Here is a 56,269-nt window from a genome sequence, read left to right as displayed (position 1 = left end):
TGGAGGTGGGCGGACGGCCGGGCCGACTCGCCGGCCTCCCGCCCGCCCCGCCCCAGCCGCTCCCACCCCGCCCGCTCCACGCCCGAGGAGTACGCCGATGCCCGACCACACCCGCACCCACCTGCTCGCGGCCATCGAACTCGCGGCCTCCGCCCGCGCCCACGGCAACCACCCCTTCGGCGCACTGCTGACCGACGCGTCCGGCGGCGTCCTGCTCACGGCCGAGAACACCGTCCTGACCGACCACGACGTCACCGCCCACGCGGAGACCAACCTGGTCCGAGCGGCCTGCCGCGCCCTCGCCCCGCACCAGCTCACCGAGACCGTCCTGTACACCAGCACCGAGCCGTGCGCGATGTGCGCCGGCGCGATCTACTGGAGCGGCATCCGGCGGGTGGTCTACGCGCTCGCCGCCACCGAACTGAACGCCATCGCGGGAGCGGACCCGGACGAACCGGTGCTCGACCTGCCCTGCCGCCTGGTCTTCGCGGCCGGCGGCAACACCGTGGAGGCCTCCGGCCCGCACCTGTTCGACGAGGCCTCCGCCGTCCACACCGGGTACTGGGGCTGACCGGCCCCGCCGTGCGCGGCCTGGCGGGGCGGGCGCGGGGCACCGTGGGTAGGTACGGAGCGTGACACCGGGCGGTCCGCGTGCCCGGCGGACCGGCAGGAGGCCGCGATGACCACGAGGGAACCCCTACCGATGGAGACCGGAGCCTGGGTGGTGGACCGCCCCGGACCGGTCGGCGGGCCGGGACCGGGCCCGCTGGTGTGGGAGCACCGTCCGCTCGACGCGCCCGGGCCGCGGGAGATCCTGGTCGAGGTGGAGGCCTGCGGGGTGTGCCGCACCGACCTCCACCTCGCGGAGGGGGACCTCTCCCCCAGGACGGCGAGGCGCACGCCCGGGCACGAGGTGGTCGGGCACGTGCTGGCGGCCGGGTCCGAGGTCGAGGAGTTCACCGTCGGGGACCGGGCCGGGGTGGCCTGGCTGGCCCGGACCTGCGGCGGCTGCGGGTACTGCCGCAGCGGGCGCGAGAACCTCTGCCCCGACTCCCGCTACACCGGCTGGGACCGGCACGGCGGCTACGCCGGGCACGTCACCGCGGACGCCCGCTACGCCTACCGGCTGCCCGAGGGCCCGCCCGCCGAGGAACTCGCCCCGCTGCTGTGCGCCGGGATCATCGGCTACCGGGCCCTGGAACGGGCCGAACTGCCGACGGGCGGGCTGCTCGGCATCTACGGCTTCGGCGCGTCCGCGCACCTGACCGCCCAGATCGCCCTCGCCCGGGGCGCCCGGGTGGCCGTGTTCACCCGCTCCGAGGCGGCCCGACGGCTCGCACTGGAACTCGGCGCCGCCTTCGCCGGCGACTCCTACGACCCGCCCCCGCAACCGCTGGACGCGGCCGTCCTCTTCGCCCCGGTCGGCGGCCTCGTGCCCGCCGCCCTCACCGCGCTGGACCGCGGCGGCACGCTCGCCGTGGCCGGCATCCACCTCACCGACATCCCGTCGCTGGACTACCAGCGGCACCTCTTCCAGGAGCGCACACTGCGCAGCGTCACCGCCAACACCCGGGCCGACGGCCTGGCCTTCCTGGCGGAGGCGGCCCGCGCCCGCCCGGTGGTCCACGTCAGCCGCTACCCCCTGCGCCGAGCGGACGCGGCGCTCGCCGACCTCGCCGCGGACCGGGTGACGGGCGTCGCGGTGCTCGTACCCGAGTAGCGCGCCACCCGGAGCGGCACGGCGGTGACCCGCCCCTTCGGAGTGACAGGAGGGGCCGTTTGACTGCGCTCGGTGGCCGACCGGTTGCATCATGTGCGCATGGTGAACTTCCCTGACGATGTCCCCGGTTACCTCTCCATCAGGATGGCCGCCCCCACCGAGCCCGTGGCGGGGATGGCGGACGTCGAGGCGTGGACGGCCCGCGACAGCTATCCGCAGATCCTGTCGGCCGGGAGCAGGGCCTTCGGCGTCGCCCGTGAACTGCCCACGGGCGGCTGGGCCCTGCGCACCTCGATGGCCGAGGTCTATCCGCAGTCGGCCCGCGACGACCTGGGCATGGTCTGCCGCGAGCAGGCCGGCCGGGCGGAGCGGGCCGGCGACACCGCGGCGCAGCAGCGCTACCTGGCCGTGGCCGGGCGGCTGGAGTGGGAGAAGCTCGACGAGGTCGAACTGGACGTCCGCTACCGCGTGGTGCGGGCCGAGCGGTACATCCGCAGCGGTCCGGACGGCCCGGAGCCGCCGCGCTCCACCGACCCCGACGACCACCGCAAGCGCCCGCTCGCCGAGGCCCTGGACCCGGCCGCCGGCTTCGTCATGGACCCTGCCCTGCCGACCGGGCTCTCCACCGGCATCCTCAAGACCGACCTCATCCAACTGGTGCCCACCGCACGCGACTTCCCGCCCGAGGTCCGCCGGGACGCGCTGCGCTCCAGCACCACCCACCCGGGTGTGGTGCTGCTGCCGGCCGCCTTCGGCGTCGCGGAACGGGTCGACGGCCGGTGGCGTCCGGTCGGCGTCATGGACGCCCCCACCCCCTTCCGCGCCCGGGACATCCTGTCGATGCGGCTGCGCGTGACCGAGCCGGTCGAACGCCGGCTGAGCGACCGGCAACGGGCCCGCTACGCCGAGGCGGCGGACCGGCTCGAAGCCGAGCAGGGCTTCGAACTCACCGTCGAGGACCGGCTCCTGCGGATCATCCGGGTGGAGCGCGCCGTCCGCTTCGGCCCGGACGGACCCGAGGGGCCCCGCCCCTCCGACCACGACCCCGAGGACCCGATCCTGGTGATGGACCAGAAGCTGCGAGCGCAGGGCATCGTCCCCGACGAGGACGATGACGAGCCGATCGTCCTCGACGAGTCCGCGCGGGAGTTCCAGCGCCTCTTCGAGGCCGAGATGGCCCGGCGCGGCACCCCGCTCCCGCGCTTCGAGGACGACGGGGCGTAGGGGCGGGCCCACCCCGTCGAACACCCCTCCACCACCCTGGTCCGTGACGGGTGACCGGCACCGGCCCCGCTCGTTGCACACCGGGGGGTCATCCCAACCGCTCGGGGTGACCAAGGAGCCGGAGGTGCGCGCAGCATGGGGTTGGCCGAGGGTTCACAGGACGGTTCGCACGAGGATGCGGTGAGCGGGCGGACCCGACGCCAGTTCCTCACCCGCGCCGCCGCGCTGGGCGGGGCGCTGGCGGTCGGTCCCTCTGCGGGCGCCGCCGCGCTCCCGCGTGGCGCGGGCTTCGGTGCCCGTGGCGGCCCCGGGCGGACCGTGGCGGTCCTCGGCGGCGGGGTGTCCGGGCTGAGCGCGGCGCACGAACTGGCCGAGCGCGGCTACCGGGTGACGGTGTACGAGTACTACGCCGCGCTCGGCGGCAAGGCCCGGAGCATGGACGTGCCGGGCGGCGCGAGCGGTGGACGCCGAGCGCTGCCGGGCGAGCACGGCTTCCGGTTCTTCCCCGGCTTCTACCGCAACCTGCCGGACACCCTGCGCCGCATCCCCTACCCGGGCAACCCCGGCGGCGTCCACGACAACCTGCGCGACGCCACCCAGGCGCTGCTGGCCTTCGACGCCCCGCGCCCGGGCCTGCTGCTCCCGTTCCGAACCCTCACCCGCCGCCCGCTCGACCTGGGCGACCTCGCCCCGGACGCCCTGCGGCGGACCCTGACCGGCGCGCTGGACGAGGTGCTGCACCTGCCCGCCGACGAGCTGGCCTACTTCGTGGACCGGGTCCTGGTCCACCTGACCAGCTGCGACGTGCGCCGCGAGCAGCAGTGGGAACGGGTGCCGTGGTGGGACTTCATCAGGGCCGGGCGGATGTCCCACGACTACCAGCGCCTCCTCGGGGTCGGCGTGTCCCGGGACCTGGTGGCGACCCGGGCCGAGCAGGCCAGCACCCGTACGGTGGCCCGCACCATCATCGAGGCCTTCCTGCTGAACGGCCTGCTCGGGCGCGGCGTCGACGGACAGCTCGACCGGGTGCTCAACGGCCCCACCAGTGAGGCCTGGATCGACCCGTGGGCGGCCCACCTCTCCGCACTGGGCGTCGAGTTCCGGACCGGCACCGAGGTCCGGGAGGTGCTGTACGACGAGGGCCGGATCACCGGGGTCCTGGTGGCGCCGGCCGGCGGCGGCGCCCCCGAGACGGTGCGGGCCGACTACTACCTCAGCGCGCTGCCGGTCGAGCACGCCCGCACCACCTGGGGTCCGCGCCTGCGCGCCGCCGATCCCCAACTGGCGCGCTGCGACGCGATCGGCACCGACTGGATGACGGGCATCCAGTTCTACCTGCGCCGCCCGCTGCGGCTGGTGCACGGCCACGCCATCTGCCTGGACTCCCCCTGGTCGCTCACCACGGTCAACCAGGCGCAGTTCTGGGACCGCGACTTCGCTGCCGCCTACGGCGACGGCACGGTGCGCGACTGCCTCTCGGTCTGCGTCTCGGAGTGGGACCGTCCCGGCATCCTCTACGGCAGGACGGCCAAGGAGTGCACCCGCGAGGAGGTGGCCCGCGAGGTCTGGGCGCAGTGCCGGCGGGCCCTCGACCGGCCGGGCGCCGGTTGGCCGGCGGACGCGGACGTGCACTCGTGGTTCCTCGACCCGGCCGTCACCGGCCTGGGCGGGCCGGCCCCGGCCAACCGCGAGCAACTCCTGGTCCACCCCGCCGGCACGCTCTACCACCGGCCCTCCGCCGCCACCGCCGTCGGCAACTTCTTCCTGGCCGGCGACTACGTCCGCACCGACGTCGACCTGGCCACCATGGAGGGCGCCAACGAGTCCGCGCGCCGCGCCGTCAACGCCCTCCTGGACGCCGACGGTTCGCCCGCCGAACGCTGCCGGATCCAGCTGCTCTTCCGTCCCCCTGAGCTGGAGCCCCTCAAGCTGGTCGACGAGGCCCGCTACCGCCTCGGCCTGCCGAACACCTTCGACCTCGGCTGACCCGGCCCGCCCGGGAGGGCCGGGAGTACGTCACGTCCGGCGTGGTCAGGCGCAGTCGGACGGGCTGTCACGGCCGGTCGTTCACCGGTCGGCCGTGATCGCCGCTCGGGCCTGGTCGGCGCCGACCACTTCGCCGTCGAGGCCGGACTGGTGCAGGTCCCCGCCGGGGGCCTCGATGCGTCCGGCGTCGGCCAGGCCGCCGGCCTTCACCGGGTCGAATCCGGCCGTGCGGATCAGCCGCTCGGCGGCCGCCCCGGCGTGCTCGTCGTCGGTGGCGTAGAGCAGCGCGGCCCGCTGCGGGGTGCGGTTCGCGCTCGCGGCGAGCGCCTCGGCGGCGAGGGTGCCGAACGCCTTGACGTAGTGGGCGCCCCCGGGCAGGAGCGCGGCGACGACGGACCCGGCCGACTGCCCGTCGGGCAGGGACCGCACCATCCGGCCCTGGTCGTCGAAGGCGATCGGGTTCGACGGGTCGACCACGACCTTGCCCACGAGCTGCGGCGAAACCTGCGGGATCAGCTCCTTGATGGTGTCGAGCCAGACGGCGAACACGACGGTGTCGGCCTCGGCGACGGCGTCCCGGACGGTGGCGGTGTGCGCGAGCGGTCCGAGCTCGTCCGCCAGCTCCTGGGCCCGCGACGCGCTCTTCCCCGTCAGGACGACGTGCTCTCCTCCGGCGACCAGGTGCCGGGCGACCGCGCCGCCGATGTTGCCCACGCCCACGATTGCGGTGGTCATGTTCCTCAGCCTTCCTCTCCGCGAATGTAGGGGTCAGGTGTTCCTCGGATGCCCCCGAGGTTGTCGGGCAGTAGCCCGAATGCCTGAGACGCCACCCGGTCGAGGGTGGTGGGGTTCCCGGCGGCGACGCGGGTCCGGTGGCTCCTACGCGCGGCCGCTGTGCGGCCAGCCCTGGGCGTCGAACACGGCGGTGGGGTCGAGGTAGTCGCGCCAGTGCACCACCTTGCGGTCCCTGACGGTCACGACGGAGACGAAGCGGTTGTCGTAGGGCCGCCCGGTGTGGACCGAGGTGCCGTGGACCTCGTACTCCAGGACGACCACCGAGGTCTCGGGGTCGCGGTGGACGCGCAGGTTGTCCGCGCCGTGCAGCGTCACGTAGTCGCCGTAGTCGCTGTACAGGTCGACGATCGCCTGGCGTCCCTCGACGCGCCTGGGGTATCCCGGCACGGTGATCACGAACTCGAAGACCACGTCCTCGGCCAGCAGGTCGTAGTAGTCCTCCCCGTCGACCAGGCCGTCCAGCCCCTCCTTGACGATGCGGAAGAACGGGCTGTTCGCCCCGACCAGAGGGGTGTCGTCGTCGACGGTCCTGCTCACTTCTCCTCCAGGGGCCAGGTGCGGGCGTGGCGCTCGGCGAATTCGCGGACGGTCGTGGCCAGCCGGCCGGTGACCTTCTCGGTGTCGCCGGTGGGCGTGGCGCCGTTGCCGGCGCCGGTGAGCCGGCGCAGCACCAGAGCGTAGTCGGCGGGGATACCGGCGGCGACCGCGCCGTCGACCACGTCTCCTGGTCGGCATCCTCGTGGCGGACGGGGCGCGGTTGAGGAGCCCGGCCTCCGGTGCTCTGATTCAGGTGTCGCACCCGTCCGGAGGGAGTCACCGTGTCGCCCCACGATCCGATCCCGCCCCAGGAGGCCGCGGACCGGCTGGCCATCCGGGAGCTCGTCGACGCCTACGCGCACTGCGCCGACCGCCGTGACGCCGAGGGGCAGATGGCCCTGTTCACCGAGGACACCCGCTTCCTGGTCTTCATGGACGCCACCGCGGCCGAGCCGACCCAGGAACTGCGCGGCCGCGACGCCCTGGCCCCGGTCTTCGACAACCTGAACACCTACCGGGCCACCACCCACTTCAACGGGCAGAGCACCGTGGTCCTGGACGGCGACCGGGCGAGCGGCGAGAGCTACTGCCTGGCCCACCACGTCTCCTACGGCACGGACGCCGAGCGGTCGATCATGATCGCCTCGATCCGCTACCTGGACCGGTTCGTCAAGCGCGACGGGGAGTGGTTCTTCGCCGAACGACGGCTGATGGTCGACTGGACCGAGACCCGCCCCAGCACCCCCTGAAGCAGGCAGGCCGGGGCGCGGCGGGCCTCGTCCCGTCAGGCGAGGAATCCGCCGTCGACGGCGAGGTGGCTGCCGTTGACGTAGGCGGCGTCGTCCGACAGCAGGAACGCGATGGCGGTGGCGATCTCGCGCCCGGTGCCGACCCGGCCCATGGGGATGCCGGTCCCGGCGACCCGCCTCGTGTCCTCGGGGTTGGCCCGGGTCATCTCGGTGTCGATGACGCCGGGTTGGAGTTCGTTGACGCGCACTCCCTGGCCACCGAACTGGATCGCGGCGGTGCGGGTCAGGCCGCGGATGCCGTGCTTGGCGCTGGAGTACTCGGCGGTGGGGCCGCCGCGGTCGGCGAACACGCTGGAGACGTTGACGATGGCGCCGCCGCCCGAGGCGAGGATCGCCGGGATCTCGTACTTGATGCCGTAGAAGAGGCTGTTGAGGTCGATGTCGACGGTGCGCCGCCACTGCTCGGGGGTCATGTCGGGCAGCGGGGTGAAGTCGCCGGAGACCCCGGCGTTGTTGACGGCGTAGTGCAGCGCGCCGAACGCCTCGACCGTACGGGCGACCGCCCGCTCGTTGTCCTCGGGGCGGCTGACGTCGCCGGGGACGGCGAGGGCCCGCCCGCCCGCGGCGGTGATCTCGGCGACCACCTCGGCGAGCCGGTGCTCGCGGCGGCCGACGACGGTGACGGCGGCGCCGCGCTCCGCCAGCAGGATCGCGGTGGCGCGGCCCATGCCCGAGCCGGCGCCGGTGACCAGTGCGGCCTTGCCGTGGAACGGTCGCATGTCCGGGTTCTCCCTTCGGGACCTTGGGACTTCAGGACTTCGCGGCGGGCTTCTCAGCCGTTGGCCGGCAGGTCGACGGGGTAGGCGGCGCCGGTGTCGGCGGACGCGGAGACGGCCTGCCAGGCGGTGGCCTCGGCGAGCTGGCCGCGGGAGTAGTCCAACGCCATGTCCGCGGCGCCGGCGCCCAGGAGCAGGTGGGTGGGCAGCCGGTCGGCGTGGACGATCCGGACGAGGATCTGCGCCGCGCGGTCGGGGTCGCCCACGGCCGCCCCGCCGCCGCGCAGGAGGTCGGCCAGGGCGCCGACGGTGGCGCGGTAGTCGGCGGGTACGTCGTCGACCTCCATCGAGGCCCCGGCCCAGTCGGTGGCGAACCCGCCGGGCTCGACGACGAGGTAGCGGATGCCCAGCGGCGCGGTCTCGGCCGCCAGGACGCGGGTGAAGCCGTCCACGGCGAACTTCGCCGCCTGGTAGGAGCCGAGCCCCGGGGTGGCGCCGACGCGCCCGCCGACGGAGGAGAACTGGATCACGAGGCCGCCGCCCTGTTCCTTCAGCAGCGGGATCGCGGCCTTGGAGACGTGGTAGACGCCCCAGAAGTTGGTGTCGAACTGGCGGCGGAAGTCCTCCTCGTCGGCGGTCTCGACCGGGGCGAGGTTGGCGTACCCGGCGTTGTTGACCACGACGTCGACGGAGCCGAAGGCCGTACGGGCGGCGGCGAAGGCGCGCTGGACCGCGGCCGGGTCGGTGACGTCCAGGGCGACGGGCAGGACGCGGTCGCCGTGGCTGGCGACCAGGTCGTCGAGCTGCTCGGGCTTGCGGGCGGTGGCGACGACCCGGTCACCGGCCGCCAGGGCGGCCGAGGCCAGGGAGCGGCCGAAGCCGCGCGAGGAGCCGGTGATGAACCAGGTGCGGGTGTCGGTGTGGGTGCTCATGGATTTAGTGAAACACCGTTGCGCTAATAACGCAACGCCGGATCGTTATTACCGCAACCACGTTTCGCTAGACTCGACGGCGTGACCGACTCCGACTTCCAGCGCGCCCGCACCCCCGAGGCCAAGCGCGCCCGCGAGGACGCGATCCTCGCCGCCGCCGCCCGCCTCGCCACCGCCAACGGCGTCCGCGAGGTGACCATGACCGCCATCGCCGACGAGGTCGGCATGCACAAGTCCGCGATGCTGCGCTACTTCGAGACACGGGAGGACATCTTCCTGCGGCTCGCCGCCGAGGCCTGGCAGGACTGGTCGGCCGAGGTCCGCGACCGCCTCGTCGCCCTCACCCCGTGCGAGACCGCCTCGGACCCCGAATGGGCCCACGGAGCCCTCGCGATCGCGGGCGTCCTGGCGCAGTCGCTGGTGGCCCGCCCGCTCTTCTGCGACCTGCTCGCGCACACCCCGTTGAACCTGGAGCGCAACGTCTCCCTCGACACGGTCCGCACGTTCAAGGTCCGCGCCATCGCCGAGGTGGACGCGGTCGGCGCGGCCCTCGGCTCCATCGCCCCGCTCGGCGCCGACCAGGCCCGCAGCGTCGTCACCACCGCCACCTCGATGGCCGGCGCCCTGTGGCAGATGGCCGCCCCCGGCACCCGTCTGCGCGCCTTCTACGAGACCGACCCCGAGCTCTCCCACTCCGTCGTCGACGTCGAGCCCCGCCTCACCGACATCCTGGCCGCCCTGCTCACCGGCTACGCCATCGCCGCCACCCGGCACGCGGGCGACGGATGGCCCCACGACACGCCCTGACCCCCGCGCCGCTCCACCCCGGCCTCCGCTCCACCCCGGCCTCCACCGCGGCCCGACTTCGCACCGGTGCACGGAGCGACCGGGAAGCGGGTGCCTGTCCGTAATGAACGATTGTGTTCCCTATGCCCCGGGGATACCGTCGGTAGTGGTGAACGAATCCGTCCCCTTCCCGTCGTTCACCCCCGAACCCTTTGGGGGACCGCCATGGCCACCTCGCGCGCCCTGGCCGAGGCTTCGCCCGCGACCGCACGTCGGGGCCAGCACCCGGGGATTGCACTCACCGTCATCGCGGCGACACAGCTGATGGTCGTCCTGGACATCACGATCGTGAACATCGCGCTGCCGCACATCCAGCAGGCGCTGAAGTTCAGCACCACCGACCTGTCCTGGGTCATCAACGCCTACACCCTGACCTTCGGCGGGCTGCTGCTGCTCGGCGGCCGGGCGGGCGACATCCTCGGGCGGCGGCGGGTGTTCGTCGTCGGCGTGCTGGTGTTCAGCCTGGCCTCGCTGCTCGGCGGCGTCGCGCAGTCCTCCGCCTGGCTGCTGGCGGCGCGGGCGCTGCAGGGCGTGGGCGGGGCCATCGCCTCGCCGACGGCGCTGGCGCTGATCGCCACCAACTTCAAGGAGGGCCAGGAACGCAACCGGGCCTTCGGGGTCTACTCCGCCGTCGCCGGGGCCGGTGGCGCGATCGGCCTGCTGCTCGGCGGCATGCTCACCTCCTGGCTGTCCTGGCGCTGGGTGCTCTTCGTCAATGTGCCGATCGGCATCGCGATCGCGCTACTGGCGCCGCTCTACATCAACGAGTCCGAGCGCCACCCCGGCCGCTTCGACCTGCCCGGCGCCCTCACCGCCACCGCGGGCATGGTCTCCCTGGTCTACGGCTTCATCCGCGCCTCCGACCACGGCTGGACGGACCCCGTGACGCTCACCGCCTTCGGCCTCGCCGTGGTCCTGGTCGCGGCGTTCGTGGCGAACGAGCGGCACGCGCGCCAACCGATCATGCCCCTGCGCCTCCTACGGGACCGCAACCGCTCGGGCGCGTACGGACTGCTGCTCTGCGTGGCCGCGACGATGTTCAGCATCTTCTTCTTCATCACCCTGTTCGTCCAGGAGATCCTCGGCTTCAGCCCGCTGCGGGCCGGCTTCGCGTTCCTGCCGATCAGCGTGGCCATCGTCGGCGCCGCCCAGTTCGCCGCCCGCAACCAGCTGCGCTTCGGCCCCAAGCCCTTCCTCGTCGCCGGCTCGCTCCTGGTGCTGGGCGGGGTCGCCTGGGCGACGCAGATCGACATCGACAGCAGCTACATCGGCGGCATCCTCGGACCGACCATGATGTTCGGCTTCGGCATGGGCTCGATCTTCGTCCCCGCCACCCTCACCGTCGTCTCCCACGTCGCCCCGCACGAGACCGGCGCCGCCACCGGCATGCTCAACACCACCCAGCAGGTCGGCGGCTCGCTCGGCCTGTCGATCCTGGTCACGGTGTACGGCACGGCCAGCCGCACCGAGGCCCGGCAGCAGGCCGGGGCCTTCCTCCGGCAGGCCACCCCGCAGCAGGCCGCCCAGTTCCGGGCCACCGGCCGGCTCCCGGAGCCCTACTCCTCACAGGTGCTGGTGCACGGCATCGCCAGCGCCTTCCAGCTGGGCCTGGTGTTCGCCGCGCTGGCGGTGGCGATCGCGGTGTTCGTCATCAAGGTCAGCCGGGTGCCGGTGCCGCCCGCCGTCAGCCCTTCGGGGGGAGGTGCTTGACAGGGCGTCAGGGTGACCGGGAGAGTCTTCTCCGTAATGGTTTTCATCTTCGATAACCGTTGCGGGTGACCCCTGCCCGCCACGGGTCGAAGCCCGACCCGTTCCCGAAACCCCGACGCACCCCCCGAAAGAGGACACCCATGTCGCTCGACGTCTCCCCCGCCCTCCTCGCCCAGGCCCAGCAGGGCCGCGTCGACGAGGCCGAGTTCCTCGACACCGTGCGCGCCTCGCTCCCGTACGCCTACCAGGTCGTCGCCGGGCTCAGCACCGAACTCGCGGCCGGCGAAGCGGAGTTCACCACCGACAACACCACGCCCAGCGACGAGCAGCGCGCCCAGCTGCTGCGCGCCCTCGCCAGCAACGCGATCCGCGGCAGCCTGGAGAACCACTTCGGGGTGAAGCTCGCCTTCGTCAACTGCCACCGGGTCGGCGCCTTCCGCCCCGGCACCGAGGACGGCGCGGCGTACCGCGAGTTCACCTCGCTGCACAACCAGATCCGCAACCAGAGCCCGGAGCTGCGCAGCTGCTGACGGCGCCCCGGTGCGGCGGCTCCCACCCGGCCCGACGGGGTGGGAGCCGCCGCCGTACGTGTCGCCGTGTTGCGCACCGTTGCGGGCCGTTGCGGGCCGGTGTCCGGATCGCGCGTCGATCTTGTCGGGCGGCGCGGCGGCTGCGTACGTTCGAAACGCACCACCCGACCGGCCCGCCCCAGGCCGCCCCTCACCCCGCGGAGCCCACCATGTCGCCGAACCCCCGACCGCTGCGGAAACTCGGCTTCCTGACCATCGGGCTCTTCGACGAGGCGGACCCGCGCCGCGGCCACGAGTCCACCCTCGACCTCATCACCCTCGGCGAACGGCTCGGCTTCGACAGCGCCTGGCTGCGCCACCGCCACCTCCAGTACGGCATCTCCTCCCCGGTCGCCGTGCTCGCCGCCGCCACCCAGCGCACCAGCCGCATCCAGCTCGGCACCGCCGTCACCCCGCTCGGCTGGGAGAACCCGCTGCGGCTCGCCGAGGACCTGGCCACCGTGGACGTGCTCTCCGGCGGGCGGCTCAACCCCGGCTTCAGCGTCGGCCCGCCCACCCACTACGCGCACCTGCGCGACGCGCTCTACCCCGACACCGGCGACCAGGAGGACTTCAGCCCCCGGCGCGCCGAGCGGCTGCTCGCCCTGGTCCGCGGCGAGGACGCCTCCGACTTCGCCGGCACGGAGGGCATCGAGGTGTACTCCCGCCGTGTCCAGCCGCACTCCCCCGGGCTGGCCTCCCGGCTCTGGTACGGCGCCGGCAGCCTGCGCTCGGCCCGCTGGGCCGGCGAACAGGGCATCAACCTGCTCACCAGCAGCGTCGTGAAGGCGGAGGGCGACGACGCGGAGCCGCTCGACTTCGCCGCCATCCAGGCCGCCCAGATCCGCGCCTTCCGCGAGCGCCACCCCGACGGCGACCGCGCCCGGGTCTCCCAGGGCCTGGTGGTCATCCCCACCGACAGCGCCACCCCCGAGCAGCGCGCCAAGTACCAGGCCTACGCCCTCGCCCGCGCCCCGCGCACCCTCGCCCCGCAGGGCCCGGCCCGGCTGCTGTTCGCCCCCGACCTGGTCGGGACGACCGAGGAACTCGTCGAGCGGCTGCACGCCCACGCCGGCTACCGCGAGGTCGACGAGGTCGCCTTCGCCCTGCCGTTCACCTTCGAGCACGAGGACTACACGCAGATCCTCACCGACCTGGCCACCCGCCTCGGCCCCGCCCTCGGCTGGACCCCCGGCCAGGACTGACCGACCGCACGACTCCCGGGGGAGCACCATGGACGTCGACACCCTCGACACGGCCGGCGGCTACGGCCACCTCGTGAACCGCCGACGGCTCAGAACTCGCTGGTGTCCACGTCCAGTTCGAACGGCTCGGGCAGCCGCACCGGCACCCCGAACGGGTGCGGCCCCTCCACCCTGGTGTAACCGAGCGCACCCGGCTGGGAGAACAGCGTGCACGCCCGCTCCTGCCGGTCCACCAGGAGGTAGAGCGGCGCACCGAACTGGGCGTAGCGGCGGCGCTTCACCGTCCGGTCGGTGTCGGCGTTCGACGGGGACGTGACCTCGACCACGAGGACGGTCTGATCGGGAAGCAACGCACCGGGGTTGTTCACCGCCAGTTTCACCGGCACAAGGGCCAGGTCCGGGATGTAGTAGTTCTCGGTACCGGGCAGGTCGAGGTTGCCCGAGCCTGAACGCAATCCGAGTTCGCGCTGGCGGGGTCCGATCTGCAAGCGGATCAGATCGACGGTGTTCTCATGCTCCCAGGACGGCGACACGGGGGTGATGACTCCCTCAACGATCTCAACGCGTTCACCCGCGATGTGCTGAATCGCATACTTGAGGGCTTGCTCCGGGTTCGGCACGTGGCTGTAGTCGCCCGGGCCGATGTGCGCTGTGCTCACGTAGTGCTCTCCTGTCCGGCGCTGGTCTCAACGCTCAGGGGCTGCCCGGCGGAAAGACTACCGGGGTAACACCGCCGCATATGCACGCGCCACCAGACCTACCCGCCAGAACCGGACAACCTCGGGAAGCCGCCGCCCCGAGCCGGATCACCGTCACCAGGCATCAAGTCGCCGGTCAGAGCAGGCGCTTGATCTCGCCGCGTGCCCGGTAGAAGCCGCCCGAGGCGGACTCCCTGACTTCGGCGACCAGGTAGCGGGCGCCGGGGATGCGGATGTCCTTGGGGAACTGCACGCGCCAGGACGGGTCGTAGCCCTGCGAGAGCACCCGCACGCGCAGCCGGGTGCCGTCCTGGACGCACTCGACCTCGACCTCGCCGCCGGTCCGGGCGGTGGCCACCGCGACCGTCTCCAGCCCGGCGCCGGCCCGCACCGGCTCCCAGCCCGCGCCCTTGACCTCGGCGGTCTTCGGCAGCGTGCCGTCCTCGGCCGCCCGCACCGCCTGCTCGCCGGCGTCCAGGCAGGCCAGCGAGCCGTCCGTCGTCACCAGGTAGAGCCGCCCCTCCCGGTACTGCATGCTGTACGCCGAGCCGCAGCCGGTGGCGAGCTTCCACAGCCGCGTCCCGTCGGCGGCGAAGCAGTACACCGAGGAGTGGTTGTCCCCCGCGAAGACGTACTCGCCGTCCGGGGAGGCCGCGCAGGAGAACACGCCGGCGTCGCAGCGGTAGGCGGCCACCTCGGCGCCGTCCGACTTGCGCAGCCGGTGCACCCAGCCCTGCCCGGTGCCGGCGAACACCTCGTCGGCCTCCTGCCAGCCGAACAGCACCCCGCCCCGGGTGGGGGTGTACCAGCGCTGGTCGCCGCTGCGGTTGTCGTAGCGGGCGACCCCGCGCGAGTGGCCGTGGTAGACGCCGTCGGCGTCGCAGCGCACCATCCAGCCGGACCGGCCGTCGGCCTGGCGGCGCCACTGGAACTCGTCCTCGTGGTCCACCGTGGTCAGCCCGCCGCGCTCGTCGGCGACGCCCAGCACGCCGTCGTGGATGTCGAGCCAGAAGATGTCCACGTCCTGGGCTATCTCGTACGCCACCCGCGGGATCTTGCCGCCCAGGTCGTACACCTTGCCGTCGTCGCAGCCGGCGTAGATCCACCAGTCGTCCGCGACGATGCACTTCACGCCGTCCGGCAGGCCGTAGCGGGCCGTCACCTCGCCGTCGTGGGTGAGGGTGTAGACGTCGCCGCGCTCGTTGCCGACCCAGGCGTGCTCCTCGCCGACGAAGATCCCGAAGGCGGGCGAGCCGGAGCGGAAGCGCCACAGCAGCGGCGCCTGGCGGGCGGTCGAGCGGCTGCTGACGATCTGCCGCCTGGTCACCTCCCGGCGCTGGCGCACGCCCCGGACGGCCGGGGCGTAGCCCTTGCGGACCTTCTCGCCGATCTTCTTCGCCGCCGCCGAGGCCGCCTTCTCCGGGCTCGGGTACGTCGTCGCCTTGCTCTGCCCGGGCTCGCCGATCCGCCCGTACCGTACCGTCACCACCTGGCCGGCGAGCCGCACCTCGTAGAACTTGTGCGCACTCCCCTCGTCCTCGGACAGTTCGAGGTACGTGACCTGCTCTTCCACGGCGACGGACACGGCGCGGTCCCCTTTCGGGCGACGGAGATTTCTGGCAAGGGAAACGGGGGCCGGCGGGACCCGCCCGCCGACACCCCACAAGCTACGACCGGGCACTGACAATCGGCTCCGGTCACGGGCGGGACCCGTGAGATCAGCCCGGGTCGGCCCGGAGGGCGCAGTCTCCAAGATCCCCGACCTCGTCGCCCTCGATCAGCTCTGCGTCTCCTCGCGGCGTCCGACAGCGGCCGCATCGGGCACGACGAGCAGCTTGCCGGTGGTACGCCGAGCCTCCAGATCGCTGTGGGCCTGGGCGGCCTCGGACAATGCGTAGCGGCCCGTGACGGTGACCTCGAGCGCCTTGGAGCGCACCCACTCGAACACATCGGCGGCCCGTCGGAGCAGTTCGGAGCGATCGGCGATGTAGTGCCCGAGGCTGGGCCGGATCAGGGTCAGCGAACCGCCGTGGGCGAGCCGAATCGGATCGAACGGCGGCACGGCTCCACTTGCCGCGCCGAAGAGCACGAGATGGCCGCGGGTTCGCAGGCTGGCGAGGCTCGCATCGAAGGTGTGCGCGCCCACGCCGTCGAAGACAACCGGCAGTCCCTGACCGCCGTTGAGCCGCCTCACCTCGGCTGCGAGATCGTCGACCACGGAGGAGAGGATCACCTCGGCGGCCCCGGCACGCTTCGCCAGCTCGGCCTTCGCCGTGGTCGACGTCGTGCCGATCACCCTGCCGCCGAGATGGGTGATGAGCTGGGTCAGAAGCAGCCCCATGCCACCGGCAGCCGCATGCACCAGCACCGTGTCGCCCCCCTGAACCGGGTAGGCGTCCTTGACGAGATAGTGCGCGGTCATGCCTTGGAGGAGCACGGCGGCGGCCGTCTCGAAGCCGATGTCGTCGGGCAGCGGCACCAGCCGGGAGGAGTCCACGACGGCCCGCTCGGCGTACGCGCCGGGAATCTCCACCCAACCGACCCGGTCCCCGACTGCGACGTCAGCGACGCCGGGTCCGACTTCGACGACCGTTCCGGCGCCCTCGGCGCCCGGGGTGAAGGGCAGCGGGACGCTGTACCGGCCTTCGCGGTGGTAGACGTCGAGGAAGTTGACCCCGGCTGCGGCGACCTCCACGACCGCTTGGCCCGGGCCCGGCGTCGGTTGATCGATATCGACCAGTCGCAGCACCTCGGGACCGCCCACTTCGGACATCTGAATCGCTCGCATGACCCCTCCTGAAACGGCAGACTTCCCTCACCGAACTCCACTCGTGGCGATCTTATTTCCGCTCGCGGTGAGGTGCCGTAGCCGTCACGTCCAGGTCAGCGGCATGAAGCCGGCCGTGCCGCGGCGACTGCCCTGGAGCCCGCGGCTGCGGCTGCGGCTGCGGCTGCGGCTGCGGCCGAGCATCGTTCAGCGTGCCGGCTCAGGAGGTTCGGTGGGCCTGTCGAAGGAGGTGTTCCCGCCCGGAGCGGCTGGTGGTCTGCTCCGCGGCGGCGCGATAGTGCGTGACTGCGGCCTCGTGGTCACCGGCCAGGTCGAGCAGTTGGGCCCGCACCGCCCCGCCCTCCCCGGTCCGGCCGACCGCCGAGACGGCGGCGACCCGGGCCAGGTACGGCACGGCGGCCCAGGGGTGAGCGTCGAGACCGGCGAGGGCGGTGGTGGGATCCATGGGCGGGATCCTGACGGTCGGGACCGACCGACCCGGTGTCAGCGCCCGGCCGCCGCCGCCCGTTCCCCGTCCAGCAGGCACACCATGTGGAGCTTCGCGACGGGCCGGCCGGCGACCAGGACGGCCTGCGGCTCCCGGCCCCACACCTCGAAGCCGCAGGAGGTGTAGAGCCGCAGGGCCGGTTCATTGCCCTCCGAGACGGTCAGCAGGACCTGCCGCAGCCGCCCGTCCCGGGCCGCCGTGCGCAGCACCTCGCGCACCAGGGCCCGGCCGATGCCCCGGCCGGCGGCGTCGCGGGCCACCGCCATGCCGTAGAGGGTGGCCTTGTGCCGTTCCTGACTGCGGCTGGGCACCTTCAGGCCGGCAGTGCCGACCAACGCGCCTCGGCCAGGGACGGCGCCCGTGTTGTCGAAGGCGCCGATCAGGGCGCCCGGCCCGTCCTGGGCCTCGGCGAGGCGGCGCAGCGTCGCGGCCAGGGGTTTGCCGGCCTCCTCGGCGTGGCTGGAGGTGAAGGCGCTCGGTGTCTCGCGCAGCGCGGCCAGTCGGAAGCGCCGGTACGGTTCGGCGTCGGCGACACCCAGCGGGCGGAGGGTGATCAGGTCAGCCGAGGCGGACACGGGTGCACCTCGTCACGTACGGGAGGGCGATCTCCTCGCGGCCGGCCAGGTCCGGGTGGGTGGCGAGCAGCTGTTCGACGTCGGCCAGCAGGCGGACCCGCTCGTCCTCGGGCAGCGCGATCACGTAGCTGCGCGAGGCGACCATGTCGACGATCCCGGCCCGGGTGGTGACGTGCTCCCAGCGGATCTCCAACCGCTCGGGCGCTCCGAACGGCGCCGGGAGGGCCGGCCGGGTGTCGATCCGCTGTGGCGTCGAACGGTGCATCAGCACGCCCAGGGCGGCCGCCCACGGCTCGGACTCGTCCCGGACGTTCCACACCAGCGCGAGCGTCCCGCCGGGGGCGAGCACCCGGGCGATCTCCGGCACGGCGGCGGCCTGGTCGAACCAGTGCCAGGCCTGGGCCACCACCACGGCGTCCACGCTGCCGTCCGGCAGCGGGATGCGCTCGGCGGAGCCCGCCCGGACGGCCGCCTTCGGCACGGCCGCGGCCAGCCGGGCCCGCATCCCCTCGTCGGGCTCGACCGCCACCACGTCCAGGCCCGCCTCGACCAGCAGTCCGCTCAACTTGCCCGTCCCGGCGCCCAGGTCGAGCACCCGGCGGGCCTCCCGGGGCACCGCCGAGCCGACCAGCGCCCGGGGGTAGCCCGGCCGACCGTGCTGGTACGCGTCCGCCGCCACGCCGAACGACCGCGCCCGCAGCCTGCCGGCCCACCGCCTGGTCGCCCCCTGCCGCGTCATCCCGCAGGCCCGCCCGATCTCCTCCCAGGTCGCCTCCCGCCCGCGCCGCAGCTCCTCCACCAGCTCCGTCCGCCGCTCCTCCAGCGCCTCGATCACCCCCGACAGCCGCCGCAGCCCCTCCACGCCGCCGCCATCGGCCACGTCCTCCGCCACCCGCCGACCAAGATCACCTGTCTCCATGGCCCGGCACTGTACGGAGCTTCGGCGGAGGTCGTCAACAGCTATTGCCTGGTGGCGCAACACCTGTTGCCTCCGGTCGCGCCACCGGCCCCGGCCGTGGTGCGGCCGGGGCCCGTCAGCTGCCCGCCGTCACAGCGGCCGGAGGGTTAGCGCGAACTGCGGAAGCGTCAGCAGGAGCAGGGCGGTGCCGGCCTCGATCCAGCGGTACTTCGCGCGGATGATCGCACTGGTACCGGCCAGCGCCGACAGCAGCGGCCCCGCCGGGTCGTGCCCGGCCCGCTCGAAGGCACGGCGCAGCCGCTCGGGGCCCGCCCCCGGCGCGATGTGCTCGAAGTACCCCGGACCGTCCGCACCACCCCGCCGCCCCTTGCGGTGGCGCGGCACCAGCGCGGAGGCGAAGCAGCCGACGGCCAGCAGGGCGCTGGCCGTGGCGCTCCACCGCAGGAACGGGACCAGCCAGGCCAGGGAGCCGGCGCCGGTACCGCCGTCCAAGGGGATGAACGTGGCGAGCACCGCACCGGTGAACGCCAGGAACACGGCGGCCTTGGTGTCGGCCCGGACGAGTTCCGCGCTGTTGGCCGCCATCAGGCGCTCCATCGCCGACACCGAGGGCGGGCTGGACGCCGCCGTCGGCGCGGTCGGCCGGCGGCTCCTGCCCCTGGAGCGCCCGCGAGGCCCGGCGACCGTGCGCCGCCGCGACGGCGGCCGGCGCACACGTATCCGCACACGCGCCGCCCCGGTCACCGCGGGCTCCCGTTCGGCACACCGCCGGACCAGCCGTTGACGTGCGTGGGGAGCTTGACGAAGTCCGGCCCCGGCCCCGGGGGCTGCGGGGGTTGCGAGGGGTAGGAGGCGGGCCCCGGGACCTGCCGTCCGAGGGCGACCAGGCGGTCGCGCAGCATCTTGGACAGCTCCTGCTGCTCCTGCCCCGTCAACTTGCCCAGCATGAGAGCCATCTGGTCCTCCCAGGTGGTCTCGCCCCGGAGCAGGTCGCCGTTCTTGACCACCCAGTCCAGGACGTCGCGCACCTCATCGGGCTTCCTGGCCAGCCAGAGGGCCGCAAGGGCGACCGGTCCCTCCTGCACCTGGCGCCGGCAGAACGCGTACTCCTCCTCGCTCTTGACCGTCCAGTCGAAGGGCACGTCCGTCACGTCCGGTTCCCCGAGACGCAGTTCATTGCCATGCTCGGAGGCGGAGACGTCCGTGACGCGGTAGCCAAGGCCGTAGTGGGGCAGCACGTACGGAGCCGCGAGGTACTGCACCAGCTCGTCGGGGCCCAACCTGGTGCCCGAGGCGGCGAACTGCTCTCTGAGCTGGCGCAGTCGGACGTCGAGGTCCTTGCGGACCGGCAGCCCGCCCCGGTTGGTCCGGGTCTGCACGACCCGCGCGGCGTCGTGGACCCACCACAGGAAGTGGACCTCCAGCGGTTCCGTGCCGTACGAGGTGCGGAGACGGACCGTTCGCAGGCCCGGCCGCTCGTTGAGGTCCACCAGGTACGCCTGGTCGAAACCGCGCAACCCCAGCCGCGCGGCGACCCCGTCCTCCGCCCCCATGCCCGACGGTCGCGGGCGGCCCTTCCCCAGCTGCTGGTAGAGCCCGTGGCGGTCCCCCAGCACCAGGGCACAGTCGCGCCGACCGGACCACCGGTGCCGGAGGATCTCCCGCCAGGGGGCACGGGTGGCCTGGGTGTAGACGGGCGGGTCGGTGTCGACGGTCATCGGGGGCCTCCGAAGGCAGGGGCGGAGCGGAACGGCTGCGGCTCGCCGCGCCGCCAGGCCTCCAGGGCGCGGTGGGCGATGTCGCGGCCGACGAGGTCGGGGTTGTCACTGCTGTCGATCTCGACCATCAGCCTCAGCTCGCCGGGGCGCATCTCCCGGGCGAGCGCCGCGAGCAGCGTCTCCACCCCGGTGCGGAGGGGTTCGTCCCAGACCGCCCGACGGCACCAAGCGAGCAGCCTCGTGCACGAACGCTGGAAGAGGGCCTCGTCATTGAGGCAGTGCCGGACGAAGGCGATCACCGGTTCACTGAACTCGCCTTGCACGGGAAGCTGTTGCTGAAACCACGACGGGTCTCGAAGCAGATCGAGGAAGGCCGTGTACGCGAGCGCGGCGTCATTCTTCGACTGGTCCGCCCACTCCATGAGCTTGCGGAAAACGGCCGCCTGGTTTCCTCCCGCGAAGAGGCTCCCCAGTGCCCAGCGAACGTTCACGGCGACGGTGCGCTCGGCCTCCTCTTCCCCTCGATAGCAGCGCCGGAGCAGTGAGAGCGCGAACTCCGGTCGGGCCGCTCCGAAGTCTCCTCCACAGGCAGCGGCCGTGGTCGACCGGAGCTGCCAGCCGCCGTTGAAGCTCCAGCGGTCGAGGCGGTGCTTCACCTCGCTGACGAGAATCGGGTCCTGGGCCGCGATCCCCAACGCGTAGGCGGCGATGCTCTGGCTCTGCGTGTGCTCGGACCTGGCCAACCTGCGAATGTGAAGCAGTGCCTGACGGCCGCCGCTCCACCCCGTGGCGAGCCCCACCACTCGGCCCATGGGCTCGGCCAGGTCGGACTCGGTACCGGGAACCGTGTTGATCCACTCGGTCAGGAGTCCCGAGACCTCCCCGTACTGCCGCCACACGTGCCGCAGAACCGTCTCCGCCTGCCGGTGCCGTTTGAAGCGGATCGGCTCCACCGTGTAGGAGTAGCTCGATGTCCTCCGCGTCCCACCCGGCGCGTACTCGGCCCGGATGATCGCCAACAACTCGTCCAGAGACCGCCGGAAGACGAATCGGGGATTCGGCCGCGGGGGCTCGCCCCGCGTCGGCCGGCTCTGCTCGCCCTCCCCCTCCGCACCCGACCTCAGCACCGCGTCCAGGCGGCCGTCGGCCAGCTTGAGCAACCGGTCGGTCTCGTTCCGGACGATCCGGTGGTCGAGGCCCTCCAGGACACTCGTCACCAGCAGCAACGCCAGCGCGTCCGGGTCCTCGCGGATCTCCTTCAGGAGGTCGGGGACCTCCGTCTCCGCGAGGAAGCTGAGCCGCTGGCCGAGGTCGGCCGGGTCGGGGCCGTCATCTCCGGACCGGCTCACCTCGTCCACGAGTTCGGCGACCTGGGCCGGCATCAGCTCGGGCGCCAGCAGTTCGTCCAGGTCCGCTTCCAGCCGTTGGAGCAGCGCCCGGCGTCGTCCCTCGTGGGGCACCACGGCCTCCAGGCGCGCGTCGAAGACCGCACGCGGCGACGGAGGCTTGTAGCGCACCGGGCTCAGGTCCAGATCGCGGGCCACGCCGCGCAGCCGGTCGGCGTCGTCCGGCAGCATGACCACCATGAAGGCCTTGGCGTCCTCCAGCCGCTGGCGCAGCTTGGCGATCGAGGCCGGTCCGAGCCGGACCGTGGGCGAGAGGCCGTGTACCAGGTAGCCGCGTGCCTCGGCGTGCGTCGGCCGCCAGGACGACAGGTCCGAGTCGCTGTCGAGCGCGCGCAGGGCCAGGCTGTTCCCGCTGCTCTCGACCAGCAGGTTGAGGGCGGTGGTCCGGCGCCCGGTGCCGGGTTCACCGGCGAGGAAGAGCAGGCGGGTGCCGAGCGTGCGCAGCGCCTCGGGGAAGCAGTCCGGCCTCGCGAATCCCGTCCGGGCCGCGAGGACCTCCATCCCGGAGATGGGGCCGTCCTGCGCCTCCACCCGCTCGCCGCCACCGGGGGCGGACCCGGCGGCGTCGTTCTCGACGCGCTGGTCCCCGTGCACGGAGCCGGTGTTGATGTTGCCACCCGGCGCGTAGATGAACGGGCGGTCCGATCCCCACGCGGCGAACCGGTCCGTGAAATCGCCTTCGAGGTCGTCGGGGTCGAGGTCGGGGTCGAGGCCTCGGTCGTAATCCCGGTCGTCCGGTGCGCCGGACGGCCCCTCGATGGCCGGGCGCTCGTCGGGGTTCACCGGCGGTGCTCGTTCTTGTCGCCGTGGACGATGTCGCCCAGGTTGCCGTTGACCGTCCCCACCTTGTGCCCCTCCACGCGGTCGCCGCCGTAGGAGTCACCGCGCACGTTGGTGACGGTCTGGCTGCCGTGCACCGTGCCGGCGTTCAGGTTGCTGCCGTTGCCCCGCTGGTTCACCGCCGTGCGCGGCGCGCGGCGCTGCTCCCCGTTTCCGTCCGCCGTCCGCTTCGCCCGCCCCTCCTTCTCCTCGCGTCCTTCCTGCTCCTCCACCACCGCGTCGCCGAGGATCCTGCGGTCGTACAGGTTCCCGGACGGCGTGGGCACGTACAGCCACGCCCGCTGGTCGAAGCGCTTGCCCTCGACGGTGGCCGGCACCTCGATGAAGTGGTCGGGATGGCGCCCGGTGAAGCCGCCGGCCACCGCGTCCTGGTAGCAGCGGTCGGAGAGGATGGCGGCGACCTGGGTGATGCTCGCGTTGGAGGCGGCCAGCATGGCCTTCACCGGGCGGGAGTCGAGCAGCCGGTGGGTGTCGTTGCGCGGCGTGCCGTTTCCGTCGAACTCGCCGCCGTCGTCCGGGAGCGGTCCGATGTTGAGGCTGACCCGCAGCCGGATGCGCACCGTCCCGACCGAGTGCACGTTGAACTCGGTGAGCACCTCCTGGAGGGTGTTCAGCCAGGGGTGGATCAGGAAGGGCATCCAGGCCGGGTCGAAGCCGAACACGTACCCGTCGCCGGTCGAGTTGGGGAACCGCCGGTCCTTCCAGACCTCGCCCAGTCCGGCCCGCTCGAAGGAGAGTCGGAGCAGCTGCGGCACGTTCGCGCTGATGGTGCCGTGCTCGATCGCCGGGTACCCGGTGAAGTCCTTGGCGTCGACGGCGACGATGCCCCGGTACGGCGGGAGGTGCCGGCTGCGGCTGTACGGCAGGGCGCTGGCCTCGGGCATCGGCTGGTCGAACTCCGTCATTCTCTGCTCCTTGTCGTTCCCGTGCTGACCTTGCGCCACCAAGCTTCGCGATCCGGCGTCGCGCGGTGTGCTCGCTCGGTGCGGTACGCGAGTGACGGATGTCACATCCGAGGCCGCGCGGGTCAAAGTAGTGCTGGGACGGAGCGTCAGTCGCGTGGAACGTCAGCCGCGCGGCGGAGTGCGGGGAGGTCGTCGAGGGCGATGGACTTGCGGCCGGCTTCGACGCGGTGGGCGGCCAGGGCGGTGAGGCCCGCGGTGACGGTGTTCCGGGAGACGCCGAGGTGCTGGGCCAGTTCGTCCCGGGTCAGGGCGAGTTCGATCCGGCGGCCGGGCGTCTGCGCGGGGCCCGTGGAGAGGTCGGCCAGGGCGACCAGGGCGGCCGCCAGCCGGGGGACGACGTCGCCGCCGATCCGGGCCAGGTCGGATTCGCGCAGCCGGCCCATGGCGTAGCGGACCATCACGGGGAACAGCCCCCGCTCGGCGACGAAGCGCAGGAAGGCCTCCTTGGTGAGGACCGCGACCGTGCAGTCCGAGATCGCCTGGACGCTCGCGGAGCGGACGCCGTCGTCCAGGACGGCCACCTCGCCGAGGAGTTCGCCCGGGCCGCGGAAGGCCAGCAGCCGGACGTCCCCGTTGCGTTCCCGTCGGCTGACCTTGGCCACGCCGGTCCGCAGGGCGAGGACGTGGGTGCCCGGTTCGCCCTGGCGCAGCAGGGTGGCGCCGATCGGGTGCCGGCGCTCGAAGGCCTCCTCCAGCATGCCCGCCCACACCGCGTCGCCCATGAGGTGGCGCAGGGTCCGGCCCAGCGCGGCCGGTGTGCGGCTGTCGTGATCGTTCATGCGACGACCCTAGGAGGGGCGGCGCACCGCACGCAGCGGAATCGGGCTCGCGCGGTGCGGCTCGCCGGGCCTGGCCGCGGTTCCCCTTCCGGGTGAGTGCCGCGCCTCCGGTTGACCGGAGTCACCGCGCTTAGCACGAACTCGGCGCGAGACGCGTGGACTTGGCGCGGAAACCCTTCGCATGAGCGAATCCGGCGCGGGTCGGCGGCGCGCGGGCGGCGCGACGAGAAGCCTGGTGGGAGGGCGGTGGCCGCTCCGGTTGCGACTGGCGTGCGAAATGTCGGGACTGTCCGGCAGATTGCCACAAGTCGGTTGCGGGACGGTATTTTTGACTTTCGGTCAGGATGTCCTGAACTTGGCTATGCTGCACCACCACGCCTCCGGAGCCGCTCCCCCCGCTTTTGTCCGTACTGTTCCGATCGTTTGAGGATGCTGAATGCTTCGAGCTGGATCGTCACCCGCCAGACGGCGCCGAGCGCCCCTGCTCGGCTGGTTGTTGCCGACGGCCGTGATGGCGGCGGCCGTGGCGGTCGCCGCGGTGGCGGTGTCCGCCGGGGCCCGGGCCGGGGTGCTGTGGTGCGGGGCGACGGGCACCGTGCTGGTGGCCGTGGTGGCCGCCGAGTCGGCCCGCCGGGGGCGGGCCCTGAGCGAGTCCCGTGACCTGCACGCCCGGCAGGTCGAGGAGTGGCAACGCAGGTTGGCCGGGCAGGAGGACGAGCTGGACCGGCTCGCCCGGGTGGAGATGCGCAGGGTGGTCGCCGGGGCCCGGTACGGGTACTCCTTCGACGTCCTGACCCGCCCGTTCGAGGAGAGCGAGGCGCCCGTCTCGCCACGGTTCCGCCGCTCCCTGGTGGCCGTCACCGAGGCCGTCGCCAAGGCCGTCGACGACGAGGTCAGTCGGCGCGACTCGGCCGAGCGGGCCTTCGTCAACATCGCCCGCCGGGTCCAGGCCATCATCCACCGGCAGGCCAAGGACCTGCGGGAGATGGAGGACCGGCACGGCAACGACCCGGCGGTCTTCGACGACCTGCTGCGCCTGGACCACGGCAACGCGCTGAGCGGCCGCCTGGCCGACAGCATCGCCGTCCTGTCCGGCGCCCGCCCCGGCCGCCAGTGGACCCGTCCGATCGCCCTCTACAGCGTGCTGCGCGGCGGCATGTCCCGGATCCTGGAGTACCAGCGGGTGGACCTGCACCCGGTGGCCCAGATCTCCGTCACCGGGCCGGCCGTCGAGCCGCTGATCCACGCCGTCGCCGAGCTGCTCGACAACGCCACCCGCTACTCCCCGCCGCACACCCACGTGCACCTGAGCGCCTCCGAGGTGCAGAGCGGGATGGCGATCGAGATCGAGGACGGCGGCCTCGGCCTCACCGACGAGGCCCGGTTCCGCGCCGAGCGCTCGATCCGCGAGGCGATGGTCTCCAAGGACTTCGACGACCTCACCGAGTCCCCCCGGCTGGGCTTCGCCATCGTCGGCCGGCTCTGCCAGGCGTACGGCTTCCAGATCTCGCTGCGCCGCTCCGCGTACGGCGGCGTGCGGGCGGTGCTGGTCGTGCCGCAGGAGCTGCTCACCACCGCGCCGCCGACCGGGCGGGCGCACGGCATCGGCGCCTTCTCCGGCCCCCGCCCGCTGCCCGCGAACCCGCCCCGGCACGCGGCCGCGGGCCGCCCCTGGGGCACCCGGACGACCTCGGCCGGCGTCGGGCCGTCCTACGGCTCGACCAACCCGTGGGGGCCCTCCGGCCCGGGCGCCGGGGACGACGAGGTGATCGTGACCGAGTGGACGCCCAACGGCCTGCCGCAGCGCCGGCGGAGCCGTCCGATGATGCCCCGGGGCGGCTTCGGCGGTGCCGCGCGCCCCGCCCAGCGCGGCACCGCGCAGCCCGGCGGGCCGACGGCGCAGCCGCCCGGTCCGCTGGCCGGCCCGCCGGCCCAGGCGTCGCGCCCCGCCAAGGAGCCGAAGCAGCCGGGCCTGTGGCTGGAGGCGTTCATGGACGGCATCAAGGGGACCGGGCCGAGCCCGTCCGGTCCGGCGGGCGCCGGGCGCGCCACGGACGCCGAACAGACCGGTGCCGGACGAACGGACGCCGGGCAGACGGACGCCGGGCAGTCGGGTGCCGGACGCACCAGCGCCGCACACACCAGTGAAGAGACGGCAGGGAAAGGCGAGCAGTGATTCCGCACCGCAGCAACATGGACTGGATCCTCAACGACCTCGCGCACAGCGTCCCGTGCGTGCGCCACGTCATCGTGCTGTCCGCCGACGGCCTGCGGATCGCCCAGTACGGCACCGACCCGGACACCGCCGACCGCCTCGCCGCCGCCTGTGCCGGGCTGCAGAGCCTGGCCGGCGCGATCGGCCACGAGTTCCCGCACGGCGACGGCTCGATGCGGCTGGTGGTGATCGAGGTGGACGGCGGCTACTTCTACCTGATGGCCGCCGGTGACCGCGCCTACCTCGCGGTGCTCGCCGACGAGGGCGTGGACGCCGGGCTGGTGAGCCACCAGATGCGCGACCTGGTCGCCCGGATCGGCGAGCACCTGTCCACGCCGCCGCGCAACCCCGAGGCGGTCGCGTGAACCGCCACCCGTCCCGCCCTGCCGCGCCGAGCTCCGGCGGCGGGACGGGCACATGAACGAGCACAGTGAGGCGGTGGCATGACGGCCGCGCAGGGCGGCTGGGACGGCCCCGAGCCCGACCGGCTGTACGTCATCACCCGGGGCCGCAGCGGCCCGTCGGGGCCGGGGGTCTTCGACCTGGTCACCCTGATCGTCTCCCGCGCGGAGCCGACCCCCGCCCACCAGCCGGAGCACGCCGCGATCCTGCGGCTGTGCCGCTCCCCGCTCTCGGTCGCGGAGGTCTCCGCCTACCTGGAGCTCCCCGTCAGCGTGGTCACCGTGCTGCTGGCGGACCTGCTCGACGACGGGCTGATCGAGGCCCGCAGCGCCGCCGTGCCCGCGGCGGAACTCCCCGACCGTGCCCTGTTGGAGGCGGTGATCCATGGACTTCAGCGGCTCTGACACGGTGGTCGGGCCGGCCGGGGCGGACCTGCTGCCGGACTCCGTCACCACGGCGGTCAAGGTGGTGGTGGTCGGCGGCTTCGGCGTCGGCAAGACGACGCTGGTCAGCGCGGTCAGCGAGATCCGCCCGCTGACCACCGAGGAGACCATGACCCAGGCCGGGGTCGGGGTGGACGACCCGACCGGCGTCGAGCAGAAGACCTCCACCACCGTGGCCATGGACTTCGGCCGGATCAGCATCAGCGACCGGCTCGTGCTGTACGTCTTCGGCACCCCCGGCCAGGAGCGGTTCTGGTTCCTCTGGAACGGCCTGTTCGAGGGCGCCCTGGGCGCGGTGGTCCTGGTGGACACCCGGCGGCTGGAGGTCAGCTTCGAGGTGATCGGGCGGCTGGAGGAGCGCGGTGTGCCCTTCGTGGTGGCCGTCAACAGCTTCCCGGAGGCCCCGGCCGTTCCGCTCGACGAGCTGCGGAGCGCGCTGGACCTGCCGTCCGAGGTGCCGATCGTCAGCTGCGACGCGCGCAGCCGGGAGTCCAGCCGGGACACCCTGATGACCCTGATGCACTACCTGTACGAGCTGGCCGTCCCGGCCACCGGCTGAGCCGGCGCCCGCGCCCGCTCGCCGGCCACCCATCGTCCACCCCGAGCCCGTCCGCTCGGCACCGAACCCCACCCGCGACCGGAGACCCCGTGACCACCCCGATCCCCGAACCCGCCGGCCCCGAATCCGTCGGCTCCGCGCCGGCCACCGCCCCGCCGCCCAGCTGCCCGGCCCACGCGGGCGGCATCGCCCCGACCGGCCCCGGCGGCCTGCGCCGCCTGTACGGCCCGGAGGCCGAGGCCGACCCGACTGTCCTGTACGACAAGCTGCGCGCCGAGCACGGCGAGGTCGCCCCGGTGCTGCTGCACGGCGACCACCCGGCCTGGCTGGTGCTCGGCCACGGCACCAACATCACCGTGATGCGCACCCCCTCGCTGTTCTCCCGGGACTCGCGCCTGTGGAACGCCTTCCGCAACAACGAGGTCCCGCCCGACTCCCCGCTGCTGCCGGTGGTCGCCTGGCAGCCGATCTGCGTGTTCGCCGACGGCGACGAGCACCGCCGGCTGCGCGGGGCCCTGCTGGACGGCCTGAACGGCTTCGACCGGCGCGGCATCCGCCGCCACGTCCGCCGCTTCACCACCGACCTGGTCCAGGTGGTCGGGCCGACCGGCCACGCCGAGCTGATCTCCCAGTTCGCCGAGCACCTGCCGATGCTGGTGATGACCAAGCTGCTCGGCATGCCGGACGAGTACGGACCGCAGCTGGTGACCGCCGCCCGGGACCTGATGAAGGGCACCGAGACGGCGATCGCCAGCAACGAGTACGTGGTCGCCGGTCTGCGCCGCACCATCGCCCTCAAGCGCGAGCACCCCGGCGACGACCTGACCAGCCGTCTGCTGGCGCACCCGGCCGGGCTGACCGAGGACGAGGTGATGGAGCACCTGCGGGTGGTGCTGCTCGCCGCGAACGAGACCACCGTCAACCTGATCGCCGACTCGCTGAAGATGGTGCTCACCGACCCGCGCTTCCGCGCCCACCTCTCCGGCGGCCAGATGACCCTGGGCGAGGCGCTGGACCAGGTGCTCTGGGACTCCCCGCCGATGTCCCTGGTGGCCGGCCGCTGGGCGACCGCCGACACCGAGCTGGGCGGTCAGCAGATCCGGGCCGGGGACCTGCTGCTGCTCGGGCTCGCGGCGGCCAACGTCGACCCGGTGGTCCGCCCCGACCTGGCGGCCCCGCTGTACGGCAACCGCTCCCACCTGTCCTTCGGCGCCGGGCCGCACGAGTGCCCCGGCCAGGACATCGGGCGGCACGTCGCCGAGGCCGGGATCGACATCCTGCTCACCCTGCTGCCGGACGTCCGGCTCGCGGTGCCCGAGGAGGAGCTGGTCTGGAGCTCGGCCTGGATCTCCCGGCACCTGACGGCGCTGCCGGTGGAGTTCACCGCCCGCGACATCGAGCCGGACCCGCTCTCGGTGGCGGAGGCGGAGCTGGCGGAGGCCGACGCGAAGGCGGAGGCGGAGCCAGGGGCAGGGGTGGAGACAGAGGCGGAACAGGCGAAGGCGGCGCCGGAGCGGGGCGTCCCGGCGGCCCCGACGATCCCGGCGCAGCGCCGCGGCTGGTGGGACGTGCTCACCGGCCTGTTCCGGCGCTGACCGGCACCGCCACTGACCGACACCGGCGCCGGTGTCGGTCAGTGGCGGTGCCGGTGGCGGTCAGCCGTCGCGCCCGTCCGTCCGGCGCCGGTACAGGGTGAAGGTGTCCACCGGGGTGAGGTCCCCGTGCGGTCCGTCGAAGGTGTAGTAGGTGACCTTCATGGTGGTGGTGCCGCCGCGCCGGTCGCCCGGGTCGACCTCGAAGGCCGCGAAGCCGTGGGCGTGTTCGCGGTCCTGGACGGCGGCCCAGGGCGCGTCCTCGGTGAGCCAGACCGACTCCCGGTAGGGCGCGCCCGGTTTCGGGTCCTCCAGCCCGATGACGACCCGGCCCTTGGGCTGCTCGAAGAGGTCGTCCTGGGTGGTGGCGGCGTTGCCGCCGGCGCCGATGACCATGTGGACGGTGCCCCGCCCGGTGTCGACCATGTCGGTGCGGGTGCTGGTCGGCACCGGGGTGCGGGCATCGTTGGGCAGGGTGCCGCGGACGGGGTGGGAGCGCTCGTAGTAGTGCTCGTGGCCGCACACCACCAGGTCGACCCCATAGGCGTCGAACAGCGGGCCCCAGGTCTCGCGCAGGCCGAGGTCGCTGCCGGAGCCGTGCTTCGAGCTGGAGATCATCGGGTGGTGCATGCAGACCACGATCCAGTCGATCGCCCGGTTGTTCCGCGTCGTCCGCAACTCCCGCTCCAGCCAGCGCCGTTGGGCGCCGCCGGAGAAGCCGCGCAGGTAGACGTCGCCGGAGTTCTGGATGGCCTCGTCGTCGTTGGCGAGGCTGATGAAGCGCACCGAGCCGACGGTGAAGGCGTACCACAGGCCCCGGGTCTCCTCGTCGGAGGAGGCCGAGGAGTCGGGGAGGGAGAAGTACGCCTGGTAGCCGAGCGCGCCGATCGGGCCGTTGCCGCCCTCGTTCTCGTGGTTGCCGACGCAGGGCATCCAGGGCCGCAGCCGGGTGGAGCGGCTGTTGCTGATGAACCAGTCGGCCCAGGTCGCGGTGCGGCTCTGGCCGTGGCGGCCGGCGTAGGAGGAGTAGCAGAGGTCGCCGTTGATGAGGTTGAACAGCGGGCCGACGCGTTCGACCGCGGCGACGATGTCGGCGGAGGCCGCGGTGCCGACCTGGCTGCTCATGAACACCGGGTACTTGCCGAGCGGGGAGGGCATGCCGTCGGGGAAGGTGATCCGGCGGCGGAGGTTGGGCGCGGCCTGGTCGCCGAAGCTGGTGAAGGTGAACGGGGCGCGGCCGCGCGGGGCGGTGGTGAAGGTGCCGGTCTCGGGGGTGGCCCCGTCATGGCCGGCGCTGTAGAGGTAGGTGCTGCCCGGGCGCAGGCCGGTGAGCCGCGCGTGGTGGACGTACACCTCGACCTTGTCGATCGAGTCCCGGTAGGTGCGGGTCTCGGCCTGGACGACCCGGCCGAGGCCGCCGTCCGGTGAGCCGTACCGCACCTGCGGGCGGCGCACGGACTGCGGGGTGAGCCAGGAGACGGTCATCTCCGTGCCGGCGTCGGTGCCGAACTGGAGGTGCAGCCCGGACACCGCGGCCGTTCCGGAGCGGTGCGGGGTGGTCTGCAGGAGCGGGCTGGTGGGCGCGTCGTCGGCCGGTTGGGCGGCCGCGGGTTGCGCGCCCGCCGTCGAGGCCGCGGCCACCAGGGCGGCTCCGGCCGCCGAGGTGCCCTTGAGGATGGACCTGCGTGCAATGGTCATGAGGACTCCGCCTGCCGAGTGGGGGTTCGACAGGCAGTCACTTTAATGACATGTGCACGTAAAGACGATCGTTTTCGCAGCTTCCGTTCGCACGCTTCGTTCTCGGGTCTCGTTCGCAGGGCCCGTCCACAGGGCTGGGCGCCTACGCCTTGCGGCCGACTCCCCCGTACACCCCGACCTTCCCCTCGCCCGGCACCGGGTCCCCGGCGGGATCCGGGTGCCAGCGGTCGACCAGGACGACGCCCGGGTCGTCCAGTTCCAGCCCGCTGAAGAAGCGTTCGACGCGCTCGCGCGAGCGGAGGTGGAGGTCGATCCCGGCCTCCGCGTAGCGGCGGGTGGCGATCCCGGCGCGCTCCGGCGCGATGTCGGCGGTCCCGGCCGAGAGGGCGAGGAAGCTGCCGGCCGGCAGGGCGTCCAGGAGCTTGCGGACGGGCGGGTGCGCGACCTCGTCGGAGAGGAAGTGGACGATGTTGATGAGCGTCAGGGCGACCGGCTCGCGGAGGTCCAGGGTGGCGGCCACCCCCGGGTCGGCGAGGAACTGCTCCGGCTCGCGCAGGTCCCCCTGGACGTAGGCGGTACGGCCCTCGGGGGTGCTGGTGAGCAGGGCCCGCGAGTGGGCGAGCACGATCGGGTCGTTGTCGACGTAGACCACGCGGCAGGCCGGGTCGACGGCCTGGACGATCTCGTGCAGGTTGGGCGTGGTGGGGATGCCGGTGCCGACGTCCAGGAACTGGCGGACGCCGTGCACCCCGGCGAGCCGGCGGACCATCCGCCGCATCACGGCGCGGGCGGCGGTGGCGTCCTCGCGCACGCCGGGCAGTTCGGCGAGGACGCGGTCGCCGACCTCGCGGTCGGCGGGGAAGTTGGTCTTGCCGCCGAGCAGGTAGTCGTAGACCCGGGCGGAGTGCGCCCGGTCGGTGCGCAGGTCCACCGGCGGCGGCTCCTCGAACCCGGCCTCGGTCAGCCAGCTCTCCGACACGCGGCCCCCCGGCGCGCAGTCGTCCGAGCCGCAGCCGTCGGGCCCGCAGTCCTCCGGCAGGCAGCCGTCCCTTGCGTTGGTGTCCGGTATGTCGGTACCCGGTGCGTCGATGCCCACGCCAGCCCTCCCCGTTCAGCAGTGGTCCGGACCACTCAACCACAGCCGATGACTGTCCGTCAGGCGGTTCCGGGTGTCCGCTGAACCGCTCCTTCCGTCTCGCGGACGGCCTCGGCGAAGGAGGGCACCTTCATCGCCGTCAGCAGCGCGAGGGCCGGGCCGGCCGTGCAGACGGTGACGTACGCGGGGATCACGCCCAGCCAGTGCCGGCCGCTCAGCCACTCGGCGAGCAGCGGGAAGGTGCCGCCGAACGCCGCGATGGTGGCCGCGTTGACCACGCCGAGGCCGACCGCCCGCACCTCGGTCGGGAACAGCAGCCCGGTGAAGACGTTGAGCGTGCCGAGCACCGTGGCCACCAGCATCCCCAGCAGCACGGCGACGACCTGGAACGGCAGCCAGCCCTGGCGCAGCCCGGCGAGCAGCACCCCGACCAGCGGGATCGGCAGGCCGAAGCCGATCCGGGCGACGGGCAGCAGGCCGAAGCGGTCGGCGGCGGCGCCGGTGAGCAGCATGGTGGCCAGCACCACGCCGAGCACCACGGTCATGAAGGAGGCCGCCTCCTCCTTGCCGATCACGTGGTAGGCGGCGGCGTACTGCGGCAGGTACACCAGCGCGAAGTAGTAACCGACCGTCCCGCCCAGGGTGTTGAGGAAGACGGTGAGCACCGCCCAGCGGTGCTCGCGCAGCGTCCGGAGGAACGGCGGGCGGGCGGTGCGGCCCGCCCGCTCCCGGGCACGGTGGAACTCCGCGCTCTCCGGCGCCCACCGCCGCACCCAGACGGCGGCCAGCCCGAGCAGCGCGGCGACCACGAATCCCCAGCGCCAACCGCCGTTCTCCAGGCCGGACTTGCCGAGGGTGTGGATCAGCAGGGTGAGCACGCCGAAGGAGAGCAGCGAGCCGAGGATGATCCCGCCGTAGGAGACCGAGCTGAACGCGAAGCGGTGCCGCCGCGGGGCGGTCTCGGTGACGTACGCGGCCACGCTCGGCGCCTCCCCGCCGAAGGCGAGCCCCTGCACCACCCGGGCGAGCACGGCCAGCACGGCCGCCCAGACCCCGATGCTCCGCTGGCCCGGGACGGCGGCGATGCCCAGGCTGGCAACGGCGATCACCGCCATGCCGAGGCTGAGCGCGAAGCGCCGTCCCCGGGTGTCGCTGAGCCGCCCGATCAGGTACGAGCCGACCGGCCGGGCGACGAAGCCCACCGCGAAGGTGACGTACGCGCCGAGCACGCCGCTGACGCCGTGTTTGCCGTGCCCGAAGAGGTCCGCCGCGAAGTAGGGCGCGAGGACGGCGTAGATGTTCCAGTCGAAGGACTCGACCACCGACCCGACCGTCGCCGCGGCCAACTCCCGCCGCCGCCCACCGGTTTCCGCCTGGTGACGGAGCGGTGCCACCGCACTGCTTTCTGTCATGGCCTCAGCATGGCACCGTTCGGACCGCCGCGGAATCACTTCTCGCGGCCCGTGGGCGGCGTGCTCCGGCCCGTTGACGCAGAGCACTCTGAGAATCCCATGTGACTGATGTGACAGGCAGGTGATATTCCTGTGCCGTGCATTCCATGATCACCCGGACCCCGCGGCGCGCCCTGCCCGCCGCCGTCGCAGCCCTCGCCACCGCCGCCCTGCTGGCCGGCTGCACCAGCGGAGGCGGCACCGCCGCCGCGCCCTCGGCCTCCCCGGACGCCGCCGCCGTCGCGACGCCGAGCGCCGCCCCGACCCCGACGCCCAAGCCCACCGGCGCCGCCGACCCCGCCCTCAAGGCCTTCTACGGCCAGCAACTCGCCTGGGGCCCCTGCCAGAAGGACCCGCAGAACGAGGAGGACATCTCCGCGCTCCAGTGCGCCACCCTCAAGGTGCCGCTGAACTACGCCGCACCGGAGGTCGGCACCCTGGACGTCGCCGTGGTCCGCAACCCGGCGACCAAGCCCGACCAGCGGATCGGCTCGCTGCTGATCAACCCCGGCGGCCCGGGCGGCTCCGGCGTCGGGATGGTCACCTACGACCCCAAGGGCTTCGACGGCCCGGTACACGACCGCTACGACATCGTCGGCTTCGACCCGCGCGGCACCGCCGGCACCAGCCCGCTCAACTGCCTGGACGACCGCACCCGGGACGACTGGCTGACCACCGACCAGCCCGCGGCCGACCACGGCAAGCAACTGGCCGACGCCTGCCAGGCCAAGTACGCCCAGCTCCTGCCCTTCGTCAGCACCCGCAACAGCGCCCGGGACATGGACGTGCTGCGCGGCGCCCTCGGCGACCAGAAGCTCAGCTACCTCGGCCTGTCCTACGGCACCTACCTCGGCTCGCTGTACGCCGAGGAGTTCCCGGACAAGGTCGGCCGACTCGTCCTGGACGGCGCCACCTCGGCCTCCACCTCGCTGGTCCAGCACAACATCGAGCAGCAGGGCGGCTTCGAGCGGGCCCTGAAGGCCTTCGCCGCGGACTGCGTCACCAAGGACGCCTGCTCGCTCGGCAAGGACCCCGAGCAGGCGGCGCAGAAGCTCGCCGCGTTCCTCGACGGGCTCAAGGACAAGCCGCTCAAGACGGAGAAGGGCCGCACCCTGACGTCCAGCGCGGCCTGGACGGGCGTGCTCAGCCGGCTCTACGGCGGCGAGAAGGCCTGGACCGGGCTGCGCAACTCCATCGGCTGGGCGATGGTGCGCGGCAAGGGCGACTACCTGCTGGACCTCGCCGACGGCTACAACGGCCGCGACAAGGACGGCAAGTACCGCCCCTCGGCGGACGCCTACACGGCCATCCACTGCGCCGACGGCGCCACCGACGCCCCGGCCGGCGAGCAGTTGCAGGCCGCGCTGACCGACCTCGCCGCCAAGGCCCCGCTGGTCAGCAAGCACGACCCGATGGCCGCGCTGTTCGACCCGGACTGCCGGATCTGGCCGGCCGCCTCGACGGAGAGGCCGCACGCGGTCAAGAACACGGCCGCCGCCCCGATCGTGGTGGTCGGCACCACCGGCGACCCGGCCACCCCGTACGCCTGGGCCGAGAAGCTGACCGCCGAGCTCGGCAACGCCGTCCTGGTCACCCGCGAGGGCGAGGGCCACACCGGGTACGGCGCCAGCAAGTGCGTGCGTGCCTCGGTGGACGCCTTCCTGCTGGACGGGACCGTCCCGGCCGCGGGCATCCGCTGCCCGACGGACTGATCCGTCCCGCACGATGACGGCGCCGGGCCCGCGGGCCCGGCGCCGTCGCCGCTTTCCGGGTCAGTGCCCCGGGTGGTGGACGAACCGGTAGGTGTCCCGGTCGAGTTCGGTGACCTGGACGCCGATGGCGGCGGGCCCGGCGATCCGGGCGCGCAGGGCGGCGAGCACCCGGGCGGTCAGTTCGGCGCGCTGCTCGGCGCTGCGGCCGGCCAGGATCTTCACCTCGACCAGCACCACGGCCTCGCCGCTCGTCCCGTCGCCGACCCGGTGGCCGCCGGCGGGGCGGAAGAGCGTCTTGCAGTCCGCCACCGTGGTGTCGATCACCTCGGTGATCGCCTGGTGGACCTCGGCGGCCAGCGCCGTCCGGTCGAAGTCGAGTTCGGCCGAGTGGTCGACCAGGATCTGCGGCACGGGAACCTCCGGGAGTCGTTGCCGGGACGCCGCCGACGCTACCGGACGGGCCCCGAGCGCAAACCCCGGGCCCCGGCGCGGGGTGCGGCGCCGGGGCCCGGGGCTGTCCGGTGGAGCGGTGGCCGGGTCAGCAGCCGAAGTCGACCTTGCGGAAGGTCACGTAGTGGTCGGCGGTGTAGTAGTCCTCGTGGTACTGCTTGCCGGTGACGATGCGACGGGTGCCGCGGGTCGGCGAGCCCGGGGTGACCACGGTGTACTCGTGGTAGTAGCCGGTCGCCTGGGCGGGCAGCACGCGCTCCTTGTTCTGGAAGACGACCCCGTCCTGGCTGTACGGGAAGGGACCGCCGGAGGCGATCAGGTTGAGGGTGGTGTGGGCCTGGGAGGGCAGGGCCGACAGGCACACCGAGCCGCTCACCGCGGCGTGCGCCTCGGTGGCGACGGCGATCGGCGCGAGGGTGACCAGGGCGACGGTGGCGGTGGCGGCGACGCGGGTCTTCCACGCGCGTAGAGTTCGGGTCATGACAACCAGGATGGCGATCCTCCGGGCCCTCCGGAAGCCCCGTTCCAACTCTTCACCTCCGGTCAACTTCGCCGTCCCTCCCAGGACTTGACCAGGTCAGCCGCGCGACAGCACCAGCGACTGGACCGACGCCAGCCGGCGCCAGTCACTGGAGACGATGCTCGCGTGCGCCTTCGCCAGCTGCTCGGTGCGGGCCCTCGCCTGGTCGGCCGTCGGGTCGGTGGCACTGATCTCCGGGGCGACCAGGTGGGAGTCCGTCATCACCAGCAGGTAGTGGGCGTTGTCGTACCAGGCGGTGTCGATGGTCCTGACGAAGGTGGAGGCGTCGCCGTCGAAGACCACGAACCAGGGCCGGATCGAGGTGTCCGCGCCGGTGTACTGGCTCCGCGGGTCGCCGGTGGCGGCGCCGAGCACGGACGGGAAGACCTGCGCCTGGCCGATCCGGCCCGCCGCCGCCAGGTCGCGCAGGTGCCGGCCCTGCTCCACGTCGGTGTGCAGGGTGTCGAAGGGGTTGCCCAGCTCGACGGTGCCCGGGATCGCGTACAGCAGCACCTTCCCGGCCAGCGCCGAGCGGCGCGGCCAGTTGCCCGCCCGAACCGCCTCGTCGACGCTCGCGTACGAGCCGCCGCCGGGCTTGGCCAGCAGGTCGGCCGGGCGCAGCACGGCGGAGCCCAGGTGGTCGGCGATCAGCGCGTCCAGCTGGTCCGGGCCCATCCCGAGGTCGGCCGAGTAGCCCGGCTTGAGCTCCAGCTTGATCACCAGCGGCCCGGCGCCCGGGTGCGCGGCGAGCCAGACCCGGACGTCGTCCAGGCAGTTCTCCAGGTACTGGTCGGTGCTGCCGCCGTACAGCTGCGCGGGGGTGCTCGCGGCGGTGCAGTTGTTGGAGTTGCCGAACGGGTTGGAGTGGCTGACCTGCCACCGCTTGGTGAAGATGTTCGGCCAGAGGTCCAGCTCGATCATGCCGGTGCCGGTGTCCAGGCCCTGGGCGAGGTACGGGAAGGCCGCCGGGTCGTAGGTGTTGTGGAGGCCGACGGTGGTCGCGGAGCCGAACGGCAGGTCGCCCGGCCCGGCCGTGGTGGCGTCCGCCGGGGCGGTCGGGATCAGCGCGGCCGCGGCGGCGATCAGGCCGGCGGCCAGGAGTCCGGTCAGGGTGCGGCGTACGGTCATCGGAACGGTCCCCCAAGTCGTGGGATGCCGGCCGCCCTGCTCCCGGGCAGCCTGACGAAGCATCGCCCGCCCGGGCGTGCTCAGGATGAAGAAGGCACGACAATAGCGTGACGGCTGCACCGCTTCTCCCCCGCTCCCCTCCCCTTCCTCCACGCGCTCCGCACCCGTCCCACCCGCCACGCCCGGGACGGTGACGGAACGTCATGGCATCGGAGCCGCGGGTTAGCGTGGCCCGCGAAACGGGGCGCGGCCGACCGGTGCGCGCCGAGGCGCCGAGCGGCGGAGGCTGCGATGTCCCTGGTCCGGGTCCACAACTTCTCGATCTCCCTGGACGGCTACGGCACGGGCGAGGGCCAGAGCCTCGACGCGCCGTTCGGCCACGCCGGCGGCCGGCTGCACAGCTGGTTCTTCGGCACCCGGACGTTCCGGCGGATGCAGGGCGAGGAGGGCGGCAGCACCGGCGTGGACGACGCGATCGCCCGCACCTGGGCCGACGGCATCGGCGCGGAGATCATGGGCCGCAACAAGTTCGGCCCGCAGCGCGGCCCCTGGCAGGACGAGGACTGGCGGGGCTGGTGGGGGCCGAACCCGCCGTTCCACACCCCGGTCTTCGTGCTCACCCACCATCCGCGCCCCTCGGTGGAGATGGACGGCGGGACGGTCTTCCACTTCCTGGACGCCTCCCCCGAGGAGGCGCTGCGCCGGGCCAGGGAGGCGGCCGGCGGCCTGGACGTGCGGATCGGCGGCGGCCCGAGCAGCGTCCGCGCCTTCCTGGCCGCCGATCTGGTCGACCACCTGCACGTGGTCGTGGTGCCGGTGCTGCTCGGCCGGGGCGAGCGGCTCTGGGACGGGCTCGAAGGGCTGGAGCAGCGCTTCCGCACCGAGGCGGTGAGCAGCCCGAGCGGCGTCACCCACCTCACCTTCACCCGGCCGTAGCCGGCCCCCGTGCGCACGACGGCGGCCTCCCCGCACCCGCGGGGAGGCCGCCGTCGTGCGGTGCTACCGGATCAGACCCGGTCGGCCGCGATCAGCACGTACTGGAAGGAGCCGTCCTTGTAGGACTCGATGAACGCCTCCTCGATGCCGGTCACCAACGAGGTGGTGTTCCGCAGCTCCCAGTAGGGCAGGGTGTCCGGCGTCAGGTCGATGACGGCCTGCGGCACCAGGCGGTTGTCGGCCATCGCCCGCAGGTACTCGCGGCGGGAGTGGATGTTGCACTCGAAGTGGGCGTTGATCTGCGAGACCCACTTCGAGGGCTGGCCGTAGCGCGGGTTCCAGCAGCCGGTGATGGTCACGTACCGGCCGCCGACGCTCAGCACCCGGGAGTGCTCGGCGAACAGGTCGTGCAGGTCGACGTACATGCTGGACTCATTGTTCCAGGAGCCCGCGACCGAACCGGTCTCGATGGGCATGTTCAGCATGTTGGCGACCTGGGAGCGGACGAACCCGCCGATGCCCAGCTCGGCGGCGCGCTTGTTGCCGAAGTCGGCCTGCTGGGTGGAGAGGGTCAGGCCCTCGACCCGGCAGCCGAAGCGCTGGTGGGCCATCACCATCGAACCGCCGCGGCCGCAGCCGGCGTCGACCAGGGTGTGGTCGGCGCGGATGTCGCCGAGGTGGCCGAGCAGCACGTCGGCCTGGGCGGACTCCAGCCGGTGCAGCTCGGCGATCACCTTCTTCTCGCGCTCCGCGTCGGCCGGGTCCCCGATCGCGGCCTGGTCGATCGCGCCGATGCCGTAGTGGTGGTGGTAGAGGCCGTCGACGTCACCCAGGCGGAGGTTGACCGGACGGGCCTCGTGGTCCCAGTAGCGCGCGATGTCGCCCTGGTACGGAGTCGCCGGGCCGGGGATGGTGTTGCCGGGGGTGGTGATGTCGTCGGTCACGGACATGGGTCAGCTCCTAGCGGATGGTCAAGGGGTCGGTCATCAAGGGAAATGCGCTGCCGGCGGGAGGTGGTGCCCCCGGAGGGGCCGGTGTCACCAGAAGTCGGGCAGGGTGTAGCGGTAGGTGTTGGTCTGGTGCCAGTAGTGGTTGCCGTCGACCCACGCGGACACACCGCGCAGGAACCGTACGAGTGTCGGCACCGGGCAGGACACGGCCAGGGCGGCCGCCTCGGCCTCGAAGGCCAGCATCAGCTCGTTGTGGACCTCGACCGCCTTCAGGTAGCCCTCCTTGCGGGAGACGCCCTCACGCTCGGAGATCACCACCGGCAGGTTCAGGTGCAGTCCGGGGCTGGCCAGCTCCTTCATGTACGAGTACAGGTCGTTGACGATGGTGGTGGCGTTGCCGGCCAGTGCGATCACCCGCTGCATGGCGGGCAGCGCGTGCAGCTCGGCGGGCAGCTCGTAGCCGCCGACGGTGTCCGTGATCGTCGGGCAGGGGCGGAAGTTGTTGAACTGGCGCATGGCCAGGTACTCCCACACCTCCGGGACGTGGTCCGCCTGGTCCCAGGAGGCCTCGGCCAGGTACCCGAGGTGCAGCCGCGCCATGTCGTGCCGGAACCGGTCCGACTGGGAGGGCGTGGCGGCCCGGGTGAAGTACTCCATCGCCGAGTGGTAGGCGCGCCGGGGCGCGTCCGAGCCCAGCGAGGCCTCCCAGCCCGGGTGGTACTCCGACGTGGTGTGCAGCGGGTCCAGCGCGGTGTGCGCGAGCAGCAGGCGGCTGCCCAGGCCGATCGGCGAACCGCCGAGGTCCTCGCAGTAGCAGTCGTCCACCGCGTTCTCGGCCACCATCAGGCGGGCCGCGAGCATCAGGTGGTCGACGCTCGGCGCGTCCGGGTGGCAGGCCACCATGTAGCGCCCGGTGGAGAAGCCGTTGAAGTCCTTCTCCCACTCCGGCGGGTAGAGCTCGATCTCCTCCATCGCCCAGGCCTTGAGCTTCGCGCTCAGCGCCTCCACCCGCACCGGGTCGGGCTCGGCGACCGGGTGGTGGTAGAGGCCGGGGATCGGGTCGCCGCTCCGGGGCTTGCCGCCGCTCGGCGCCTCGGCGGCCGAGCCGGCGGCGGCCGGGGCCGGGGTCGCGGCGGTCGGGACGGGCAGGACGTGGGCGGACGGCACCCGGAACCCGGGCGTCGCCGCCGCGGTCTCGGTCACCGTCGTGGTCTCGGTCACGGTCGCGGTCGCCTCGGGCGCCGGGACCACCTCGACCGGGACCTCGGGCGTCGGAGCCTGGGGCGCCGAGGCCTCGTCCGCCGGGGCCTGCGGCCTGAACTGCAGCCCGGAGGTGCCCAGTCCGCTGGGCCCGCGCAGGATCCGTTCGATCGCGGGGGAGCTCATGGGCCCACCACCGGGGCGGTGACGGGCCCGGATGGTGTGTCCGGCCTGGCGCACAGGGGCATGGAGCCTCCTCTGAAGGGGGTCGCACAATATGACGGGTCGTCATCCCACCCGCCTCGAACGGGATCTCCGGTCTCCGGCCCCGTCTCGCTCGGTTCACCACCGTAGGCGCGAAGGCGCGTTCCGCATCGCACCAGACGATCTTCATCACCCGATAGGGTGAACGTTCCCCATGCGGGTGTTTGGGCGCGCCCCCGTCGTGCATCACCCCGCCCCGCACCTGGGCACTCCTGTCACGAACCCGCCCGCCGAGCCGCCCGTCCGCGCGTCAACTTGCCGCCACTCGCGCGTGTCCCGCTCCCGCCGGCCGCGTCGTCCCGCTCGTGGCGCGGGCTGTTCGAACGCGAAACGAAATCACCCACGGCCGCCCGCCGGGGGCCGGTCGATCGTCCCGGGCCGGGCCCGGTGCGCGGCCGGGCGCGTAAGGCGGGACAGAATGGGCACGGCGCCGTCGAGGAGGCGGGGCCAGGAAGGAAGACCAGCGCATGGAGAGCCAGGCCCGCAGCCGCACCGCACTCGTGGAGCAGCTCATGGAGCGCTATCCCGACGTGCCCCGGGAGGCGGTGATCAAGGAGGACCTGCTGCGCGGCGGCATGGCCTTCGACGAGTCCGCGCTGAGCGGCAGCGCGGGCGCCGACGGGGGCGGCGAGGTCAAGCCGAAGTCGTACTTCATCTTCTCCTTCGACCACCGCACGCTGCCCGAGCTGGGCGCGGCCGCGCTCAACCGGCCGCCGGAGGAGGTCGTGCTGACCGGCGGGCCGTACGGGCTGCGCCGCACGGTGGTGTCGGTGCGGGTGAACCCGGACTCGCCGTACCGGGTCGGCGCCGGGGACGACGGCACGCTCGGCCTCTACCTGGACGGTGCGCGGATCGCCGACGTCGGCCTGCCGCCGATGCCGGACTACTACCGGCACACGCTGGCCAACGGGAAGTCGGTGATGGAGGTCGCCCCGACCATCCAGTGGGGCTACCTGATCTACCTCACGGTGTTCCGGGTCTGCCAGTACTTCGGCGCCAAGGAGGAGTGCCAGTACTGCGACATCAACCACAACTGGCGCCAGCACAAGGCGGCCGGCCGCCCGTACACCGGGGTCAAGCCGGTCGAGGAGGTGCTGGAGGCGCTGGCGATCATCGACCGGCACGACACCGCCCGGGCCTCCCAGGCGTACACCCTCACCGGCGGGGCGATCACCTCGCACGTCGGCGGCCGGGACGAGGCCGACTTCTACGGGCAGTACGCCAAGGCCATCGAGGAGCGCTTCCCCGGCCGCTGGATCGGCAAGGTGGTGGCCCAGGCGCTGCCGCGCGAGGACGTCCAGCGCTTCCACGACTACGGCGTGCGGATCTACCACCCCAACTTCGAGGTGTGGGACAAGCGGCTGTTCGAGCTCTACTGCCCCGGCAAGGAGCGTTACGTCGGCCGGGACGAGTGGCACCGCCGGATCCTCGACTCCACCGAGGTGTTCGGCCCGGAGAACGTGATCCCCAACTTCGTCGCGGGCGTGGAGATGGCCGAGCCCTTCGGCTTCACCACGGTGGACGAGGCGATCGCCTCCACCGAGGAGGGCCTGCGCTTCTTCATGTCCCGCGGCGTGGTGCCGCGCTTCACCACCTGGTGCCCCGAGCCCACCACCCCGCTCGGCAAGGCCAACCCGCAGGGCGCGCCGCTGGAGTACCACATCCGGCTGCTGCAGACCTACCGGGGCACCCTGGAGGAGTTCGGCCTCTCCTCCCCGCCCGGGTACGGCCCGGCGGGCCCCGGCAAGGCGGTGTTCTCGGTGAGCTCCTTCATGGACTCGCTGACCGGCTGAGGACCCGCCCCGGTGGTGCGGGCCGCGACGCCCGCACCACCGGGCGCCGTCAGCCCGCGTGCTGCGGGCGGACGGTGAGGATCTGCTCGGCCCGGCCCAGCGGCCCGCGGACGTCGTGCAGCACGGTGCTGGTGACGCCGTGCCCGGCCGGGCCGAAGCTGACGCTGGTGTCCAGGCCGGTCCAGCCGCCCTCGGGGCGGCGGTGGAAGTGGATCGTCAGGTCGGTGTTGGGGAACATCCACTCGGTGGGGCTCTGCCGCACGGCGATGCCGTTGGCGGTGTCCACCAGCATGACGAAGGAGGCGTGCGGGCCGCTGGGCTCCCCGGCGACCAGCTCGACCGGGGTGGAGAGCCAGGCGGCGGCGCGGCCCGGGGCGCTCTCCCGGCGGCGGACGTCGATCGAGGCGATGTAGCCGCCGCCCCAGACCCCGCGCATCGTCCAGGGCTCGAACTCCTCGGGCGCGGGCAGCGGCTCGTCGTGGGTGCCGGCGACGGCGGTGGTGTCCAGCTCGGCGAGGAACCAGGCGCGGGCCCGGACCACGGCGCGCCCGCCGATCGTCACGGTGGCCTCGACCAGCTCGATGGTGCGGCCGGGGCGGACGGTCTCCACCCTGATCTCGCACTCGTCGAGGGCGATCAGGCCGAGTATGTCGTAGCTGATCCGGGCCAGCGCCAGGCCGTCGGCGGGGCGGCCGGCCCCCTGCTGGTCGGCCCTTCGCTGGTCGGCCCGGTACCGGTCGATGGCGTGCACGATCAGGCCGCCGAGCGGGCTGAAGTGCTGCTCGTCGGGGTGCCAGGCGCCCTGCGCCTGCACGGTGGGCTTGTAGGTGTGGTCGCCGGTGCGCTGGTAGTAGCTGTCGGGCGCGGCGTTGGGGGTGGTCACGTGCGCTTCTCCTCGGGCCGGATCGCTGGCTGCCGGGCGGGCGCCGCCGGGGTACGACGGCGCCCGACCTCGGCGTTCAGGATCGTAAGGGGCCGAACCGCCCGCGCGGCGTCACGGGTGACGCATCCCACACCCCCGGGGGATCCGGCCGGTCAGTGCGCGGCGAGCGGGTAGTGGTCGGAGAGGTCGGTGTAGGTGTAGCTCTTGCCCCAACTGCTGACCGTCCAGGGCGCGCTGTGCACCCGGACCACCTCGTTGACGTACTGCTGCGGGCGGGCGTGGTCGGCCCGGTAGAGGACGTAGTCGAGGTCCTCCTTGGGCTCGCCCGGGTAGCGGTAGGCGGCGATGGAGTTGTCGACGGTGTCGAAGGAGTTCGGCCAGCCGGTGCGGGCGGAGGCCGGGGCGAGGTTGCCGTTGCTCAGCAGCGCCTGGTACTCGGAGCCGTGCGAGTCGATGTTGAGGTCGCCCGCGACCAGGACCGGCTCGTCGGCCGGGATCCGCTTGGCGTCCAGGAAGGCGCGCATCGCGGTGAGCTGCTTGGCCCGGATGTCCGCGGCCTGGCCGCTCGCGCAGCCGGAGTCGGTGGACTGGAGGTGGGTGCCGACCACGTGGGTGCGGCGGCCGTTGACGTCCAGCACCGCGTACGCGAAGCCCTTGTTGGAGAACCAGTCCGAGCCGCAGGCGTCCTTGAAGACGTGCTGCTCCTTGCGCAGGATCGGCCACTTGCTGAGCAGGGTGACGCCGCCGTCCTCGGGGGTGGTGGAGCTGTAGCTGCCGGAGGTGGCGTCCCAGCCGCTGGTGGAGCGGCCGACCACCGGCGTGTGGTACGGGTAGGCGGCCGAGGCCTTGGCGGTGAGCGCGTCGGAGGCCGCGTTGTCGAAGGCCTCCTCCAGCACGACCACGTCGTGGCCCTGGAAGAAGTCCGCCGAGGCGATGGCCTGCGCCCGGTACTGCTGGCCCCAGTTGGGGTAGAGCGAGGTGCTCATCAGGAAGGTGTTGTAGGTCAGCACGTCGAGCGGGGGCGCGGTCGTCGGGGCGGTCTCGGCCGAGGCCGGGGCGGCGCCGAGCACGGCGAGGACGGTGGCGGCGGCACCGGCGGCGAGGGTGCGGCGGACGGACGACAGGGGCATCGGGCCTCCAGGAGGGCATCGCGGGTGTTGTCGTGGACCCGTCGAGTCAAGGGATGTTGTGTATCCAACTCGGCTCCCCGCACGGCCCGCAAGACAGCGGGCGAGCATGTGATGAACTCGTCGGTAACACCCGCGTCGAGGCCTGACGGGCGGTCACCGCCCCGCCCCTCCGTACCGCGTGCCGGGAGCGGCGGTCAGACTGTCCCCAGCACCACGGAAGAACGGACGGGGGAAGGCATGGCCCGCAGGAAGAAGCAGAAGAGGCCGCTCGCGGAGGGGGTGGTCCGGCCGCCGAAGCGGGTCCGCAGGCGCCCGGAGCCGCAGCTGTCACCGAAGGCGGTCCGCCGGACGGCCTGGCTGGTCGGGGTGCTCACCCCGGTGCTGATGGTCGGCCTGGCCGTGCTCGGCAGCAACCCGGACTACGAACTCCCCTGCGGCATCCTGGCGTTCGTGGTGCTCTCGGCGGGCGTCATCGGGCTCGGCTTCGTCCGGCCCCGCGGCCTGGTCATCTGGCCGGCCGTCCTGTTCGGCGTGCTGCTGCTGGCGCTGCCGGCGGGGAGCATCCGGGCGCAGATCCTCACCGACCGCGGGGTGGAGACCGCGGTGGTGGTCACCGCGGCCCACAGCGCCAAGGACAGGAACGGCACCGTCAGCTGGACCTGCGACCTGCGCCGCGCCGACGGCCGGCCGCTGCCGCACGCCCGGGTCGGCGGCTTCGGCTGCTCGGCGTACGCCGTCGGCGACACCGAGAACGTCCTGGTCGACCCGGCGGGCTGGGCCCCGCCGGTCTCCCTGGACGAGGACCTCCCGTTCCGCCGCGGCGGCGTCTACGTCACCGCGGCGCTGGCCGTCCTGTGGGGCCTGCTCACCCTGGTCGCGGCGCGCCGCACCCTGCGGGATCCGGGCGCCGCGGCCGGTCAGCGGGGCGGCAGGTAGCGCACCAGGACGTCGGAGCCGGTGCCGTTCAGGGCGCCGAACAGCAGGGTGGTGCCGAACGCGTCCACGGCGGGCGCGAAGGACGGGCCGACGCCCTCGGCGACCCGCTCGACCAGGCCGGTCCGCAGGTCCCGCCGGAAGAGGTCCGGGGCGCCGTTGGTGTCGCCGGGCACCAGGCCGGCGTCGTCCGAGACGAAGTGGACCCAGCGGTCGTCCGCCGTCATGACGCCCGGCTGGGTGCCGGCGGGGGCCACCTCGGTGACCGCCCCGGTGCGCAGGTCGCGGGCGAGGAGCGGGACGCGGGTGGCGCCCTGGCCGGGCTCGAACACCCGGAACAGCGCGAACCGGCCGTCGGGGCTCAGCCGGCTCTGCCGCACGGCGTCGCGCAGGGTGCCGCTCGCGTCGACGCTCGCGCCCTCGATCCGGCCGGTGCGGGTGTCGTAGACGTAGAGCGGGAAGAGCTGGCGGGCGGGCGGCGGCTTCACGGCGGGCTGGGCGGGCCGGGCGGTCGGGCCGGTCGCGGCGGCCGGCAGCAGGTTGGCCGCCTTCGACCGGAACGCGACGGTCCGGCCGTCCGCGCTGAGCGAGGGCTCCACCGAGCCGCCGTCGGCGGGGGCGCCGCCCTGCCCGGTGCTGACCAGCCGGGTACCGCCGGTCCGGCGGTCCGTCAGGTAGACGTTGGCGGTGCCGGCCCCCGCCCCGGGGGCGAGGTCGGCGCGGTCCGAGGAGTAGGCGACGAAGCGGCCGTCGGCGCTGATCGCGGGGCTGACGGAGTTTCCGGCGCCGGTGCCGGCGGTGACCAGCTCGGTGCGGCCGGTCAGGCGGTCGCGGACGTAGACGTCGGTGCGGCCGCTGCCGTTCCCGGGGACGGCGTTGGCGGCGTCGCTGCTGAAGGCGACGTACCGGCCGTCGGCGCTGATCGCCGCCTGGCTGGTGGAGCCGTCCAGCTGGGTGCCGTCGTCGGCGAGGCTGACCCGCTCGGTGTGCCGCGTCCACAGGTCGCGGACGAAGACGTCGTAGAGGCGGTTGGTGTCCCCGGGCACCAGGTTCGAGGCCAGCGAGGTGAACAGGGCGTAGCGGCCGTCGGCGCTCAGCCCGAGCGGCTCGGACCAGTCGTCGGCGGGCGCGCCGTCGGGGCTCACGTTCACCCGGACCGGGTCACCGCTCGCGGACGCGGATCCGGACGTGAGCGTGAGCGTGGCCGCGGGCTCGGGCCCCGCGTGGGCCGCCGGTGCCGCGGTGCCCGCCAGCAGCGCGGCCGCCAGGACACAGACCACCCGGAGCGTCGTCGTCTTCATGGGCTCCCCTCCCCTTGGATTCCTCGTGGATTCCCCCGCGTGGATTCCCCCGCACTCCCCCGTCCCCCAGGGGGAAGCCAACCCTCCGGTCGTGGCCACCGTCAACCCGACCACCCCCGAGACGGGTACGATCTCGCCAACTCCCCTCCACATCGGGCGTGTTCCCGCTCTTCCTTGCCGGTTCGGCAAAAACCCCTTGGCCGCGCGCGGCCACCGGTGCGAGGGTCCGGGAATGACCGTTGACGAACCCTTTGCCCTGCCGACGGCCCTGCCCGGCGGCCTGCTCCTGCGCGAGTCCCGGCCGGAGGACGAGGAGCGGATCGGCGCGCTGCTCACGGAGCGCGGCGACCCGGGGGACGCGCTCGACCACCGCCTGGTGGTCGAGGACCCGGACGCCGGCCGGTCGGCCAGCGCCGTGGTGGTCGACGGCGACCGGGTCGTCTCCACCGCCACCCTGCTGGACGAGGAGCTGCGCCTCGGCGGTGTCCGACTGCCCGCCGGGCAGGTCGACATGGTCGCCACCGACGGGGAGTACGAGGGCCGCGGCCTGGTCCGGGCCCTGCTGCGGTGGGCGCACGCACGCTCCGCCGCGCGCGGGCACGTGGTCCAGGTGATGATCGGAATCCCGTACTTCTACCGGCTGTTCGGCTACGAGTACGCGATCGACATCCCGGTCTCGCGGCCGCTGCTCACCGCCCCGCCCAGCACCGGCGCCGGGGACGCCCCCGCGCTGCGCACCGCCCGAGCGGCGGACCTGCCCGCGCTGGCCGCGCTCCAGCAGCAGGCGCAGCGCGGCTTCGACCTCGCGATGGGCCACGCCCCCGCCCGCTGGCGCTGGCTGCTGGCGCACGAGGCGAGCACGCTGCGGGTGGTCGAGCGCGCGGGCGAGGTGGTGGCGGTGGGCCGCACCACCCCGGTGGACGACGGCGAGTTCCACCTGGTCGAGGCGGCCGCCGCGGACGAGCGGGCGGCCCGCGAACTGCTGGCCGGCGTGGCGGCGTTGGCGCCCGAGGCACGGCTCCAGGTGGTGCACCGGCCCGGCACCCTGCCGGCCACCGTCTGGCACGGGCTGCTGGACGACACCCCGCGCCCCGAGGCGGAGCAGTACTACGTCCGCATCCCCGATCCGGCCGTGCTGCTCGACCGGCTGCGCCCCCTGTTCCGCCAACGCCTCGCCGCCGCCGGCCTGGACCGCGCCGACGGCGAACTGCTGCTCTCCACCTACCGCGCGCACTACCGGATCCCGCTCGGCGAGCAGGAGCCGGGCGCGGTGGTCACGGGCGGCACGATGCAGGGCACGGGCCCGGGCGGCGGCGTGGGCGTGGCGCCGGACGCGCTGGCGGCGCTGCTCTTCGGGCCGTACGGGCTGGAGGGGTTGAGCCGCATCCGGCCGGACGTGTACGGGCGTGGGGACGAGGAGCTGCACCGGGCGCTGTTCCCGCCGCTGACGTCCGATCTGCTGACGTACTACCTGCCGTGACGTCCCGTCCGCCGGGCCCCGTCACGGGACCCCGCCCTGTCGGGGCCCGGCGACCGGGGCGTAGGGTGCGCCCTGTGAACGAACTGATCTTCCGGGGGAAAGACAAGTTCCGCCCGTCCTGGTCCGACTTCGGCCTGCTCGCGGTCATCCTCGCGGCCCAACTGGTCATCGGCTACAAGAGGCTCGGCCTCGTCCCGACGCTCCTGATCGTCGCCGGGACCCTGGTGATCGCCGTCCCGAGCCGCTACGCCACCATGCGGTGCTGGAGCCGGGTCGGCGCCGACGGGATCACCCTCTGCTGGGGGCTCGGCCGTGGCCGCACCTACTCCTGGCAGCAGATCGCCTGGATCGACGTGCGGGAGACCAAGGGCTTCGGCATGAGCGAGGGCACGCGCGCGGCCCGGATCCACACCGTCGACGGCCGGCGCCGCTCGCTTCCGGCCCTCCAGAGCAGCACCTTCTACCCGTCGGCGGACTTCGACACGGACTTCCGCCGGGTCGTCAACTGGTGGGAGCTCAGCACCGAGCCGGGCGAGCGTGTCCGGCCGGGCGCCCAGGTGCGGGACCGGCTGACGCCGGTGAAGGTCGGGCTCCTGGCCTCCGTCGTCCTCGGCGCCGTCATCCTCGTCGACGTCCTGCGATAACCACCGGAACTCCCGGTTCGGCTCCGGTTCCCGGGTGGGAGCCGGAGCCGACCTGTGTTCCGCGCGACCGAAGCGCCGTCGGCGCACCGCGGTGCCGCCGGTCAGTCGACCACGGTGACCGTGAAGCCCTCGGGCGCCCGCAGCCGGACCGCGCCGGTGTGGTCGGTGGTCACCTCGATCGGCAGTCCGGCCACCGTCAGCCCGTCGATCCGCAGCGACTCGTACCCGGCGGGCACCCGCGCCCGGACCGTCAGCCGGCGGCCCGGTGCGTCGGCCTCCAGGCCGAGCAGCGACTGGAGGACCGTCACGGCGGAGGCGGCGGCCCAGGCCTGCGGGCGGCAGGACGCCGGGTACGGGACGGGACGGGCGTAGCGCTCGCGCGGGTGGCCGCCGAAGAGTTCGGGCAGCCGGTGGTCGAAGCCCGCGGCGGCGCGCACCAGTCCGGCGGCCAGCGGCTCGGCGGCCTCGTGCAGTCCGGCCTTGGCGAGGCCGTGGACGGCGATGGCGCTGTCGTGCGGCCAGACCGAACCGGTGTGGTAGCCGAGCGGGTTGAAGCCGGCCGCGGCGGCGTCCAGGGTGCGCAGCCCGTAGCCGCTGTCCATGCCCGGGGCGGTGAGCCGGGCGGCGACCAGGGCGCTCTCCTCGGCGTCGAGCAGGCCGGTGCCGAGCAGGTGGCCCATGTTGGAGGCGATCGAGTCGACCCGGCGCTTGTCGCCGTCGAGGGCGACCACCGGGTAGCGGCCGTTTCCGTCCTCGGTCCAGAAGGCGTCGCGGAAGCGTTCCCGCAGCCGCTCGGCCCACTGCCGCCAGTGCTCGGCGCCGGGGCGGCCGAAGGCCTCCAGCAGGTCGGCCGCCTTGACCGCCGCCTCGTGGGCGTAGGCCTGGACCTCGCTGAGCGCGATCGGGGCGTCGGCGATCCGGCCGTCGCGGAAGCGGATGCTGTCGGAGGAGTCCTTCCAGCCCTGGTTGGACAGGCCGCTGCCGGTGCTGTCCACGTACTCCAGGAAGCCGTCGCCATCCGCGTCGGCGTACCGCTCCAGCCAGTCGAGGGCGGCCTCGGCGTGCGGGAGGAGGTCCTCGACCTGGTCGGCGGGCAGGCCCCAGCGCCAGGCGTCGTGCAGCAGGACGAGCCAGAGCGGGGTGGCGTCGGCGGTGCCGAAGTAGCAGGGCGGCAGGTGGGCGCCGGTGTCGAGGTGCTGCTCGGCGCGGCGGACCTCGTGCAGGATCTTGCCGGGCTGCTCCTCGGTGGCCGGGTCGACGGCGCGGCCCTGGCGCCGGGCCAGGGTGCGCAGGGTGCCGGCGGCGAGTTCGGTGCCGAGCGGGAGGAGCATCCGGGCCGCCCAGAGCGAGTCGCGGCCGAACAGGGTGAGGAACCAGGGCGCGCCGGCGCCGAGGAAGGTGTCGGCGGGGCTCAGCGGGTCGGTGAGCAGCAGGCCGCGCAGGTCCTGGTGGGAGCGGGCGAGCCAGTGGCCGAGGTCGTGTTCGCGGCCGGTGACCTCGGGGGCGCGCCAGGGGGCGGCGTCGGCGGGCGGGGCGGGGAAGAGGTCGCCCTCGGCGTGTTCGGCGGTGCACTCCAGGACGGCGTGCCAGGACTGGCCGGGGGCGAGTTCGATGTCGTAGCCGGCGGTGCCGGTGGCGGGGTCGAGGTGGTCGGGGGCCGGGTTGAGGGCGAGGACGGCGGTGAGCGGGCCCCGGCTCCAGCGCAGTGCGTCGTCGCCGTCGGCGCCGGGGGTCAGCGGGGTGTCGGCGCGGCCGGCCTTGACGGTGTCCATCGCGGCGAAGTCGCTCTCGGCGCGCAGGTCCAGGCGCAGCCGGGCGGTGAGGTCGCCGCCGTTGTGGACGGTGTAGCGCTCGGTGAGGCGTCCGGGGGCCAGTTCGCGGCGGCGTTCCAGGGTGGTGGCGGGGTCGGCGGTCCGCTCGGCGAGACCGCGCAGCACGGTGACGAAGGTGGTGCTGCCGTCCGGGCCCTCGGCGGTGGCGACGGGGGCGTTGGGGACGCCGGGGACGGTGGCCTCCAGGCGGGAGAGGATCCGGCGGTCCCCGTGGAAGAAGCCGTCCGCTCCCCCGGCGAACCGGCCGTCGGGGCGGGAGGCGCAGAAGCTCGGGGCGGCCACGGAGAGCCGGGCGTCGTGCAGGAACGGCTGCAGGTCAATCGCTTCCATCGCTGACATGGTCTCTTCATCCTCTGCTGGGGGCTTGACAGTTGCTTCCACCCGGGCGCAACCTTTCTGCCGTTGGAGCGTTCCAAGACATTAACCCCCCTGGTGGGGATGATGGAACCCCGGATTGGAACGCTCCAACATTCATGTCGATGGAGACAGAACCTAGGATCGCCGTCATGCATGCACACTCATCGCCCCGGCCCAGGACAGGGTCCGCCGTGACCCTCGAAATGGTCGCCGCCCGGGCCGGCGTGGGCCGCCAGACGGTCTCCAACGCGATCAACTCGCCCGAGCTGCTGCGCCCGCAGACGCTGGAGCGGGTCCGGCGCGCCATCGACGAGCTCGGCTACCGGCCGCACCGGGCCGCGCAGGCCCTGAAAACCAGGGCCAGCCGGCTGATCGGCTACGGCATCCGCTCCAGCAGCACCGGCGTCGCGACCCCCGTCCTGGACCGGTTCCTGCACTCGCTCTCCGAGGCCGCCGACCGGGCCGGCTACCGGGTGGTGCTGTTCGCCGTCGCCCCCGGGGACGACGAGCTCACCAGCTACCGGCAGCTGCTGGACGAGCACGGCGCGGACGGCTTCGTGCTCAGCGGCACCGACCGCGGCGACCGCCGCCAGGGCTGGCTGCACGAACAGGGCGTCCCGTACGTCGCCTTCGGCCGCACCTGGAGCGGCCGGGACGTCGGCGACTGGGTCGACGTGGACGGCGCCGCCGGGACCTCGGCCGCCGTCCGGCACCTGGCCGGGCTCGGCCACCGCAGGATCGGCTTCCTCGGCTGGCCCAAGGGCTCCGGCGTCGGCGACGACCGCGCCCGCGGCTGGCAGAGCACGATGCGCGAACTGGGCCTGCCCACCCGGGGCCGCCGGGCCGAGAGCCCGGACGACCCGGAGCGCGCCACCGAGGCCGCCGAGCGGCTGCTCGCGGCCGGCGCGACCGCGGTCGTGGCCGCCAGCGACACCCTGGCCCTCGGCTGGTACCAGGCGCTGCGGCACGACGGCCGCACCCCCGGCCCGGAGGCGGCCGTCATCGGCTTCGACGACTCGCCGATCGCCCCCCTGCTCTTCCCCTCGCTGTCCAGCCTCGCCCAGCCGCTCGACGCGGTCGGCCGCGAGTGCATGCGGCTCCTGCTCGACCGGCTCGGCGACCGGCAACGGCCGACCGAACACGTCCTGCTGGAACCGGAACTGGTGCTCCGCGAAAGCGTGTGACACCGCTCCCCCGAGCCGTCTCCGACCCATCCCCCCACCCTCGCAAGGAGATCACGCATGGCCACCTCCCGCACCCTCGCCGCGGCCGCCGTCTGCGCGGCCGTCGCCCTCGGCGCCGTCACCGGCTGCTCCTCCTCCGGCGGCTTCGGCGACTCGACGGCCAAGCAGTCCTCCGGCGGCAAGCAGGACCTGACGGTGCTGATCGCCACCTCCGGCGAGGCCGAGACCGCCGCGGTCAAGGCGGCCACCGCCGCCTGGGCACAGCAGACCGGCAACACCGTCACGGTGCAGATCGCCAGCAACATCAACCAGCAGCTCGGCCAGGCCCTCGCCGGCGGCACCCCGCCGGACCTCTTCTACGTCAACTCCGACCAGTTCGCGAACTACGCCAAGGGCGGCTCGCTCTACGCCTACGGCGACCAGATACCCGACGCCGCGGACTTCTCCGAGCAGCTGCGCAAGGCCTTCAGCAACGACGGCAAGCTCACCTGCCTGCCCAAGGACAGCTCCACCCTGGGCCTGGCGATCAACACCGACCTCTGGAAGCAGGCCGGCCTGACCGAGGCCGACTACCCCACCACCTGGCAGCAGCTGTCCGACGACGCCGCCAAGCTCACCAAGGACGGCGTCACCGGCCTCGTCACCGCCCCCGACTACCAGCGGGTCGGCGCCCTGCTGAAGGAGGCCGGCGGCTGGATCACCGACCCCGAGCAGAAGACGATGACCGCCGACAGCCCGGCCAACAAGCAGGCGCTGGAGTACCTCCAGTCCATGATGAAGGCCGGCTCCGCCAAGTACGTCGCCGAGGTGGACGCCGGCTGGGGCGGCGAGGCGCTCGGCAAGGGCAAGGCCGCGATGACCATCGAGGGCAACTGGCTGAAGGGGGCGATGGCCAAGGACTTCCCGAACGTCCCGTACAAGGTGCTCCCGCTGCCCGCCGGCCCGGCCGGCCCCGGCACCCTCGCCTTCAGCAACTGCTGGGGCATCGCCGCCAAGAGCACCCACCAGGCCGCCGGCGTCGACCTGGTCAAGCACCTGACCAGCGCCGACCAGCAGCTGGAGTTCTCCAAGGCCTTCGGCGTGATGCCCTCGCGCACCAGCGCACTGGCCACCTACGCCCAGCAGTACCCGGAGTCCAAGGCCTGGGTCGACGGCGTCGCCACCTCCCAGCCGCCGGTCACCATCGCCGGGTTCAACCAGGTGCTCACCCAGTTCAACACCGACCTCCAGTCGCTGAAGACCGGCGACCCGGCGGCCGTCCTGGGCAGCCTCCAGCGCAACGGCGAGCAGGCGCTCAAGAATGCCAAGTAAGAGCGCCGCCCGTACCGACCGCACCGCCCGTACGGCCCGCTCCGCCGGGACGAAGGCCGGGCGCGGCCTGCGCGAGGGAGCGTGGGGCTGGCTGTTCACCGGCCCCATGGTCCTCGTCCTCGGGCTCTTCATGGTCCTGCCCATCGCGATGGCCCTGTGGGTCAGCCTGCTGCACTGGGACGGCCAGTCCAACCCCTTCAGCGGCAGCGCGGACTTCGTCGGCCTGGACAACTACCGGCGGCTGTTCACCCAGGACGGCCTGGACCGCACCCTGTTCGCCACCTCGCTGCGCAACACCCTGTACTACGTGGTGCTGACCGTGCCGCTCCAGACGGGGCTGGCGCTCTTCCTCGCCATCGCCGTCAACCAGCGGATGCTGCGCGGCCGGGGCGCCCTGCGCACGGTGTTCTACTTCCCGTCCGTCACCAGCTCGATCGCCGTCTCGACGGTCTTCCTCTTCCTCTTCCAGGGCAGCGGCGCCGTCAACCGGATGCTCGGCTGGCTCGGCGTCCAGGGGCCGAACTGGTTCGCCGACCCGCGCGGACTGGTCTGGCTGGTCCTCGGCTGGTTCGGCGTCGACCAGCCGGCGCCGACCGCCGGCGGGCCGCTCGGACTCTCCTGGTCCGAGTGGTTCGCCGGGCCCTCGGTCGCGATGTCCACCCTGATCCTGATGGCGGTCTGGACCACCTCCGGCACGTTCATGCTGATCTTCCTCGCCGCCCTCCAGGACATCCCGCGCGAACTGGAGGAGGCCGCCGCCCTGGACGGCGTCAACCGCCGCCAACTGCTGCGCCACGTCACCCTGCCCGCGCTGCGGCCCGTCCTGTTCCTCGTCCTGACCCTCGGCCTGATCTCCACCTGGCAGGTCTTCGACCAGGTCTACGTGATGGGCAAGGGCGCCCCCGGCAACACCACCCTCACCCCCGCCTACCTGTCCTACTCCTCCGGCTTCGACAACGCCGACTACGGGCAGGGCGCCGCCATCGCGTTCGTCCTGCTCGGCCTGATCCTGCTGCTCACCGCCGTCCAGCGGTGGGTGCTGCGGGAACGGGACGGCAAGCCGGGGCGGAAGGGAGCCCGACGTGCCGCGCACTGACGCCCCGCGGGCCGAGGACCGGCCGGTCCTCGGCCGCTTCCCCCGACCGCTGCGCCTCCTCGGCTACGCGGCCCTGGCCGGCTTCGCGCTGATCTACCTGCTGCCGTTCCTGCTGCAGCTGGTGAACAGCTTCAAGACCGACCCGGACGCGGCCGCCCACCCGATGTCGCTGCTCCCGGACGGCGGCACCCTCGCCTCCTACCGGCGGCTGCTCGGGCTGGCGGACGGCGTGGAGAACGTCCCGTTCCTGCGCTGGCTGGGCAACAGCGTGGTGGTGACCGTCCTGGTCACGGCCGGCCGGGTGCTGTTCGACTCGATGGCGGGCTACGCGCTGGCCCGGATCAGGTTCCCCGGCCGGCGGCTGCTCTTCGGCTTCGTGCTCGCCGTGATGGCGGTGCCGGGCGTGGTGCTGCTGATCCCCAAGTTCCTGGTGCTGAAGAGCTTCGGCATGTTCGACACCTACAGCGGGATGGTCCTGCCCCTGCTGGTCGACGCCGCCGGGATCTTCATCATGAAGCAGTTCTTCGAGTCGGTGCCGCGCGAGATCGAGGAGGCGGCGCGGATCGACGGCGCCGGGACCTTCCGGATCTTCTGGTCGGTCGTGCTGCCGATGTCCCGGCCCTCCCTGATCACCCTCACCGTGCTCTCCTTCCAGGGCTCCTGGAACGAGTTCACCCACTTCCTGGTCTCCACCCAGTCCAGCGACCACGACACCCTGACCACCGGACTCGCCCACTTCGTCGCCGGCGGCCTCGGCTCCGGCACCCAGTACCCGCTCAAACTGGCGGCGGCGCTCGTCTCCACCCTCCCGGTGGCGCTGCTGTTCTTCTGCTTCCAGCGGCACTTCGTGCGCGACGCCAACTCGGGCTCGTCCAAGGGCTAGCCCCCGCTCTTCCCCTCTCCCATCCCTTCCGCACCACTCTGGAGAACGCCCGTGCCCGCCCGCATCGAGGACTACGCGCTGATCGGCGACATGCAGACCGCCGCCTTGGTCGGCCGGGACGGCTCCGTCGACTGGCTCTGCCTGCCCCGCTTCGACTCCCCGGCGGTCTTCGCCGGCCTGCTGGGGACCGACGAGCACGGCTTCTGGCGGCTCGGCCCGGGCGGCGACACCGCCGCCCCGGCCGTGCCCGCCGACCGCCGCCGCTACCGGGGCGACTCGCTGATCCTGGAGCAGGAGTGGGACACCCAGGGCGGCACCGTGCGGGTGGTGGACTTCATGCCGCCGCGCCCGCTGGCCGGCAAGGACGCCGTCCCCCAGGTGATCCGGATCGTCGAGGGTGTCTCCGGCACCGTGCGGATGCGCTCCGCACTGCGGATGCGCTTCTCCTACGGCCGGGTGGTCCCCTGGGTGCACCGCGTCGAGGAGGGTGGGCAGTCGCGCACGGTGGCCGTGGCCGGCCCCGACTCGGTCTGGCTGGACGGCAGGGCCGAGACCTACGGCCGCGACCTCACCACCTACGCCGACTTCACCGTCACCGCCGG

The 56,269-nt window shown here is 73.3% G+C and carries 53 protein-coding genes; 25 read left to right on the top strand and 28 right to left on the bottom strand.

Going from position 1 to position 56,269, the window contains the following annotated elements; translation table 11 throughout:
* Positions 1-97: 97 nt before the first annotated feature.
* From ACWDD9_RS37170 to ACWDD9_RS37155, 4 genes are all read left to right on the top strand, one after another.
* Complete coding sequence (locus ACWDD9_RS37170; protein WP_049650233.1) at positions 98-571, top strand: nucleoside deaminase; 474 nt, start codon at positions 98-100, stop codon at positions 569-571.
* 108 nt (positions 572-679) lie between these two features.
* On the top strand, positions 680-1,720 hold the full coding sequence (locus ACWDD9_RS37165; protein ID WP_449814021.1) for a zinc-binding alcohol dehydrogenase family protein: 1,041 nt from the start codon (positions 680-682) through the stop codon (positions 1,718-1,720).
* Between the two features lie 99 nt (positions 1,721-1,819).
* Positions 1,820-2,944: a DUF5954 family protein gene (locus ACWDD9_RS37160; RefSeq protein WP_449814020.1), complete on the top strand. Its 1,125-nt coding sequence runs from the start codon at positions 1,820-1,822 to the stop codon at positions 2,942-2,944.
* A gap of 135 nt (positions 2,945-3,079) precedes the next feature.
* Complete coding sequence (locus ACWDD9_RS37155) at positions 3,080-4,930, top strand: hydroxysqualene dehydroxylase (RefSeq protein WP_449814019.1); 1,851 nt, start codon at positions 3,080-3,082, stop codon at positions 4,928-4,930.
* Between the two features lie 81 nt (positions 4,931-5,011).
* Here the strand turns inward: ACWDD9_RS37155 and ACWDD9_RS37150 are convergent, their stop codons facing one another.
* From ACWDD9_RS37150 to ACWDD9_RS37140, 3 genes are all read right to left on the bottom strand, one after another.
* Positions 5,012-5,674: an NADPH-dependent F420 reductase gene (locus ACWDD9_RS37150; RefSeq protein WP_449814026.1), complete on the bottom strand. Its 663-nt coding sequence runs from the start codon at positions 5,672-5,674 to the stop codon at positions 5,012-5,014.
* A gap of 135 nt (positions 5,675-5,809) precedes the next feature.
* The gene (locus tag ACWDD9_RS37145) at positions 5,810-6,262 is read right to left on the bottom strand and encodes a nuclear transport factor 2 family protein (RefSeq protein WP_449814018.1); all 453 of its coding nucleotides are present in this window, start codon (positions 6,260-6,262) and stop codon (positions 5,810-5,812) included.
* Positions 6,259-6,444, bottom strand: coding sequence for a hypothetical protein (locus ACWDD9_RS37140; RefSeq protein WP_449814017.1), 186 nt, complete (start codon positions 6,442-6,444; stop codon positions 6,259-6,261). The genes ACWDD9_RS37145 and ACWDD9_RS37140 overlap by 4 nt, the downstream gene beginning before the upstream one ends.
* A 99-nt stretch (positions 6,445-6,543) precedes the next feature.
* Here ACWDD9_RS37140 and ACWDD9_RS37135 point away from each other — a divergent pair, with 99 nt between their 5' ends.
* Positions 6,544-7,011: a nuclear transport factor 2 family protein gene (locus ACWDD9_RS37135; protein WP_074003155.1), complete on the top strand. Its 468-nt coding sequence runs from the start codon at positions 6,544-6,546 to the stop codon at positions 7,009-7,011.
* Between the two features lie 35 nt (positions 7,012-7,046).
* On the opposite strand, the gene ACWDD9_RS37130 is transcribed toward ACWDD9_RS37135, so the two are convergent.
* Together ACWDD9_RS37130 and ACWDD9_RS37125 are read right to left on the bottom strand one after the other, a co-directional pair.
* Entirely contained in the window at positions 7,047-7,790 is a 744-nt protein-coding gene (locus ACWDD9_RS37130) for an SDR family NAD(P)-dependent oxidoreductase (RefSeq protein WP_449814016.1), read from the bottom strand.
* Between the two features lie 53 nt (positions 7,791-7,843).
* Positions 7,844-8,719: an SDR family NAD(P)-dependent oxidoreductase gene (locus ACWDD9_RS37125; protein WP_449814015.1), complete on the bottom strand. Its 876-nt coding sequence runs from the start codon at positions 8,717-8,719 to the stop codon at positions 7,844-7,846.
* Between the two features lie 81 nt (positions 8,720-8,800).
* On the opposite strand from ACWDD9_RS37125, the gene ACWDD9_RS37120 reads away from it, so the two are divergent.
* From ACWDD9_RS37120 to ACWDD9_RS37105, 4 genes are all read left to right on the top strand, one after another.
* Entirely contained in the window at positions 8,801-9,526 is a 726-nt protein-coding gene (locus ACWDD9_RS37120) for a TetR family transcriptional regulator (protein WP_449814014.1), read from the top strand.
* A 204-nt stretch (positions 9,527-9,730) separates the two neighbouring features.
* On the top strand, positions 9,731-11,275 hold the full coding sequence (locus ACWDD9_RS37115) for an MFS transporter (RefSeq protein WP_449814013.1): 1,545 nt from the start codon (positions 9,731-9,733) through the stop codon (positions 11,273-11,275).
* A 140-nt stretch (positions 11,276-11,415) separates the two neighbouring features.
* Complete coding sequence (locus ACWDD9_RS37110) at positions 11,416-11,805, top strand: SCO5389 family protein (RefSeq protein WP_074003160.1); 390 nt, start codon at positions 11,416-11,418, stop codon at positions 11,803-11,805.
* Positions 11,806-12,014: 209 nt separating this feature from the next.
* Positions 12,015-13,049, top strand: a complete 1,035-nt coding sequence (locus tag ACWDD9_RS37105) for an LLM class flavin-dependent oxidoreductase (RefSeq protein WP_449814012.1) — start codon at positions 12,015-12,017, stop codon at positions 13,047-13,049.
* A gap of 89 nt (positions 13,050-13,138) precedes the next feature.
* Here the strand turns inward: ACWDD9_RS37105 and ACWDD9_RS37100 are convergent, their stop codons facing one another.
* The 11 genes from ACWDD9_RS37100 to ACWDD9_RS37050 form a co-directional block, all read right to left on the bottom strand.
* A complete protein-coding gene (locus ACWDD9_RS37100) occupies positions 13,139-13,708 on the bottom strand; it encodes a Uma2 family endonuclease (protein ID WP_079272261.1) in 570 nt (189 codons plus the stop codon).
* A gap of 175 nt (positions 13,709-13,883) precedes the next feature.
* Positions 13,884-15,332 carry a WGR domain-containing protein gene (locus ACWDD9_RS37095; protein ID WP_375877298.1) on the bottom strand — a complete coding sequence of 483 codons (1,449 nt, stop codon included), beginning with the start codon at positions 15,330-15,332 and terminating at the stop codon, positions 13,884-13,886.
* Positions 15,333-15,524: 192 nt separating this feature from the next.
* Positions 15,525-16,535 carry a quinone oxidoreductase family protein gene (locus tag ACWDD9_RS37090; RefSeq protein ID WP_449814011.1) on the bottom strand — a complete coding sequence of 337 codons (1,011 nt, stop codon included), beginning with the start codon at positions 16,533-16,535 and terminating at the stop codon, positions 15,525-15,527.
* A 199-nt stretch (positions 16,536-16,734) separates the two neighbouring features.
* Positions 16,735-16,980 (bottom strand): hypothetical protein, encoded by a 246-nt coding sequence (locus ACWDD9_RS37085; protein ID WP_449814010.1) that lies wholly within the window; start codon positions 16,978-16,980, stop codon positions 16,735-16,737.
* 38 nt (positions 16,981-17,018) lie between these two features.
* Positions 17,019-17,597, bottom strand: a complete 579-nt coding sequence (locus ACWDD9_RS37080) for a GNAT family N-acetyltransferase (RefSeq protein WP_449814009.1) — start codon at positions 17,595-17,597, stop codon at positions 17,019-17,021.
* The gene (locus tag ACWDD9_RS37075) at positions 17,581-18,516 is read right to left on the bottom strand and encodes a class I SAM-dependent methyltransferase (protein WP_449814008.1); all 936 of its coding nucleotides are present in this window, start codon (positions 18,514-18,516) and stop codon (positions 17,581-17,583) included. The genes ACWDD9_RS37080 and ACWDD9_RS37075 overlap by 17 nt, the downstream gene beginning before the upstream one ends.
* Before the next feature lie 129 nt (positions 18,517-18,645).
* Positions 18,646-19,101, bottom strand: coding sequence for a Pycsar system effector family protein (locus ACWDD9_RS37070; protein WP_049650248.1), 456 nt, complete (start codon positions 19,099-19,101; stop codon positions 18,646-18,648).
* Between the two features lie 155 nt (positions 19,102-19,256).
* Complete coding sequence (locus ACWDD9_RS37065) at positions 19,257-20,234, bottom strand: hypothetical protein (protein WP_449814007.1); 978 nt, start codon at positions 20,232-20,234, stop codon at positions 19,257-19,259.
* Positions 20,231-22,423, bottom strand: coding sequence for a hypothetical protein (locus ACWDD9_RS37060; protein ID WP_449814006.1), 2,193 nt, complete (start codon positions 22,421-22,423; stop codon positions 20,231-20,233). Before ACWDD9_RS37060 ends, ACWDD9_RS37065 begins: the two co-directional genes overlap by 4 nt.
* Complete coding sequence (locus tag ACWDD9_RS37055; protein ID WP_449814005.1) at positions 22,420-23,385, bottom strand: hypothetical protein; 966 nt, start codon at positions 23,383-23,385, stop codon at positions 22,420-22,422. The genes ACWDD9_RS37060 and ACWDD9_RS37055 overlap by 4 nt, the downstream gene beginning before the upstream one ends.
* A 146-nt stretch (positions 23,386-23,531) precedes the next feature.
* The gene (locus ACWDD9_RS37050) at positions 23,532-24,224 is read right to left on the bottom strand and encodes a Crp/Fnr family transcriptional regulator (protein ID WP_234348253.1); all 693 of its coding nucleotides are present in this window, start codon (positions 24,222-24,224) and stop codon (positions 23,532-23,534) included.
* 493 nt (positions 24,225-24,717) lie between these two features.
* Between ACWDD9_RS37050 and ACWDD9_RS37045 the strand changes: the two genes are divergently transcribed.
* From ACWDD9_RS37045 to ACWDD9_RS37025, 5 genes are all read left to right on the top strand, one after another.
* Positions 24,718-26,400, top strand: a complete 1,683-nt coding sequence (locus ACWDD9_RS37045) for an ATP-binding protein (RefSeq protein ID WP_181970383.1) — start codon at positions 24,718-24,720, stop codon at positions 26,398-26,400.
* A 17-nt stretch (positions 26,401-26,417) separates the two neighbouring features.
* Positions 26,418-26,804 (top strand): roadblock/LC7 domain-containing protein, encoded by a 387-nt coding sequence (locus ACWDD9_RS37040; RefSeq protein WP_181970384.1) that lies wholly within the window; start codon positions 26,418-26,420, stop codon positions 26,802-26,804.
* 78 nt (positions 26,805-26,882) lie between these two features.
* The gene (locus ACWDD9_RS37035; protein WP_049660856.1) at positions 26,883-27,245 is read left to right on the top strand and encodes a DUF742 domain-containing protein; all 363 of its coding nucleotides are present in this window, start codon (positions 26,883-26,885) and stop codon (positions 27,243-27,245) included.
* A complete protein-coding gene (locus ACWDD9_RS37030) occupies positions 27,226-27,843 on the top strand; it encodes a GTP-binding protein (RefSeq protein ID WP_375877289.1) in 618 nt (205 codons plus the stop codon). The genes ACWDD9_RS37035 and ACWDD9_RS37030 overlap by 20 nt, the downstream gene beginning before the upstream one ends.
* Before the next feature lie 89 nt (positions 27,844-27,932).
* Positions 27,933-29,438 carry a cytochrome P450 gene (locus tag ACWDD9_RS37025; RefSeq protein ID WP_449814004.1) on the top strand — a complete coding sequence of 502 codons (1,506 nt, stop codon included), beginning with the start codon at positions 27,933-27,935 and terminating at the stop codon, positions 29,436-29,438.
* A 60-nt stretch (positions 29,439-29,498) separates the two neighbouring features.
* On the opposite strand, the gene ACWDD9_RS37020 is transcribed toward ACWDD9_RS37025, so the two are convergent.
* The 3 genes from ACWDD9_RS37020 to ACWDD9_RS37010 form a co-directional block, all read right to left on the bottom strand.
* Entirely contained in the window at positions 29,499-31,133 is a 1,635-nt protein-coding gene (locus ACWDD9_RS37020; RefSeq protein WP_387973616.1) for a purple acid phosphatase family protein, read from the bottom strand.
* A 142-nt stretch (positions 31,134-31,275) separates the two neighbouring features.
* Entirely contained in the window at positions 31,276-32,097 is an 822-nt protein-coding gene (locus tag ACWDD9_RS37015; protein ID WP_107086434.1) for an SAM-dependent methyltransferase, read from the bottom strand.
* 191 nt (positions 32,098-32,288) lie between these two features.
* The gene (locus ACWDD9_RS37010; protein WP_079272265.1) at positions 32,289-33,641 is read right to left on the bottom strand and encodes an MFS transporter; all 1,353 of its coding nucleotides are present in this window, start codon (positions 33,639-33,641) and stop codon (positions 32,289-32,291) included.
* Between the two features lie 146 nt (positions 33,642-33,787).
* Here ACWDD9_RS37010 and ACWDD9_RS37005 point away from each other — a divergent pair, with 146 nt between their 5' ends.
* Positions 33,788-35,392, top strand: a complete 1,605-nt coding sequence (locus ACWDD9_RS37005; protein ID WP_074003172.1) for an alpha/beta hydrolase — start codon at positions 33,788-33,790, stop codon at positions 35,390-35,392.
* A 60-nt stretch (positions 35,393-35,452) separates the two neighbouring features.
* Here ACWDD9_RS37005 and ACWDD9_RS37000 read toward each other — a convergent pair whose 3' ends face one another.
* From ACWDD9_RS37000 to ACWDD9_RS36990, 3 genes are all read right to left on the bottom strand, one after another.
* Entirely contained in the window at positions 35,453-35,803 is a 351-nt protein-coding gene (locus tag ACWDD9_RS37000; protein WP_375877678.1) for a 5-carboxymethyl-2-hydroxymuconate Delta-isomerase, read from the bottom strand.
* Positions 35,804-35,930: 127 nt separating this feature from the next.
* Positions 35,931-36,323 carry a ribonuclease domain-containing protein gene (locus tag ACWDD9_RS36995; RefSeq protein ID WP_074003174.1) on the bottom strand — a complete coding sequence of 131 codons (393 nt, stop codon included), beginning with the start codon at positions 36,321-36,323 and terminating at the stop codon, positions 35,931-35,933.
* A gap of 96 nt (positions 36,324-36,419) precedes the next feature.
* Positions 36,420-37,490, bottom strand: coding sequence for a phosphatidylinositol-specific phospholipase C domain-containing protein (locus ACWDD9_RS36990; RefSeq protein WP_063780152.1), 1,071 nt, complete (start codon positions 37,488-37,490; stop codon positions 36,420-36,422).
* A 291-nt stretch (positions 37,491-37,781) separates the two neighbouring features.
* Between ACWDD9_RS36990 and ACWDD9_RS36985 the strand changes: the two genes are divergently transcribed.
* Positions 37,782-38,426 (top strand): dihydrofolate reductase family protein, encoded by a 645-nt coding sequence (locus ACWDD9_RS36985; protein ID WP_074003175.1) that lies wholly within the window; start codon positions 37,782-37,784, stop codon positions 38,424-38,426.
* 71 nt (positions 38,427-38,497) lie between these two features.
* Here the strand turns inward: ACWDD9_RS36985 and ACWDD9_RS36980 are convergent, their stop codons facing one another.
* Positions 38,498-39,376, bottom strand: coding sequence for a geranyl diphosphate 2-C-methyltransferase (locus ACWDD9_RS36980; RefSeq protein ID WP_074003176.1), 879 nt, complete (start codon positions 39,374-39,376; stop codon positions 38,498-38,500).
* An 87-nt stretch (positions 39,377-39,463) separates the two neighbouring features.
* Positions 39,464-40,762, bottom strand: coding sequence for a family 2 encapsulin nanocompartment cargo protein terpene cyclase (locus tag ACWDD9_RS36975; RefSeq protein WP_449814003.1), 1,299 nt, complete (start codon positions 40,760-40,762; stop codon positions 39,464-39,466).
* A 545-nt stretch (positions 40,763-41,307) separates the two neighbouring features.
* Between ACWDD9_RS36975 and ACWDD9_RS36970 the strand changes: the two genes are divergently transcribed.
* A complete protein-coding gene (locus ACWDD9_RS36970) occupies positions 41,308-42,633 on the top strand; it encodes a radical SAM protein (RefSeq protein WP_049651571.1) in 1,326 nt (441 codons plus the stop codon).
* Between the two features lie 49 nt (positions 42,634-42,682).
* Here ACWDD9_RS36970 and ACWDD9_RS36965 read toward each other — a convergent pair whose 3' ends face one another.
* The gene (locus ACWDD9_RS36965) at positions 42,683-43,516 is read right to left on the bottom strand and encodes a thioesterase family protein (protein WP_449814002.1); all 834 of its coding nucleotides are present in this window, start codon (positions 43,514-43,516) and stop codon (positions 42,683-42,685) included.
* 152 nt (positions 43,517-43,668) lie between these two features.
* A complete protein-coding gene (gene sph / locus ACWDD9_RS36960; RefSeq protein WP_449814001.1) occupies positions 43,669-44,646 on the bottom strand; it encodes a sphingomyelin phosphodiesterase in 978 nt (325 codons plus the stop codon).
* A gap of 237 nt (positions 44,647-44,883) precedes the next feature.
* Here sph and ACWDD9_RS36955 point away from each other — a divergent pair, with 237 nt between their 5' ends.
* Positions 44,884-45,582 carry a hypothetical protein gene (locus ACWDD9_RS36955; RefSeq protein ID WP_380745469.1) on the top strand — a complete coding sequence of 233 codons (699 nt, stop codon included), beginning with the start codon at positions 44,884-44,886 and terminating at the stop codon, positions 45,580-45,582.
* Here the strand turns inward: ACWDD9_RS36955 and ACWDD9_RS36950 are convergent.
* Complete coding sequence (locus ACWDD9_RS36950; RefSeq protein WP_449814000.1) at positions 45,564-46,880, bottom strand: hypothetical protein; 1,317 nt, start codon at positions 46,878-46,880, stop codon at positions 45,564-45,566. The two genes, ACWDD9_RS36955 and ACWDD9_RS36950, sit on opposite strands and share 19 nt — an antisense overlap.
* Positions 46,881-47,112: 232 nt before the next feature.
* Here ACWDD9_RS36950 and ACWDD9_RS36945 point away from each other — a divergent pair, with 232 nt between their 5' ends.
* Together ACWDD9_RS36945 and ACWDD9_RS36940 are read left to right on the top strand one after the other, a co-directional pair.
* Complete coding sequence (locus ACWDD9_RS36945) at positions 47,113-48,360, top strand: GNAT family N-acetyltransferase (protein WP_449813999.1); 1,248 nt, start codon at positions 47,113-47,115, stop codon at positions 48,358-48,360.
* Positions 48,361-48,434: 74 nt separating this feature from the next.
* Positions 48,435-49,004 carry a PH domain-containing protein gene (locus ACWDD9_RS36940; RefSeq protein ID WP_375877672.1) on the top strand — a complete coding sequence of 190 codons (570 nt, stop codon included), beginning with the start codon at positions 48,435-48,437 and terminating at the stop codon, positions 49,002-49,004.
* 101 nt (positions 49,005-49,105) lie between these two features.
* On the opposite strand, the gene ACWDD9_RS36935 is transcribed toward ACWDD9_RS36940, so the two are convergent.
* Positions 49,106-51,166, bottom strand: a complete 2,061-nt coding sequence (locus tag ACWDD9_RS36935; protein WP_449813998.1) for an amylo-alpha-1,6-glucosidase — start codon at positions 51,164-51,166, stop codon at positions 49,106-49,108.
* Between the two features lie 218 nt (positions 51,167-51,384).
* On the opposite strand from ACWDD9_RS36935, the gene ACWDD9_RS36930 reads away from it, so the two are divergent.
* The 5 genes from ACWDD9_RS36930 to ACWDD9_RS36910 all read left to right on the top strand — a co-directional run.
* The gene (locus tag ACWDD9_RS36930; protein ID WP_310593080.1) at positions 51,385-52,377 is read left to right on the top strand and encodes a LacI family DNA-binding transcriptional regulator; all 993 of its coding nucleotides are present in this window, start codon (positions 51,385-51,387) and stop codon (positions 52,375-52,377) included.
* Positions 52,378-52,434: 57 nt separating this feature from the next.
* Entirely contained in the window at positions 52,435-53,688 is a 1,254-nt protein-coding gene (locus ACWDD9_RS36925; protein WP_049650543.1) for an extracellular solute-binding protein, read from the top strand.
* Positions 53,678-54,784, top strand: a complete 1,107-nt coding sequence (locus tag ACWDD9_RS36920) for a carbohydrate ABC transporter permease (protein ID WP_449813997.1) — start codon at positions 53,678-53,680, stop codon at positions 54,782-54,784. Before ACWDD9_RS36925 ends, ACWDD9_RS36920 begins: the two co-directional genes overlap by 11 nt.
* Entirely contained in the window at positions 54,771-55,667 is an 897-nt protein-coding gene (locus ACWDD9_RS36915) for a carbohydrate ABC transporter permease (RefSeq protein ID WP_079272266.1), read from the top strand. Before ACWDD9_RS36920 ends, ACWDD9_RS36915 begins: the two co-directional genes overlap by 14 nt.
* A gap of 90 nt (positions 55,668-55,757) precedes the next feature.
* A partial coding sequence (locus ACWDD9_RS36910) for a trehalase-like domain-containing protein (RefSeq protein ID WP_449814025.1) occupies positions 55,758-56,269 on the top strand: 512 nt, incomplete at its 3' end.

It is taken from the genome of Kitasatospora sp. NPDC001119 (genome assembly GCF_053598475.1).
The sequence above is the reverse complement of the archived record's forward strand: the minus strand, read 5'-3'. Positions and strand labels throughout refer to the sequence as shown.

Bases quoted from the DNA above. Each gene is read 5' to 3' on its own strand.
- ACWDD9_RS37170 (WP_049650233.1), top strand. From the start codon at position 98: ATGCCCGACCACACCCGCACCCACCTGCTCGCGGCCATCGAACTCGCG.
- ACWDD9_RS37165 (WP_449814021.1), top strand. From the start codon at position 680: ATGACCACGAGGGAACCCCTACCGATGGAGACCGGAGCCTGGGTGGTG.
- ACWDD9_RS37160 (WP_449814020.1), top strand. From the start codon at position 1,820: ATGGTGAACTTCCCTGACGATGTCCCCGGTTACCTCTCCATCAGGATG.
- ACWDD9_RS37155 (WP_449814019.1), top strand. From the start codon at position 3,080: ATGGGGTTGGCCGAGGGTTCACAGGACGGTTCGCACGAGGATGCGGTG.
- ACWDD9_RS37130 (WP_449814016.1), bottom strand. From the start codon at position 7,790: ATGCGACCGTTCCACGGCAAGGCCGCACTGGTCACCGGCGCCGGCTCG.
- ACWDD9_RS37125 (WP_449814015.1), bottom strand. From the start codon at position 8,719: ATGAGCACCCACACCGACACCCGCACCTGGTTCATCACCGGCTCCTCG.
- ACWDD9_RS37115 (WP_449814013.1), top strand. From the start codon at position 9,731: ATGGCCACCTCGCGCGCCCTGGCCGAGGCTTCGCCCGCGACCGCACGT.
- ACWDD9_RS37110 (WP_074003160.1), top strand. From the start codon at position 11,416: ATGTCGCTCGACGTCTCCCCCGCCCTCCTCGCCCAGGCCCAGCAGGGC.
- ACWDD9_RS37105 (WP_449814012.1), top strand. From the start codon at position 12,015: ATGTCGCCGAACCCCCGACCGCTGCGGAAACTCGGCTTCCTGACCATC.
- ACWDD9_RS37090 (WP_449814011.1), bottom strand. From the start codon at position 16,535: ATGCGAGCGATTCAGATGTCCGAAGTGGGCGGTCCCGAGGTGCTGCGA.
- ACWDD9_RS37085 (WP_449814010.1), bottom strand. From the start codon at position 16,980: ATGGATCCCACCACCGCCCTCGCCGGTCTCGACGCTCACCCCTGGGCC.
- ACWDD9_RS37075 (WP_449814008.1), bottom strand. From the start codon at position 18,516: ATGGAGACAGGTGATCTTGGTCGGCGGGTGGCGGAGGACGTGGCCGAT.
- ACWDD9_RS37070 (WP_049650248.1), bottom strand. From the start codon at position 19,101: ATGGCGGCCAACAGCGCGGAACTCGTCCGGGCCGACACCAAGGCCGCC.
- ACWDD9_RS37065 (WP_449814007.1), bottom strand. From the start codon at position 20,234: ATGACCGTCGACACCGACCCGCCCGTCTACACCCAGGCCACCCGTGCC.
- ACWDD9_RS37055 (WP_449814005.1), bottom strand. From the start codon at position 23,385: ATGACGGAGTTCGACCAGCCGATGCCCGAGGCCAGCGCCCTGCCGTAC.
- ACWDD9_RS37050 (WP_234348253.1), bottom strand. From the start codon at position 24,224: ATGAACGATCACGACAGCCGCACACCGGCCGCGCTGGGCCGGACCCTG.
- ACWDD9_RS37040 (WP_181970384.1), top strand. From the start codon at position 26,418: ATGGACTGGATCCTCAACGACCTCGCGCACAGCGTCCCGTGCGTGCGC.
- ACWDD9_RS37035 (WP_049660856.1), top strand. From the start codon at position 26,883: ATGACGGCCGCGCAGGGCGGCTGGGACGGCCCCGAGCCCGACCGGCTG.
- ACWDD9_RS37030 (WP_375877289.1), top strand. From the start codon at position 27,226: ATGGACTTCAGCGGCTCTGACACGGTGGTCGGGCCGGCCGGGGCGGAC.
- ACWDD9_RS37020 (WP_387973616.1), bottom strand. From the start codon at position 31,133: ATGACCATTGCACGCAGGTCCATCCTCAAGGGCACCTCGGCGGCCGGA.
- ACWDD9_RS37010 (WP_079272265.1), bottom strand. From the start codon at position 33,641: ATGACAGAAAGCAGTGCGGTGGCACCGCTCCGTCACCAGGCGGAAACC.
- ACWDD9_RS37005 (WP_074003172.1), top strand. From the start codon at position 33,788: ATGATCACCCGGACCCCGCGGCGCGCCCTGCCCGCCGCCGTCGCAGCC.
- ACWDD9_RS36995 (WP_074003174.1), bottom strand. From the start codon at position 36,323: ATGACCCGAACTCTACGCGCGTGGAAGACCCGCGTCGCCGCCACCGCC.
- ACWDD9_RS36990 (WP_063780152.1), bottom strand. From the start codon at position 37,490: ATGACCGTACGCCGCACCCTGACCGGACTCCTGGCCGCCGGCCTGATC.
- ACWDD9_RS36985 (WP_074003175.1), top strand. From the start codon at position 37,782: ATGTCCCTGGTCCGGGTCCACAACTTCTCGATCTCCCTGGACGGCTAC.
- ACWDD9_RS36980 (WP_074003176.1), bottom strand. From the start codon at position 39,376: ATGTCCGTGACCGACGACATCACCACCCCCGGCAACACCATCCCCGGC.
- ACWDD9_RS36975 (WP_449814003.1), bottom strand. From the start codon at position 40,762: ATGAGCTCCCCCGCGATCGAACGGATCCTGCGCGGGCCCAGCGGACTG.
- ACWDD9_RS36970 (WP_049651571.1), top strand. From the start codon at position 41,308: ATGGAGAGCCAGGCCCGCAGCCGCACCGCACTCGTGGAGCAGCTCATG.
- sph (WP_449814001.1), bottom strand. From the start codon at position 44,646: ATGCCCCTGTCGTCCGTCCGCCGCACCCTCGCCGCCGGTGCCGCCGCC.
- ACWDD9_RS36955 (WP_380745469.1), top strand. From the start codon at position 44,884: ATGGCCCGCAGGAAGAAGCAGAAGAGGCCGCTCGCGGAGGGGGTGGTC.
- ACWDD9_RS36950 (WP_449814000.1), bottom strand. From the start codon at position 46,880: ATGAAGACGACGACGCTCCGGGTGGTCTGTGTCCTGGCGGCCGCGCTG.
- ACWDD9_RS36945 (WP_449813999.1), top strand. From the start codon at position 47,113: ATGACCGTTGACGAACCCTTTGCCCTGCCGACGGCCCTGCCCGGCGGC.
- ACWDD9_RS36935 (WP_449813998.1), bottom strand. From the start codon at position 51,166: ATGGAAGCGATTGACCTGCAGCCGTTCCTGCACGACGCCCGGCTCTCC.
- ACWDD9_RS36925 (WP_049650543.1), top strand. From the start codon at position 52,435: ATGGCCACCTCCCGCACCCTCGCCGCGGCCGCCGTCTGCGCGGCCGTC.
- ACWDD9_RS36920 (WP_449813997.1), top strand. From the start codon at position 53,678: ATGCCAAGTAAGAGCGCCGCCCGTACCGACCGCACCGCCCGTACGGCC.